The sequence below is a fragment of the Streptomyces yongxingensis genome (genome assembly GCF_055597465.1).
The window spans coordinates 7538384-7593768 of the sequence record NZ_CM145717.1 but is presented as its reverse complement, the minus strand read 5'-3'; the positions used below and the strand labels follow the sequence as shown (position 1 = coordinate 7593768).

At 71.8% G+C, this 55385-nt stretch carries 54 protein-coding genes and 1 tRNA gene (2 of these 55 running past the window's edge); 29 read left to right on the top strand and 26 right to left on the bottom strand.

The window, feature by feature from the left end:
* Both ACZ6TD_RS32385 and ACZ6TD_RS32380 read right to left on the bottom strand, forming a co-directional pair.
* Nucleotides 1-246, bottom strand: partial view of a hypothetical protein gene (locus tag ACZ6TD_RS32385; RefSeq protein WP_471343803.1) — the 5' end (the start) only. Its footprint begins 1098 nt before the window's first position; the window shows 246 of its 1344 coding nt (coding positions 1-246); the start codon lies at nt 244-246; its stop codon lies off the left edge, out of view.
* Nucleotides 247-271: 25 nt separating this feature from the next.
* Nucleotides 272-730, bottom strand: coding sequence for a hypothetical protein (locus ACZ6TD_RS32380; RefSeq protein WP_471358224.1), 459 nt, complete (start codon nt 728-730; stop codon nt 272-274).
* 63 nt (nt 731-793) lie between these two features.
* Between ACZ6TD_RS32380 and ACZ6TD_RS32375 the strand changes: the two genes are divergently transcribed.
* The 5 genes from ACZ6TD_RS32375 (at nt 794) to ACZ6TD_RS32355 (ending at nt 2992) form a co-directional block, all read left to right on the top strand.
* A complete protein-coding gene (locus tag ACZ6TD_RS32375; protein ID WP_471343800.1) occupies nt 794-1039 on the top strand; it encodes a hypothetical protein in 246 nt (81 codons plus the stop codon).
* Nucleotides 1036-1632: a hypothetical protein gene (locus ACZ6TD_RS32370; RefSeq protein ID WP_471343798.1), complete on the top strand. Its 597-nt coding sequence runs from the start codon at nt 1036-1038 to the stop codon at nt 1630-1632. Before ACZ6TD_RS32375 ends, ACZ6TD_RS32370 begins: the two co-directional genes overlap by 4 nt.
* Nucleotides 1629-1874, top strand: a complete 246-nt coding sequence (locus ACZ6TD_RS32365) for a hypothetical protein (protein ID WP_471343796.1) — start codon at nt 1629-1631, stop codon at nt 1872-1874. Before ACZ6TD_RS32370 ends, ACZ6TD_RS32365 begins: the two co-directional genes overlap by 4 nt.
* A 250-nt stretch (nt 1875-2124) precedes the next feature.
* Complete coding sequence (locus ACZ6TD_RS32360; protein ID WP_471343794.1) at nt 2125-2268, top strand: hypothetical protein; 144 nt, start codon at nt 2125-2127, stop codon at nt 2266-2268.
* A 262-nt stretch (nt 2269-2530) separates the two neighbouring features.
* Complete coding sequence (locus ACZ6TD_RS32355; protein ID WP_471343792.1) at nt 2531-2992, top strand: glycine-rich domain-containing protein; 462 nt, start codon at nt 2531-2533, stop codon at nt 2990-2992.
* 355 nt (nt 2993-3347) lie between these two features.
* Here the strand turns inward: ACZ6TD_RS32355 and ACZ6TD_RS32350 are convergent, their stop codons facing one another.
* Both ACZ6TD_RS32350 and ACZ6TD_RS32345 read right to left on the bottom strand, forming a co-directional pair.
* Nucleotides 3348-3548: a helix-turn-helix transcriptional regulator gene (locus ACZ6TD_RS32350; protein ID WP_471343790.1), complete on the bottom strand. Its 201-nt coding sequence runs from the start codon at nt 3546-3548 to the stop codon at nt 3348-3350.
* Between the two features lie 424 nt (nt 3549-3972).
* Nucleotides 3973-4044, bottom strand: a tRNA-Val gene (locus ACZ6TD_RS32345).
* Between the two features lie 316 nt (nt 4045-4360).
* Between ACZ6TD_RS32345 and ACZ6TD_RS32340 the strand changes: the two genes are divergently transcribed.
* From ACZ6TD_RS32340 to ACZ6TD_RS32330, 3 genes are all read left to right on the top strand, one after another.
* A complete protein-coding gene (locus ACZ6TD_RS32340) occupies nt 4361-5704 on the top strand; it encodes a hypothetical protein (protein ID WP_471343788.1) in 1344 nt (447 codons plus the stop codon).
* Nucleotides 5705-5782: 78 nt separating this feature from the next.
* A complete protein-coding gene (locus tag ACZ6TD_RS32335; RefSeq protein ID WP_198274369.1) occupies nt 5783-6016 on the top strand; it encodes an FmdB family zinc ribbon protein in 234 nt (77 codons plus the stop codon).
* Between the two features lie 245 nt (nt 6017-6261).
* A complete protein-coding gene (locus ACZ6TD_RS32330) occupies nt 6262-7107 on the top strand; it encodes a DUF4383 domain-containing protein (RefSeq protein ID WP_471343785.1) in 846 nt (281 codons plus the stop codon).
* On the opposite strand, the gene ACZ6TD_RS32325 is transcribed toward ACZ6TD_RS32330, so the two are convergent.
* The 3 genes from ACZ6TD_RS32325 to ACZ6TD_RS32315 all read right to left on the bottom strand — a co-directional run bounded on the left by ACZ6TD_RS32325 (nt 7064) and on the right by ACZ6TD_RS32315 (nt 9693).
* Nucleotides 7064-7726, bottom strand: coding sequence for an O-methyltransferase (locus tag ACZ6TD_RS32325; protein ID WP_471343782.1), 663 nt, complete (start codon nt 7724-7726; stop codon nt 7064-7066). The two genes, ACZ6TD_RS32330 and ACZ6TD_RS32325, sit on opposite strands and share 44 nt — an antisense overlap.
* Before the next feature lie 105 nt (nt 7727-7831).
* Nucleotides 7832-8524, bottom strand: a complete 693-nt coding sequence (locus tag ACZ6TD_RS32320) for a response regulator (RefSeq protein ID WP_471343781.1) — start codon at nt 8522-8524, stop codon at nt 7832-7834.
* Nucleotides 8515-9693, bottom strand: a complete 1179-nt coding sequence (locus ACZ6TD_RS32315; RefSeq protein ID WP_471343779.1) for a sensor histidine kinase — start codon at nt 9691-9693, stop codon at nt 8515-8517. Before ACZ6TD_RS32315 ends, ACZ6TD_RS32320 begins: the two co-directional genes overlap by 10 nt.
* Before the next feature lie 133 nt (nt 9694-9826).
* On the opposite strand from ACZ6TD_RS32315, the gene ACZ6TD_RS32310 reads away from it, so the two are divergent.
* Nucleotides 9827-10450: a DedA family protein gene (locus ACZ6TD_RS32310; protein ID WP_471343778.1), complete on the top strand. Its 624-nt coding sequence runs from the start codon at nt 9827-9829 to the stop codon at nt 10448-10450.
* Here ACZ6TD_RS32310 and ACZ6TD_RS32305 read toward each other — a convergent pair.
* From ACZ6TD_RS32305 to ACZ6TD_RS32295, 3 genes are all read right to left on the bottom strand, one after another.
* On the bottom strand, nt 10419-11279 hold the full coding sequence (locus tag ACZ6TD_RS32305) for an HAD family hydrolase (protein WP_471343775.1): 861 nt from the start codon (nt 11277-11279) through the stop codon (nt 10419-10421). The two genes, ACZ6TD_RS32310 and ACZ6TD_RS32305, sit on opposite strands and share 32 nt — an antisense overlap.
* A complete protein-coding gene (locus ACZ6TD_RS32300) occupies nt 11276-13990 on the bottom strand; it encodes a phosphoribosyltransferase (protein ID WP_471343773.1) in 2715 nt (904 codons plus the stop codon). The genes ACZ6TD_RS32305 and ACZ6TD_RS32300 overlap by 4 nt, the downstream gene beginning before the upstream one ends.
* Before the next feature lie 61 nt (nt 13991-14051).
* Nucleotides 14052-15239: an HpcH/HpaI aldolase/citrate lyase family protein gene (locus ACZ6TD_RS32295; RefSeq protein ID WP_471343770.1), complete on the bottom strand. Its 1188-nt coding sequence runs from the start codon at nt 15237-15239 to the stop codon at nt 14052-14054.
* 234 nt (nt 15240-15473) lie between these two features.
* Here ACZ6TD_RS32295 and ACZ6TD_RS32290 point away from each other — a divergent pair, with 234 nt between their 5' ends.
* On the top strand, nt 15474-16598 hold the full coding sequence (locus ACZ6TD_RS32290) for a TerD family protein (RefSeq protein WP_471343768.1): 1125 nt from the start codon (nt 15474-15476) through the stop codon (nt 16596-16598).
* Between the two features lie 37 nt (nt 16599-16635).
* Here the strand turns inward: ACZ6TD_RS32290 and ACZ6TD_RS32285 are convergent, their stop codons facing one another.
* From ACZ6TD_RS32285 to ACZ6TD_RS32260, 6 genes are all read right to left on the bottom strand, one after another.
* Nucleotides 16636-17364: a TerD family protein gene (locus ACZ6TD_RS32285; protein ID WP_471343766.1), complete on the bottom strand. Its 729-nt coding sequence runs from the start codon at nt 17362-17364 to the stop codon at nt 16636-16638.
* A 181-nt stretch (nt 17365-17545) separates the two neighbouring features.
* Nucleotides 17546-18739, bottom strand: a complete 1194-nt coding sequence (locus tag ACZ6TD_RS32280) for a DUF475 domain-containing protein (RefSeq protein ID WP_471343765.1) — start codon at nt 18737-18739, stop codon at nt 17546-17548.
* A gap of 51 nt (nt 18740-18790) precedes the next feature.
* The gene (locus ACZ6TD_RS32275) at nt 18791-19366 is read right to left on the bottom strand and encodes a TerD family protein (protein ID WP_471343764.1); all 576 of its coding nucleotides are present in this window, start codon (nt 19364-19366) and stop codon (nt 18791-18793) included.
* 144 nt (nt 19367-19510) lie between these two features.
* The gene (locus ACZ6TD_RS32270; RefSeq protein ID WP_471343763.1) at nt 19511-20086 is read right to left on the bottom strand and encodes a TerD family protein; all 576 of its coding nucleotides are present in this window, start codon (nt 20084-20086) and stop codon (nt 19511-19513) included.
* Between the two features lie 124 nt (nt 20087-20210).
* Nucleotides 20211-20669, bottom strand: coding sequence for a peroxiredoxin (locus tag ACZ6TD_RS32265; protein WP_137977789.1), 459 nt, complete (start codon nt 20667-20669; stop codon nt 20211-20213).
* Nucleotides 20670-20817: 148 nt separating this feature from the next.
* Nucleotides 20818-21258 carry a DUF3052 domain-containing protein gene (locus ACZ6TD_RS32260; protein WP_014060347.1) on the bottom strand — a complete coding sequence of 147 codons (441 nt, stop codon included), beginning with the start codon at nt 21256-21258 and terminating at the stop codon, nt 20818-20820.
* Nucleotides 21259-21729: 471 nt separating this feature from the next.
* On the opposite strand from ACZ6TD_RS32260, the gene aceE reads away from it, so the two are divergent.
* Nucleotides 21730-24459 (top strand): pyruvate dehydrogenase (acetyl-transferring), homodimeric type, encoded by a 2730-nt coding sequence (gene aceE, locus ACZ6TD_RS32255; RefSeq protein WP_471343761.1) that lies wholly within the window; start codon nt 21730-21732, stop codon nt 24457-24459.
* Between the two features lie 482 nt (nt 24460-24941).
* On the opposite strand, the gene ACZ6TD_RS32250 is transcribed toward aceE, so the two are convergent.
* Entirely contained in the window at nt 24942-25316 is a 375-nt protein-coding gene (locus ACZ6TD_RS32250) for a peptidase inhibitor family I36 protein (protein WP_471343759.1), read from the bottom strand.
* Nucleotides 25317-25432: 116 nt separating this feature from the next.
* Nucleotides 25433-27034, bottom strand: a complete 1602-nt coding sequence (locus ACZ6TD_RS32245; RefSeq protein ID WP_471343758.1) for an MFS transporter — start codon at nt 27032-27034, stop codon at nt 25433-25435.
* 127 nt (nt 27035-27161) lie between these two features.
* On the opposite strand from ACZ6TD_RS32245, the gene ACZ6TD_RS32240 reads away from it, so the two are divergent.
* The 6 genes from ACZ6TD_RS32240 (at nt 27162) to ACZ6TD_RS32215 (ending at nt 33666) form a co-directional block, all read left to right on the top strand.
* Nucleotides 27162-27827 carry a TetR family transcriptional regulator gene (locus ACZ6TD_RS32240; RefSeq protein WP_471343756.1) on the top strand — a complete coding sequence of 222 codons (666 nt, stop codon included), beginning with the start codon at nt 27162-27164 and terminating at the stop codon, nt 27825-27827.
* Between the two features lie 100 nt (nt 27828-27927).
* On the top strand, nt 27928-29133 hold the full coding sequence (locus ACZ6TD_RS32235; RefSeq protein WP_471343754.1) for an alpha/beta hydrolase: 1206 nt from the start codon (nt 27928-27930) through the stop codon (nt 29131-29133).
* 85 nt (nt 29134-29218) lie between these two features.
* Nucleotides 29219-30232 (top strand): DUF4429 domain-containing protein, encoded by a 1014-nt coding sequence (locus ACZ6TD_RS32230; RefSeq protein WP_471343753.1) that lies wholly within the window; start codon nt 29219-29221, stop codon nt 30230-30232.
* On the top strand, nt 30233-31606 hold the full coding sequence (locus ACZ6TD_RS32225) for a sensor histidine kinase (protein ID WP_471343751.1): 1374 nt from the start codon (nt 30233-30235) through the stop codon (nt 31604-31606).
* Nucleotides 31603-32280, top strand: a complete 678-nt coding sequence (locus tag ACZ6TD_RS32220; RefSeq protein ID WP_471343749.1) for a response regulator — start codon at nt 31603-31605, stop codon at nt 32278-32280. Before ACZ6TD_RS32225 ends, ACZ6TD_RS32220 begins: the two co-directional genes overlap by 4 nt.
* A 174-nt stretch (nt 32281-32454) precedes the next feature.
* A complete protein-coding gene (locus ACZ6TD_RS32215; protein ID WP_471343748.1) occupies nt 32455-33666 on the top strand; it encodes an alpha/beta hydrolase in 1212 nt (403 codons plus the stop codon).
* Between the two features lie 232 nt (nt 33667-33898).
* Here the strand turns inward: ACZ6TD_RS32215 and ACZ6TD_RS32210 are convergent, their stop codons facing one another.
* Both ACZ6TD_RS32210 and ACZ6TD_RS32205 read right to left on the bottom strand, forming a co-directional pair.
* Nucleotides 33899-34930: an aldo/keto reductase gene (locus tag ACZ6TD_RS32210; RefSeq protein WP_471343747.1), complete on the bottom strand. Its 1032-nt coding sequence runs from the start codon at nt 34928-34930 to the stop codon at nt 33899-33901.
* On the bottom strand, nt 34927-35391 hold the full coding sequence (locus ACZ6TD_RS32205; protein WP_471343746.1) for a MerR family transcriptional regulator: 465 nt from the start codon (nt 35389-35391) through the stop codon (nt 34927-34929). The genes ACZ6TD_RS32210 and ACZ6TD_RS32205 overlap by 4 nt, the downstream gene beginning before the upstream one ends.
* A 425-nt stretch (nt 35392-35816) precedes the next feature.
* Here ACZ6TD_RS32205 and ACZ6TD_RS32200 point away from each other — a divergent pair, with 425 nt between their 5' ends.
* Nucleotides 35817-36635, top strand: coding sequence for a serine hydrolase domain-containing protein (locus tag ACZ6TD_RS32200; RefSeq protein WP_471343744.1), 819 nt, complete (start codon nt 35817-35819; stop codon nt 36633-36635).
* A 153-nt stretch (nt 36636-36788) separates the two neighbouring features.
* On the opposite strand, the gene ACZ6TD_RS32195 is transcribed toward ACZ6TD_RS32200, so the two are convergent.
* Nucleotides 36789-37457: a pirin family protein gene (locus ACZ6TD_RS32195; protein ID WP_471358222.1), complete on the bottom strand. Its 669-nt coding sequence runs from the start codon at nt 37455-37457 to the stop codon at nt 36789-36791.
* A 109-nt stretch (nt 37458-37566) separates the two neighbouring features.
* On the opposite strand from ACZ6TD_RS32195, the gene ACZ6TD_RS32190 reads away from it, so the two are divergent.
* The 5 genes from ACZ6TD_RS32190 to ACZ6TD_RS32170 all read left to right on the top strand — a co-directional run bounded on the left by ACZ6TD_RS32190 (nt 37567) and on the right by ACZ6TD_RS32170 (nt 42513).
* A complete protein-coding gene (locus ACZ6TD_RS32190) occupies nt 37567-38751 on the top strand; it encodes a PucR family transcriptional regulator (RefSeq protein ID WP_020871571.1) in 1185 nt (394 codons plus the stop codon).
* An 89-nt stretch (nt 38752-38840) separates the two neighbouring features.
* A complete protein-coding gene (locus ACZ6TD_RS32185) occupies nt 38841-39833 on the top strand; it encodes an ACP S-malonyltransferase (protein WP_471343742.1) in 993 nt (330 codons plus the stop codon).
* Nucleotides 39830-40840 carry a beta-ketoacyl-ACP synthase 3 gene (locus ACZ6TD_RS32180; protein ID WP_471343741.1) on the top strand — a complete coding sequence of 337 codons (1011 nt, stop codon included), beginning with the start codon at nt 39830-39832 and terminating at the stop codon, nt 40838-40840. The genes ACZ6TD_RS32185 and ACZ6TD_RS32180 overlap by 4 nt, the downstream gene beginning before the upstream one ends.
* A gap of 82 nt (nt 40841-40922) precedes the next feature.
* Complete coding sequence (locus ACZ6TD_RS32175) at nt 40923-41171, top strand: acyl carrier protein (RefSeq protein WP_020871568.1); 249 nt, start codon at nt 40923-40925, stop codon at nt 41169-41171.
* A gap of 76 nt (nt 41172-41247) precedes the next feature.
* A complete protein-coding gene (locus tag ACZ6TD_RS32170; protein ID WP_471343740.1) occupies nt 41248-42513 on the top strand; it encodes a beta-ketoacyl-[acyl-carrier-protein] synthase family protein in 1266 nt (421 codons plus the stop codon).
* A gap of 122 nt (nt 42514-42635) precedes the next feature.
* Here ACZ6TD_RS32170 and ACZ6TD_RS32165 read toward each other — a convergent pair whose 3' ends face one another.
* Both ACZ6TD_RS32165 and ACZ6TD_RS32160 read right to left on the bottom strand, forming a co-directional pair.
* On the bottom strand, nt 42636-43529 hold the full coding sequence (locus tag ACZ6TD_RS32165) for an NAD(P)-dependent oxidoreductase (protein WP_471343738.1): 894 nt from the start codon (nt 43527-43529) through the stop codon (nt 42636-42638).
* 60 nt (nt 43530-43589) lie between these two features.
* Nucleotides 43590-44084 (bottom strand): DUF3145 domain-containing protein, encoded by a 495-nt coding sequence (locus tag ACZ6TD_RS32160; protein ID WP_044575947.1) that lies wholly within the window; start codon nt 44082-44084, stop codon nt 43590-43592.
* A gap of 325 nt (nt 44085-44409) precedes the next feature.
* On the opposite strand from ACZ6TD_RS32160, the gene ACZ6TD_RS32155 reads away from it, so the two are divergent.
* Nucleotides 44410-45408: an SGNH/GDSL hydrolase family protein gene (locus tag ACZ6TD_RS32155; RefSeq protein ID WP_471343735.1), complete on the top strand. Its 999-nt coding sequence runs from the start codon at nt 44410-44412 to the stop codon at nt 45406-45408.
* A 191-nt stretch (nt 45409-45599) separates the two neighbouring features.
* Here ACZ6TD_RS32155 and ACZ6TD_RS32150 read toward each other — a convergent pair whose 3' ends face one another.
* Complete coding sequence (locus ACZ6TD_RS32150; protein ID WP_471343733.1) at nt 45600-48134, bottom strand: glycoside hydrolase family 3 protein; 2535 nt, start codon at nt 48132-48134, stop codon at nt 45600-45602.
* 122 nt (nt 48135-48256) lie between these two features.
* Here ACZ6TD_RS32150 and ACZ6TD_RS32145 point away from each other — a divergent pair, with 122 nt between their 5' ends.
* Nucleotides 48257-48862 (top strand): TetR/AcrR family transcriptional regulator, encoded by a 606-nt coding sequence (locus ACZ6TD_RS32145; protein ID WP_471343732.1) that lies wholly within the window; start codon nt 48257-48259, stop codon nt 48860-48862.
* Between the two features lie 31 nt (nt 48863-48893).
* Here the strand turns inward: ACZ6TD_RS32145 and ACZ6TD_RS32140 are convergent, their stop codons facing one another.
* Both ACZ6TD_RS32140 and ACZ6TD_RS32135 read right to left on the bottom strand, forming a co-directional pair.
* Nucleotides 48894-49364 (bottom strand): DUF6299 family protein, encoded by a 471-nt coding sequence (locus ACZ6TD_RS32140; protein ID WP_471343731.1) that lies wholly within the window; start codon nt 49362-49364, stop codon nt 48894-48896.
* A 217-nt stretch (nt 49365-49581) separates the two neighbouring features.
* The gene (locus tag ACZ6TD_RS32135) at nt 49582-50805 is read right to left on the bottom strand and encodes an MFS transporter (RefSeq protein WP_471343730.1); all 1224 of its coding nucleotides are present in this window, start codon (nt 50803-50805) and stop codon (nt 49582-49584) included.
* Nucleotides 50806-50900: 95 nt separating this feature from the next.
* Here ACZ6TD_RS32135 and ACZ6TD_RS32130 point away from each other — a divergent pair, with 95 nt between their 5' ends.
* The 4 genes from ACZ6TD_RS32130 to ACZ6TD_RS32115 all read left to right on the top strand — a co-directional run.
* Nucleotides 50901-51878, top strand: coding sequence for an ArsR family transcriptional regulator (locus ACZ6TD_RS32130; RefSeq protein ID WP_471343728.1), 978 nt, complete (start codon nt 50901-50903; stop codon nt 51876-51878).
* Between the two features lie 402 nt (nt 51879-52280).
* On the top strand, nt 52281-53441 hold the full coding sequence (locus tag ACZ6TD_RS32125) for a mandelate racemase/muconate lactonizing enzyme family protein (RefSeq protein ID WP_201855533.1): 1161 nt from the start codon (nt 52281-52283) through the stop codon (nt 53439-53441).
* Complete coding sequence (locus ACZ6TD_RS32120; RefSeq protein WP_471343726.1) at nt 53438-54469, top strand: zinc-dependent alcohol dehydrogenase; 1032 nt, start codon at nt 53438-53440, stop codon at nt 54467-54469. The genes ACZ6TD_RS32125 and ACZ6TD_RS32120 overlap by 4 nt, the downstream gene beginning before the upstream one ends.
* 214 nt (nt 54470-54683) lie before the next feature.
* Nucleotides 54684-55385, top strand: the 5' portion of a protein-coding gene (locus tag ACZ6TD_RS32115) for a hypothetical protein (RefSeq protein ID WP_471343725.1). The gene runs 288 nt beyond the window's last position; only the first 702 of its 990 coding nucleotides appear in the window; the start codon lies at nt 54684-54686; its stop codon lies off the right edge, out of view.

The window sequence follows — 55385 nt, the reverse complement described above, 5'->3', positions numbered from 1 at the left end:
GTCAGCACCTCGGGCGTAGAGGTGTGCGAGCAGCAGCTGGTACCGGTCGCTGGGGAGGATGGGGCGCGTGGCGCTCTCCCACCGGGCTACCGATCGCTGCACGCTCGCTGCAGACGAGTCGAGAGGTTGGCCAAGACGGCGTGCTGTGGCGATGAGCGCCCTCGCGGTATCGGCCAGAGACCAGCCTCGCGCCTTCCGGAGAGCCTTGAGGGCGGCAGCGCCGAGGAGCGTTTCGCACGTGCTCATGCCCTCATCATGCGGGTGATCCGCGTCACACGGGCACGATCAGACGCGCTTTCGCCTGTTCGGCACCGTAGATGAGGGTTTGCCACGTCCCTGATGTACCGTGCGGCCCCCCGAGGGGGAAGCCGATCACCATGTCGGAGCGGTCGACCATCCACCGGTTTCGGGCGTGGAAGGCCGGGCTGCGTAGCTCTCCCGCGCCGAGTTCGACAACTTCTGTGATGCGGTCGCGGCTGCGGGCGATGGCTTGTCGCGCCTCGGCGGGCTGCTGCCGGACGGTGCCGGGGACGACGATGGTGATCTGCGCGTCGGAGTTCCCGGCGAGCCAGAGCAGGGACAGGCTGTCGATGCCCTTGGCGCCGCCGATGTAGAACCGGGTTTCGGCAGCGGCGAAGGGAGCGAGGTAACTGGTGAACAGCACGGCGTAGCTGGCGAGATCGCGATGTGCTGTCGACCGAGTGCCGGTGATGGCCACAGCCCGAGTCATGATCCACTCCGTGTCATAGGTTGTCATATCCCGTCGCGAGTGCCGGTGCGATGACATCGATGCATGGACGCATCCGGTTACCGCGACCTCGCCGATCGACTGAAAGCCTACGGACTGTCGATAGTGGCGAAGGGCGCCCAGCTGTGTGTGGCGAACCCGCTCAACGCCAACCTGGCGGAGGAGATTGCCAGCCAGGGGGGACGCTACGTCACCACCTGGGGATATGAGCTCGGCGAGCGGGGTGACGAGAGCGGTACCGCTCTTCGTCTCGCCTTTCTCCTCGGCGCGTCTCCGGGAGGCGCGGTATGACAACCAGAACCCTGCCGTGGACACCGCCGCCCGCCGTGGACGTCGAGGCGTTACCCGCGGGCAAATGGTGGGACGCCGTCCGCGCAGCCACGACCATCGGCGAGCGCGCCCTGGAGCTGCTCGGCGACGAGACCGGCGCCGTCGTCCAGGACAAGTACGGCACCCTGTACTGGTTCGTCGAAGTGGGCGCCGCCACGAGCTGGCACCTGCGGCAGGTCCGCGTCCTCACTGAGCTCGCCGACGAGAGCACCTATCTCGGCGTGCCCCCGGCCTCCTGGACCGAGGGCCCCAAGACCCACTGGCGCGTGCCCCTCTCGGCCGACCACTACCTGACCGACGCCTGGAAGCTGTGGGGGGCACTGACCGAGGCCGACCGCGCCGAGTACGGCCGCAGGCCGGAAGGCCGTCAACTCTGCTACCGCTGTCAGCTGCCCACCGACGAGCCCATCCCGGTCGAAGTGGAAGATGGCCGCAGCGACGTCGGCAAGGTCACCTATGCCTGCCCTCCGCACGCGCCGCTCTATTCGAAGCGCCGGCCGCGGACCCTCACCAGCGCGACCGCGGTCGAGCACGAGGGGCGGCGGTCCCGATGACGACCTGCCCACAGCCCTCCCTGCTTCCAGGCATCGAGCTACCGGATCCCGAAACCCTGACCGGGCCCCAACTGCGCGGCTGGAACTGCGCCCTGTGCGGGCAGCGGCTCTTCGCCGACCAGCTGCTCGGCACGGTCGAGTGGACCTGCGGCGGCGTCACCAAGGAGAGCGTCGAACTGTACGTGTGCCGGCCGCTGTGCGACGAGGCTGGTGCGGCTCGGCGGGGTGGTGGTCACGGGTGAGCGCCTGGAGGAAATCGTCGTCTCCTCAAGAGCGCGCCGCGTGGGCCGAGCAGCGTATCCGCGCGGCTGGCTACGTGCCTCTGGTCCCGTACCCGGGTTACGCGCGATTGCCCTGGAAGGCAGCGTGCGCGACATGCGACACGGTCCGCTATCCCACAGTGACGGACGTACTGCAGGACTGGTGCAAGCACGTGCGGCGCGAGCAGCCACCCCCGCCCCGCCGGAAGCGGGAACGTCCGGGAGGCACCGAATGAGGCACCGTCGGCATTCGCCCGCCGCGCGGGCCGGGCTGCTCGTCTTCCGCGCCACGCGGATGGGTCTCCTGCTCTGCGTGATCCCTGCGCTGCTGGTGCTCGCGGTCTGGCTCTGCTTCGCGGGCACGCCGGACCCATAGACCGGGTGGGCCGTCGGCGGCCCGGGGATGCCCCGCCCCGGGTTTGGCTTCGCCGCTGGCGGCCCACCCTTCCCGGCACCCTGCGGTCGGTGCAGCCAGGCACACGGCCGCCGGCCGCAGGGCAGGGACTCCGGCCCCCGAGATGGGGATCGACGAGGGCCGGAGTCCCCACACAGAGAAGCCCCCGCCCCGGGCGCGCGCTTGGACGGCCAGCGACCGGGACGAGGACCACGCACCACCCCATCGAGAGAGAGGCAGGCGCATGACCGAAGCTACCGCCTTATTGGTCGGCGACGACCGCGCAGGCGTCATCAAGACCGTCATGGACAACAACGCCGGCATGGCCGAGGACATGGCCGGTCGTATCGTCGACGAGGCCACGAAGTTCGTGATCGCTGCCTCGTGCTCCCCGGGGCAGAACCTCACCCCGTCGCGCGTGGTGGACGAGGGCTGGCACGCCCTGATCCTGCACACCCACCTGTACTTCCGCCTGTGCGAGCAGCGAGGAGGCTACGTCCACCACTCGCCCGGGTACAACCCGCGGAACTACGACGCCTCGATCCTGGAGCGTACGAAGAGCAGGATCGGAGAGCTGGGCTTCTCTGTCGACTCCGAGCTGTGGGGGCCGCCCGGTGAGGACCCGGTCGTCGTGGCTGCCAAGTGCCAGCACACGGAGGAGTGCGCCATCATGCCGATGCCGCCGGACCCCGGCCCCACGGAGTGAACTTCGCCCGGTACGGCCGACGCGCTCGGCTGGCGGCCATAGGGTCGCTCCAGGAGGTTCAGCATGTTGATCAACTGGACTGACCCGCGGTACCGGGGTGTCGTGAAGACACTTCGAGCGCTCCGCGAATGCACCGGGCGACCGGTGAAGGGATTTGTCATTCCGGATCATGGCAGCGCCCAGAGCGCGGGCCGGAAGGACTAGCCCGTCCAGCGCCTCCGTCCGCGCGTCGCTCCTGTGGCGCGCGGGCGGGGACGCCGATCTTCCATCACTGTTCGACGGCACGTAACACGTACCTGCCGGTAGTCGCTGTCCGAGTCGGCATCTAATTGGGCAACGCACGGATCAGCAAGGCTCAAGGACCACAGTCGTGGAACAGGCGGAAAGACGGCACATCGAGCGCCCTCGCCAACCTGGCGATCTGGTCGATGGACGTCGGGTACCGGCCGTTCTCGATCCTGGAGGTGGTCTTGTTGTCCAGCCCGGTGAGGGCGCCCAACTGCATCTGCGCCAGCTCCCGCTCATGGCGCAGTGCGCGGAGCCGCTGCCCAACCATCCAGCGGTGTTCCTGAATCCAGGGCGGAAGATCGCCGGGCGGCACCTTCCTACGCTCGGGCGATCACGCGGAGAAGTCCTTACCGCATGTGGTAAATCGCAGACTGAGCCCCGGGGCGGTTACGTTTACGCACTGGCGCCCCCGCCGACAATCGCGGCAGGGGCGCTCTCCCGTGGTATGGCCCTCCCCGGCCAGGGACCACGGGCTCTGCTGAGGCAGGAATCGGCGACGCTGGATCAGGAGCAGCGGCGCCCCTCGGAGTCTCACTTTACGAACTGCGTATCCCTGTCGCACAGGGTTACACCTCGTTGCAAAGCATGGCCCTTTGGGGATGTGGCATCTATGTGGCATCCGAGCACGAACCACCCCTCAACCCAGACGGATCGAGGGGCCGAATCACGCTCTCACCTGCGGTCATTCACTGTGGGCGCAGACGGGTTCGAACCGCCGACATCTGCCTTGTAAGGGCAGCGCTCTACCGCTGAGCTATGCGCCCCAGGGGGCTGTCAGCCTACAGGGTTTCCGGGGTGGTGCCGCAATCGTGGGGATGGGCGGGGAGGGGGCCACGGAGGGGGCGGACTCGGGTGGGAGAAGTCCGCAGATCGCGAACCGAACCGAGCGCTGTGCTCGTCAGTGTCGGGTGGGAGAATGACATTCGGACCTGGGCGATCCATCGGGAGCGGGAAGTGGCGGCGTCATCTGCAGAGTCTGCGCGTCCAACGCGCCGTCCGCGTCGTCCGGCCGACCGCGTTGCCCCAGTCACCCCAGTCGTCCCCGTCGTTGCTTTTGCCCGTCTTGCCCGGCTCGTCCGTGTGCGTCGGTCGCGTCAGTCGCGTGGTCCCTCCGGGCTCGGGCTGGTGTTGCTGCCGGTGCCGCTGTTGGTGGCGGTGGGGTCGTTGTCGTTCGCCGGCGGGGGCGGGGGGCGGCGGTGGTTCGGGGGGCGGGGGGAGAGTCAGCGGGCGGAGGCGCAGGCGGCGAAGGATGCCGCGGCGGCGGCGTTCTACGAGTTGGACACCGCGCAGCGGGATCTGCGGATCTCCATCGAGACGATCACCGCCGTGGACGATTCGCCCGCCGCGCGCCGGACGGCGGACGACTTCTCGGCGCTGGAGCGGCGGATCGACCAGGTCAGCCAGGACTACATCACCGCGGTGGACGCCCATGATCTGGACCGGGACGATCTGGACGGGGCGACGGCCTCCCGGGCCCGTGCCGATCTGACCAGGGCGAAGGAGGCGCTGGAGCGGACGAAGGCGGATCTGGACCGGTTCGCGCAGGGGCTGGGGCCGCTGCTGGAGCAGGCCGAGACGCGGCTGGCGCGGCTGGCGCCGGCGGTGGAGCGGGCGCGGCAGGCGCTGCTCGCGGCCAGTAACGCGCTGGACGCGGTGCGTGCGTCGGGGCTGCGGGCGGACGATCTGGCGGCCCGGCTGGCGGCGCTGTCGCCCGAGCTGACCAAGCTCAATCAGGGGGCCGGGCAGCACGGTGTGCAGGAGACCCTGCGGCGCGCCGATGACGTGCTGCGCAGGGCCGAGGCGGTGCGCGGGGAGGCCGAGCGACTGCCGGAGCGGGCCGCGGAGATCGACAAGCGGCTGGTCTCGCTGCGCACCCGCGCCCAGGCGATCACCACCCGGGCCGCCGGGGTCGAGCCCGTCCTCAGCGAGCTGCGCCGCCGCTACACCGTGGCCTGCTGGCAGGATCTGCAGCCCGTTCCCGCGCAGGCGGCGCGGGATGTGGCGCAGGCCGAGGAGAAGCTCAAGGAGGCGCAGGCGGCGCGCGAGGAGCAGCGCTGGCCGGATGCCACCGCGCTGCTGGCCACCGTACGGGCGCTGCTGAACAGCACGGACGAGGCCGTCTCGGCGGCCGGGGACCGGCTGCGGCGGCTGGACGAGGTGTCGTACGACCAGCAGAAGGAGATCGAGCGCACCCGGTTCGCGATCCGCGACGCGCAGCGGCTGGCCATGGCCGGGCGCAGCACGCCCGACCCCCGTCACGCCCGCCCCCTGGACGACGCCGTGGAGCGCCTGGACCGGGCCATCGCGGGGCTGGAGGGACGGCATCCGGACTGGTGGCACTTCCTCTCCGAGACCGAGGCCGTACGGCAGACCGCCGCCCGGGTGGTCCAGGAGATCCGGGACGAGCGGGGTGGGGGGCATTGAGCGCGTTGGGCCCTGTGCGGGCCGCACAACCCGCTCATTCGGGGGGCTGACCTGCGGCTCGGTGGTTATGCTCCTGCCATGCCTCGCTATGAGTACCGCTGCCGCGCCTGCGGCACCACCTTCGAGCTGAACCGGCCCATGGCCGAGTCCTCCGCTCCCGCGTCCTGCCCGGACGGACACGACGACACGGTGAAGCTGCTCTCCACCGTGGCGGTCACCGGCGCCTCGTCCTCGTCGTCCTCCGCCTCCTCGGCCCGGCCCCCGTCCGGCGGTGGCGGTGGCGGCTGCTGCGGCGGCGGCTGCTGCGGTTGAGCCGCGGTCGAGCTGCGGTTCAAGGCGCGGTTGAGCCACGGTTCAAGCCGCGGTTGAGCTGCGGTGCAAGCCGCGGTTGAGCCCTGGGGGACCGGGGCGGATCCTGGAGGTACGTGCCCGTGCCGCGCCTCCGGTGGTGCGCGCGCACGTCGTGTACGCGCCGGTGACGTGGCGGTCCACGGGTACGGCCTCGGCCGCGAAGAGCGCGCGGCCGAGGTCCGGCGCCAGCAGCAAGGAGGCCGGAGATGGCTACGGGCCGCCCCTCCCCCATCGGTCCTCACCCCGCCGGAGTCGCACGGCACTTCCCGGAGCGGATCGGCGCGCACACCACGCTCGACGAGCATCTGCCCGTCGATCACCGGCTCAGCAAGGTCTATCGCGTCGGCGCCGGGCTCATGGGGCTGGTGCTCGTCGCCTTCGGCATCCTGGGCCTGATCCACCGGGTCGGCTTCTTCGACACCGGCGGGAACACGGTCGCCGGGCTCAACACCAACGGCACGCTGAGCGTGCTCTCCATCGTCATCGGGCTGTTGCTGTTCATCGGCATGCTCATCGGCGGCAACTTCGCCTCGACGCTCAACATGGTGCTCGGGCTGCTCTTCCTGCTGAGCGGGTTCGTCAATCTGGCGCTGCTGGAGACCCCGTACAACTTCCTGGCGTTCCGGATGCAGAACGTGCTGTTCAGCTTTGTGGTGGGGCTGCTGCTGATGTGGTTCGGGATGTACGGACGGGTCAGCGGCGGGCTGCCGCATGACAATCCGTACTGGGTGACCCGCCACCCCGAGCAGGCCGAGCGCGAGGCCGCCCACGCGCGTGAGCTGATCGCCGCGCGGGAGCGCGCCGCGATACGGCGCGGTACGGACGTCCAGCCCGGCACCCCGCTCACGCCCGGTGCCCCGGGCGCCCCGGGCGGGCCCCTTGAACGGCCCGGTCAGCCGCCCGGCAAGTGGGGCGAGCTGGATCAGCCCGGGGGCACCGAGCCTGCCGGCCGGCCCGAGCCCCCCGGGCGCTGGGCCCGGGTCCGGCAGCGGATCCGCGACCGGCGGCTCAGCCGACCCGGCGCGCGAGCGTCAGGCCGTCGGCGACGGTGAGCATGACCGCCTCCATCCGGGCGTCCGCCGCCACATGGTCGTTGAACGCCTGGATCGCGGCGCCCCCGGGCGATGGCGCCGCCTCCATGACCTGCGCGTGGTAGAAGACGTTGTCCGCGACGATCAGACCGCCCGGGTTCATCCGCGGGACCAGCTCCTCCCAGTACGGGATGTAGTTCTGCTTGTCCGCGTCGAGATAGGCGAGATCGATATGGGGCTCGGCGGGCATCGCGCGCAGCGTGTCCAGCGCGGGCGCGATCCGCAGGTCGATACGGTCCGCGACACCGGCCTTGGCCCACGCCTTCCGCCCGTACGCCGTCCACTCCTCCGACACATCGCAGGCGATCAGCTTGCCGTCGACGGGCAGCGCCTGGGCCATCGCCAGCGCGGAGAAGCCGGTGAAGGTGCCGACCTCCACGATGTGGCGGGCGCCGGTCAGCCGGACCAGGAAGGCCAGCAGCGGGGCCTGTTCCTCGGCGGACTGCATCCCGGCGTGGCCGGGGAGGTCGCGGTGGGTGACCTCGACGAGCTCGCGCAGGACCGGGTCGAGCGGCGGATTGTGCCGCAGGACGTAGTCGTACAGCTCGGCCGTGATCGGTGTGCTCTTGCTCTCGGCCATCACGGCCTCCCTTTCGGCTCCTCGGCTCCCCGACCGGTTCCGTTCCGATCCGATCTGTTCCGACCGGGTTCCGTTCCGATCCATTCCGATCCGATCCGTTCACGTTCAGCTTCCCAGATAGCGCAGTACGGCGAGCACCCGGCGGCTGTACCCCGCGTTCCCCGGCAGTTCGAGCTTCTCGAAGATGGCGTTGATGTGCTTCTCGACCGCGCTGCGGGACACATACAGCCGCTCGGCGATCGCCGCGTTGGCGTGTCCCTGGGCCATCGCGTCGAGCACCTCCCGCTCGCGCGGGGTGAGGCGGCTCAGCGGATCGGTGCGGGTGGAGCGGGCGAGCAATCTGCGGACCACCTCCGGGTCGAACGCGGCGCGGCCCGTGGCGACCCGCTCCAGCGCGTCGAGGAACTCGTCGACCTGCACCACCCGGTCCTTGAGCACATAGCCGACTCCCCCGGACCGCGCACCGGAAGGCCCGGACGCGTCAGCCCTCTCCTCGGCTCCCTCCCCCGTCAGCAGTTCCGTCGCGTACCGCCTCTCCACGTACTGCGACAGCACCAGCACGCCCACCCCCGGCCACCGCCGCCGGATCTCCAGCGCCGCCCGCAGCCCCTCGTCCGTATGCGTCGGCGGCATCCGTACGTCCACCACCACCGCGTCCACGTCCGGTGCCGCCTCGACCGCCGCCACCAGCGCGGTGCCGTCCCCCACCGCCGCCACCACCTGGTGCCCCTCCTCGGCGAGCAGGCGCACCAGCCCCTCGCGGAGCAGCGTCGAGTCATCGGCGAGGATCACCCGCACGGCACACCGCCCAGGGACGGGGCGGGCAGCTCCGCGGTGACGGTGGTGGGGCCGCCGGGCGGGCTCACCACGCTCAGCCGGCCGTCGAGGGCGGCCACCCGGCGGGCCAGGCCGAGCAGACCGCCGCCCGCCGGGTCGGCGCCGCCGGTGCCGTCGTCGGTGACCCGGACGGTCAGCGTGCCCGGGGCCCCGGCGGTCAGCGCGACGTCGACGCGGCCCGCCCCCGAGTGCTTGAGCGCGTTGGTCAGCGCCTCCGCCACCACGAAGTACGCGGCGGTGCGCACCGCCGTGACCGGCTCGGCCGTGAGCCCGTAAGTGAGCCGTACGGGGATGGCCGAGCGCTCGGCGACCGTCTCCAGGGCGATCCGCAGCCCGGCCTCGTCCAGCGCGGTCGGATAGACCCGCCAGGCCACCTCGCGCAGTTCGTCCAGCGCCTGGCGGCTCTCCTGGTGGGCCTGCGTCAGCAGGGCGCGCACCTTGGCCTGGTCCTGGCTGCGGCGGGCCCGGCCCAGCAGCATGCCCAGCGCCACCAGCCGCTGCTGTACGCCGTCGTGCAGATCGCGCTCGATGCGGCGCCGTTCGTCGTGGACCGCCTCGACGACCCCGGCGCGGCTGGCGGCCAGCTCCTCGATGCGGTGCCGCAGCGCGTCCTGGGTCTCGGGGCCGAGGACGCCGCGCGCCAGCCGCGCCTCGAGGTCGGCCACGCCGAAGACCCCCTGGACGGCGAGGAACAGCAGGAAGAGGCCACCGATACCGCTGGTCACGACGCTGACCAGGTCGTGGAAGGCGTAGCCGAGGAGCCGGCCCCACAGGAGGAAGGTGCCGTAGGCGATGCCGGTGAGCCCGGCCAGCAGCACCAGCCCGCCCAGCAGCCCCACGGCGGTGCGCGCCACGAGATAGCGCAGCGCCTGGCGGCCCCCGTAGTCGGAGGTGACCTCGATGTCCAGGAACCGGGCCAGTCTGCGGCGCTCCAGCTCGGTCAGCCGCGCGGCGCCCGCCGTGAACGGCCGCAGGACGCACTGCCGCGCGCCCGGCCAGGGCACGGACAGCAGGGTCAGCCCCACCGCCACCAGGAACGGCAGCGCGACGAGCGCCGTACCGGCCCCCGCCAGCAGTCCGGCGGCGAGCCGCGCCGCGCGCCGCGGCCATCTCCCCGTGGTGGCACCCATGGTGGAAACGCTAGCGGCCCAGGCCGGCCGGGACACTGAGGATTTCCGCAGGTTGCCGGTGCGGTGGACGGCCGGGGAACCGGAGGGTCCACCTCATGGCCGCGGGGTACGGCCGGTTCCTAGCGTTCCGGCCATGACTGATCGGATCACCGACTGGGCCACCGGCCTGATGGACGCCCTCGGGGCGCCGGGTGCGGGCGCCGCCATCGCCCTGGAGAACCTCTTTCCGCCGCTGCCCAGTGAGGTGATCCTGCCGCTCGCCGGGTTCGCGGCGGGGCAGGGGCGGATGAGCCTGGTGGCCGCGCTGCTGTGGACGACCGCCGGTTCGGTCCTGGGCGCGCTCGCGCTGTACGGGGTGGGCGCGCTGCTCGGCCGGGAGCGGACCGTCGCCATCGCCGAGCGGCTGCCGCTGGTCAGACCCGCCGATATCGACCGGACCGAGCGCTGGTTCGGACGTCACGGCACCAAGGCGGTCTTCTTCGGCCGCATGGTGCCGATCTTCCGCAGCATGATCTCGGTTCCGGCCGGTATCGAGCGGATGCCCCTCCCGGTCTTCCTCGTCCTGACCACCCTCGGCAGCGCGATCTGGAACTCCGTGTTCGTCCTGGCCGGTTACGCGCTGGGCGACAACTGGCGCGACGTCACGGACTACGTCTCGGTCTACTCGAAGGCGGTGCTGGGCGCGGCCGCGCTCGCGGTGCTGGGCTGGGTGGCGGTGCGGCTGGTCAGTCCCGGTCGCGGGAGACGGCGCGGATGATCCGGCTGCGGGCGCGCGCCCAGGTGACGGAGGAGCGTTCGCCCAGGGCACGGACGATGGCCTCGCCCGCCGCGACGCCCTTCTCCTCGACCACGGTGAGCTGGGGCGCCGACCAGCCGATGTCGGCCAGTTCGCCGTGGCCGGGGCGCCAGGCGCGGTCGGCCGCGAGCAGCAGATCGGTGTCGAGCAGCGAATCGCCCGCGGCGAGCACCTCCTCGGCTCCGGTGCGGCTCTTGATCTCGGCGACGGCCGCGCTCTTGGTGAGCGGCTTGGGCACGGCGTAGATCTTGCGGCCCTGGAGGGAGACCGTCCAGCCGCGCGGGTCGGCCCACTGGGTGAGCTCCTTGACGTACCCCTCGGGCAGCAGCTCCCGCCTCACCACGAGATAGGCGAACAGCTCCTCGGCCACCCGCTCCTTGAGCAGCCAGGCGGGGTCGGCGGTGGCGCTGAGGTGGGCGCGCACCTCCTCCAGGGGGGCGCATCCGTCGTCGAGGGCGCCGCGCACCCGCTGGTGCCAGTCGGCGTCGGGCTCGCCGTCGACCAGCAGCTGGCCGCCGTTGGCGCAGATCGCGAAGCGGGGGGCGGGGCCGGGGAGGCGGATGCGGCGGTACTGCTCGACGGTGCGAGTGGTCGTGGGGACGAAGACGGAGGTGCGGACCAGCTCGGCGAGCAGCCCGGCGGCGGTCTCGGTCAGGTACGACAGCGGCTTGCCCTCGTAGGTCTCGACGCACAGCAGCCGCGGGGCCTCGGCGTCCGGCATCTCGAGGCCGAGGGCTGCCGCGGAGTAGATCAGGGTGCGGTCGAGGTCGCTTGCCACCAGAACGCTCATCGTGCCGCCACCGTTCTCTCGTGTCTGCCGGCGGCGATGCCCGCCGTGTTCGCGGTGTTCGCCTTGTCGGCCGTCTCCTCGGAAGCCGTGCCGACCGTCTTTCCGTCGGCCCCGGTGGCGCCCCGGGTGTAGCGCGGGTGGATCAGCCCGACGCAGGTGTACGGGAGGTCGTCGGCCTCCTCGACCGGCACTCCGCGCTGCTCGGCGAGCAGCCGCACATGGTCCAGGTCCGCGCCCGCGCCGCGCTGGGCGAGGATCTTCCACGGGACGCGGCGCAGCAGCACCCGGGTGGTCTCGCCGACGCCCGGCTTGACGAGGTTGACGTCGTGGATGCCGTACTCCTTGCTGATCCGCTCGACCGCGGCCCAGCCCTCCCAGGTGGGGGTGCGGTCGGTGGCCGCGAGCCGCTCGGCGTCGGCCAGGGCCGCCTCGGCGACCTCGGCGAACCGGGCCGAGACGGTGTCCAGGAAGTACTCCGAGACGTCCGAGCCGGCGAGTTCGCGGTAGTACTTCGCGCCGTGGAAGTCGTCCGGGCCGACGAGGTCGGCGCGGAGCACGGTGCGCGATATCAGCCCGGAGACGGTCGAGTTGAGGCACGCGGAGGGGACGAGGAAGTCGTCCCGGGTGCCGTAGGTGTCCACACAGCGGCCGGGGTCGGCGAGGACCGCGATCCGCGGATCGAAGTCCGGGTACGGGGCGAGGGCGTCCGACAGCTCGCGGGTGATGGCGCCCTTACCGGTCCAGCCGTCGACGAAGACGACGTCGGACGGGTCGTGGTGGTCCGCCAGCCAGCGCAGCGCGGCGGTGTCGATGCCGCGGCCGCGCACGATGGAGATCGCGTAGTGCGGCAGGTCCAGCCCGTGGGCGTGGCGCGCCCAGCGGCGCATCAGCACCCCGACGGGGGTGCCGGCGCGGGCGAGCGAGACGAGGACGGGGCGCGGGGAGCGCTCGGCGAGCACGGTCTCGGTGACCGCGCCGACCGCGCGGGCGATCCGGGCGGCGGAGGTGTCGAGAGCGGCCCGGAACAGCTCCTGGTAGCGCTCGCTCGGCTGGTACTCCACGGGCAGCGACTCGGCGTAGTGCGCGCCCCCGCTCTGGATCGCCTCCTCCCGCTCCTCGGTGGGCGCTTCCAGGGTGACGTGGGAGAAGTCCTGGAGCAGCCAGCCCACCTCTTCGGGGGCGTAGGAGGAGAAGTCCGGCCCGCGCAGGGGCTCGTACGACGGTTGGTGCATGAGCGGTGCCTGTCGTTCGGGGACGGTGCGGGGGATGGGTGGGGTCTGGGGGCGGTAGGACGGCACCACGGCCAGCACCAGCCGGTCCGTGTGCGCGCTCAAGCCGGCGAGCAGCCCGTCGGGGGCGTGCAGCGCGGGCGTGTCGGCGGTCGAATCGACGACGGCGAGGATGGCGTCGAAGCGGCGGTCCGGGTCGGCGCCGGGCGCCACGTTGTACGCGTAGCGGGGCCCGGGGCCGTCGGCGGGCTCGTCGTGCGCGGGGAAGGTCAGCCGGGTCCTGATGGCGTATCCGGGGTCGTCGACGGCGAGCACGGGCGAGCGGGTGGTCGTCGAATACCGCACCTCGACACTGTCGAGCACCTCGTCCAGCGCCTCCGCGATCCGCAGCGGCGCGTACATCAGCTCCTCGAACCCGAGGACGAGGACACGACGGAGGGGGCGGGGCGGGGCGGGGGCGTCCGGCGTCGTCTCCAGGGCGGCCGCGAGGCGGGTGGCCATGGTGGGGAGGGCCGCCTCGAGGCGGGTGCGGTGGACGGGGGCGAAGCCGTGGCGGCCGCCGTCCGGGAGCCCTTCGGGCCAGCCGAGGTCCACGCGGACGACCTCCGGGCCCGCCGGGGGTCCCGTGGGGGCGGGCGCGGCCTTACGGTCCTCGGCAGCGGCCTTACGGTTCTCGGCGGCCGCCTCGTACGCGGCCACCAGCTCCGCGCCGCGCTCCAGGACGTCGTCGGGGAGGTGGACCGCTCCGGCCGCGGCGGCGACCAGGTCGACGCGGGCGCCGAGGTCGGCCGCGAAGGCGTCCAGGCGGGCGCGGTCCTCGGGGGAGCGCATGTCGACCAGGGCGACCACCACGTAGTGGTCGCGGGGGAAGCGGCGGTGGAGGGCGGCGATGGTGTTGAGGACCGTACGGCCGGTGGAGAACTCGTCGTCCACGAGGACCAGCGGGCCCGTCGAGGCCAGGAACCCGGGGTCCTCGGGGAGCAACAGATGGGAGGTGGCGTGGCTGTGCTCCTCCTCGAAGCCGCCCACCGTGGCGACGCCCGGGACCGGGCGGCGGGTGGAGTGGAGGTACGGGGCGAGGGCGAGCCCGTCGGCCACGCTGTGGCCGAGGCCGGTGGCGGTCTCCGCGTACCCGAGCACCACCGCGCGCGCCGCCGCCTCGTCGCCCAGCAGCTCCCGCACCCGGCGGCCGAGCCGCACACCCGCGCCGTGGACCGTGGCGGGGCGCTGCGGAACGTGCTTGCCGAGCACGTTGGAGACCAGCAGATGCGCCCGCTTGGGGTTGCGCCGCAGGGCGAGCCCCAGCAGCTCACGCAGCTCCGCGCCGCCGTCGCCGTTGCGGCTGCCGACGCCATTCCGGCCGCCGACGCCATTCCGGCCGCCGTCCCCGCCCTCGGCCCCGGCCCCGGCCCCGGCCCCGGCCAGCCGTACTCCGAGCCGGTCCGCGACCCACTGTCCCGACCACACGTCGCCCACGCTCACGCCGCCCTGCGCCTCGTTTCCATCGTTCCTCGTCCCCGGGCCCGTACCGGGCCCGGTTCGCCTACGTCCGCAGGCTCGCCGCCAGCAGCTCCACGAAGCTCACGTCCTCCCGGGCCACCCCGAAGACCTCCGCGCGCCGCAGGGTCCGCTCGGCCCAGGCCCGGTGCGGCTTCACCTCGTTCATTTTGTTGGTGTACGAGGAGCGCAGCACACCGCCCCCGCAGCGCTGCGGCTCGAGGATGTCCACCGCGTCGCTGAACTCCTCGTGGCTGACGACGGAGAGCGCGTGCACCGGGGCCACATGGCTGGGGTGGATGCAGGTCTTGCCCTGGAGACCGTTGGCCCGGTCCAGTTCGATCTCGCGCAGCAGCCCGTCCATGTGGTGCTCGATCAGCGCGGTGCGCAGCGACTCGGCGCGGCCGCTGCTGAAGGGGCTGATCCGCAGCTGCGGCTTGAACATCCGCTCATGCGGTTTGAAGTACTCCCACACCGGCCCGGTGATCGTGAAGCCCGTGCCATCGGCCCGGCCCAGCATGTTCACCACGTCCGCGATCACGGACGCGACCAGCTGGACGTCGTAGGCGGTCATGTCCGGCGCCCTGCGCAGCCCGTACGCCGAGCACAGATCGGTGACCCCGAGGCGCAGCGCCAGCACCCGCTCCCGGTACTTGTCGACAATCCGGCTGATGCCGCTCAGGCTGTCGGTGCGCGTTTCGCGGTGCATCAGCTCCGGCGATTCGAGGACCGGCATCGCGAACAGCCGTCGTCCGCCCAACTCCTCGGTCACCTGCGCGGTTTCGGCCGACATCAGCGCCTCGAGAAAGGCCCCGCCACGCTCCTCGGTGAACTTCGGCAGTACGAATCCGGACAGCAGCCGCACACCCGCTCCGAGCCGGGAGACGAGATCGACGATCTGCTCGGGGGTGCGGACCCGGATGAAGAGCAGCGGCAGCGAGGTGCCGGAACCGCGCCCGGACAGCTTCGCGAGCTGCCGTACGAGGTTCTCCTCCGCGCCCGCCACGTCGGCGTCGTCGATGGAGTCCTCCAGGCACAGCACCATGGAGACCACGCCGCGACCTGCCTGTTTGACGATGTCCTCGGCGAGCCGGGGCCGGGTCGCCGGGCAGTACAGGGTGGCGCCGAGGGCGACGGCCAGCGTCCCGGCGGGCGAGTCCACGCTGAATTCACCGGGCTCCCGGTGGAACAGGTTCGCTCGCACCTCGACCGGCAGATGTTCGAAATGCCGCATACAACTCCCCGCACTGCCGGTACGCCGCCTCGGTCACGTTGACCCGCGGTTGGCCGATAATCGTACGTGTGGCCATGGGTCAAAAGTTCCCCAAGGGCGTGAAAATCACGTAACCCATGTGCGTCCGCGTGGTGTCCGGCATGCCCGCCCTGCCGCCCCGTACCACCCCCGCACCGCCGCCCGCCGCGTACCCTGCGTTGTCCCCGCACCCACCGGGAAGGCAGGATTGCCGCCATGACGCAGGCGATGCTGAAGGGATCGAACATCCCGCTGGAGGCCACGGCCATACGCGCGGTGCTGCGCTGGACCCCCGGCACGGACGTACCCGACGTGGACGCCTCGGCGCTGCTGCTGGGGCCGGACGACCGGGTGCGCTCGGACGAGGACTTCGTCTTCTACAACCAGCCGCAGCACCCCTCGGGACTGGTCCGGCATCTGCCCAAGAAGCCGAACCAGGACACGCTGACGGACACCATCGAGGCCGAGCTGATCGGGCTGGAGCCGGAGGTGCGCCGGGTGGTGATCGCCGCGTCCGCCGACGGCGGCACCTTCGGGCAGGTACGGGATCTGAGCCTGCTGCTGTACGACGCCTCGCCCGGTGCGCCGGACGACGCGGACGCCGAGCCGGTCGCGATCTTCGCGGTGCTGCCGGACACCGGCAAGGAGACCGCGCTGATCTGCGGTGAGGTCTACCGGCGCGGCGACGGCTGGAAGTTCCGGGCCCTGGGGCAGGGCTATGAGTCGGGGCTGGTCGGGCTGGCCACGCAGTACGGGATCTCGGTGGAGGACGGCGAGGGCGGCTCGGAGGACGACGCCGCGGCCGAGCCGGAGGCCATCGCCGCTGCCGAGCCCTCGGCTCCGGAAGCCCCGGCCCCCGCCCCTGAGCCCGCGGCCGCCCCGGCCCCCGCAGCCCCTTCGGCCCCCGGCACCCCGCCCCCGCCGCCGTCCGACGCGACGACCCAGGCCCATCCTCCGGCGTACGGCTATCCGCACCCGGTGTCGCCCGACCCCTGGGATCCGCACCGCACCCAGCCCATGCACCCCGCTGCCGCGCAGGGCGACAGCGGCTACGCCTATGTGCCGTCTCAGGTGCCGCCCCCGCCCCCGCAGGCCCCGGGCACGGGATATCCGCAGCCGCCCGCCCAGCCCCCGGCGCAGCCCGGCTATGGCTATCCGCCCCCGCAGCCGCAGCCGCAGCCGCAGCCGGGATACGGCTATCCGCAGCCCCCCGCGTACGGCTATCCGCAGCAGGTGCAGCCGACGGGGCCGGTGCCGCCGCCCCCGCCGCCGATCCCCGTCCAGGTGCCGGACCCCCATTTCGTCCTGCCACCGCAGGGCCCGCAGTTCCAGAGCCGATGAGGACAGGCGGAGGCGGGGGCCGCAGGGCGGACCGGAGTCACACCTTGGACTTGTAGCCCCGGCCCCACTGGAGGCCCCAGCCGTACAGCCGGTCCAGCTCCGCCTGGAAGCCGTAGACGTACTTCACCTCGCGGCGGACCATCATCTCGCCCTTGACGTTCTCGATCAGCACGACGGCGCAGGAGCGCGCCTGCGGGGCGCGCTCGTCGAGGGCGATCTCCACCCGCGGCCCATTGCTGGGATAGAGCGTGACCAGGCCGTGGGTGCGGTCGAAGGCGGGGGTGCCGTCGTAGATGTAGACGAAGACGAGCAGTCGCTTGATGTCGTCCTTGTGGTCCATGTTGACGTAGACCGTCTCACCGGACCCGGAGCCGAACCGGTCGTCGCCGCTGAGCTTGACGTACGGCGGCTCGTTGAGATTGCCGAAGAACTCGCCCAGCGGCTGCACCACGCCCTTGGAGCCGCTCTTCAGCTCGTACATCACCGCGAGGTCGAGGTCGACATTGACCAACGCGGGTCCCTGGGCCTGCACCGGCTCGGGCTTGAACATCTGCAGCGGATGGCGCAGCGAGCCACGCCTCGGCCTGCTGCCCAAGTCCGAGGTGCGCATCTGCCAGGAGAGGTTGATGCGCAGATTGCCGGTGGCGGCCCCCTGTTTGGTCAGCGAGATCGTCGAATGCCGCTTGGTCAGCTCGACCACACCGGACGCGTCACCGCTGTCGAACTGACGCCATGCGGACCGTCCCCAGTTGCTCCAGAACGCCATGGTGCGCACCCCCACCCTTCGTCGCTCGCTGCCCCGAAGCTGCCAGAAGGCTGCCCGGGAAGCAGCCCAACAAGCCGCCCGTCAAACCGCTCAACTGCCGCGGGGCGGCCGGGAGGTCGGAAGACCTCGGCCGCCCCGCTCAGAGCGTTCCTCAAACGCCGCCGCGTCACACTCCCGGCGGTCAGACTCCGGAGGTGACTTCCGTCTTGGCCTCCGAATCCTCCCCGGCGGCCGCCTCCCGGCGGTTGCGCACCACCGAGGACCAGTACGAGGCGGCGATCAGCACCACGCCCACCAGGCCGGTGATGACCTCGTTGATCTCGTACTTGATCGTGGCCAGCAGGATCACGGCCAGTGCGCCGATCGCGTAGTGCGCGCCGTGCTCCAGGTAGACGTAGTCGTCCAGGGTGCCCCTGCGGACCAGGAAGACGGTCAGCGACCGGATGTACATGGCGCCGATGCCCAGGCCCAGCGCCATCTCGAAGATGTCGTTGGTGACCGCGAAGGCGCCGATGACCCCGTCGAAGGAGAAGGACGCGTCGATGACCTCGAGGTAGAGGAAGAGGAAGAACGCGGCCTTGCCGGCCAGGCCGACCACGGTGGCGCCGCCGGAGCCACGGCCGCCGCTTCCGTTGAGCTGGGCGTTCGTGGCGGCCTTCGCGCCCTCGCCGTCCTCGCCCCCGGCCTCACCGGCCTCGTCGTCCTCGTCTTCGTCCTCCTCCTCTTCGAGCTTGTCCTCGAAGTAGCCGGAGATACCGCCGACGATCAGATACGTGAGCAGACCGGCGACGCCGGACAACAGGACGGTGGCGCTCTTGTCACCGCCGCCGTGGGCCACGTCGGTGGCCACGGTGGTGGCCGTGACCAGCAGCACGACCAGGGCGACCACGATCGAGAACGTGTCCAGCTTGCCCAGCTTGGCGAGCGGCTTCTCCAGCCACCCCAGCCACCTGATGTCCCGCTCCTCGAAGATGAAGTCGAGGAAGATCATCAGCAGGAAGACCCCACCGAAGGCCGCGATCGCCGGATGTGCCGCCGTGACCAGGTGTTCGTACTGGTTCTTGTCGTTGATCGCGAGATCGACGGCCTCGATGGGGCTCATCTTGGCCGTGACGGCGACGATGATCACCGGGAAGACCAGCCGCATGCCGAAGACGGCGACCAGGATGCCGACGGTCAGGAAGATCTTCTGCCAGAAGGCGTTCATCTTGCGCAGAATGCCCGCGTTGATGACCGCGTTGTCGAATGAGAGCGAGATCTCCAGGATCGAGAGGATCCCGACGATGGCGAGCCCCTGCCACCCCCAGAGGACGCCGGCCAGGGCCAGACCGATCACCGTGACGGCGAACGACCAACCAAAGGTTTTCAGGAGCACTGCCTACCCAATCCTTCGTCGTAAGGTCTCCCCCGCGCGCTTTACGCGGTTTTACGAAACGTTGACTCCGAAGTCTAGAGCGATGCCTCGCAGACCCGACGCGTACCCCTGCCCCACGGCCCTGAACTTCCATTCGCCGCCGTAGCGATAGACCTCGCCGAAGATCATCGCGGTCTCGCCGGAGGCGTCCTCGGAGAGGTCGTAGCGGGCCAGCTCCTGGCCGTCCGCCTGGTTCACCACCCGGATGAAGGCGTTGCTGACCTGCCCGAACGTCTGGCGCCTGGCCTCGGCCTCATGGATCGAGACCGGGAAGACGATCTTGTCGACCTCGGTCGGGACCTTGCTCAGATCGATCAGCAGGGACTCGTCGTCACCCTCGCCCTCGCCGGTGAGGTTGTCGCCGGTGTGCTCGACGGAGCCCTCGGGGCTCTTGAGGTTGTTGTAGAAGATGAAGTACTCATCGCCGAGCACCCGCCCCGACCGGCACAGCAGGGCGCTGGCGTCGAGGTCGAACGGCGCTCCGGTGGTGGAGCGCGCGTCCCAGCCCAGACCGATGAGCACCTGCGTGAGATTCGGAGCGGCTTTGGAGAGGGAGACATTGCCCCCCTTGGCGAGTGTGACGCCCATGATGCTGTTTCCTCCCCGGGTGTTGCGTGGGTGATACGCGTCCGGCGCCGCACCCCTGCCCCTGGGGCGCGGGGGGTGCGGCGCCGGAATGATGTGCCCTGTCGACGGCCTTCGGCCGCCTGCGACGGCCCGCTCGGACGTCGCTCAGACGTTGACGCCGAAGTCCTGCGCGATGCCGCGCAGACCCGAGGCGTACCCCTGTCCGATGGCGCGGAACTTCCACTCCGCACCGTTCCGGTACAGCTCGCCGAAGACCATGGCGGTCTCGGTCGAGGCGTCCTCGGAGAGGTCGTAGCGGGCGAGCTCATTGCCGTCGGCCTGGTTCACCACGCGGATGAACGCGTTGCGCACCTGGCCGAAGCTCTGCTGACGGGTCTCGGCGTCGTAGATCGACACCGGGAAGACGATCTTGGCGACATCGGCGGGGACACCCGCCAGGTTCACCTTGATCTGCTCGTCGTCGCCCTCGCCCTCACCGGTGAGGTTGTCACCGGTGTGCTCGACGGAGCCGTCGGGGCTCTTGAGGTTGTTGAAGAAGACGAAGTTCTGGTCGTTGCCGACCTTGCCCTCGGCGTTGGTCAGCAGGGCGCTGGCGTCGAGGTCGAAGTCCGTGCCCGTGGTGGTGCGGGCGTCCCAGCCGAGACCCACGATGACCGCGGTCAGGTTCGGGGCTTCCTTGGTCAGCGAGACGTTGCCGCCCTTGCTGAGGCTGACTCCCACGAGTCCTCCCAAAAAAGGTTCGTCAGGAGCACTGCGTGCCCCTTCATCAAAGGTTTCCCATCAGGATCAACGCGTCGATCCTAGTGAGCGGTTCCCGGCCGCTACAGGGTTTCGCGGGCCTTGGCTACAGGGCTTCCAGGGCCTTGGCGTAGTCGTTCAGGTCCCGGGCGTCGGGCAGGCCGTTGACGACCGTCCAGCGCACCACGCCCTCCTTGTCGATCACGAAGGTGCCGCGCACCGCGCAGCCCTTGTCCTCGTCGAAGACGCCGTAGGCGCGGCTGGTCTCGCCGTGCGGCCAGAAGTCCGACAGCAGGGGGTACTCAAGGCCCTCCTGCTCGGCGAAGACCCGCAGGCTGAAGGGCGAGTCGTTGGAGACCGCCAGCAGCTGGACGTCGTCGTTGACGAACGTCGGCAGCTCGTCACGGAGCGCGCACAGCTCGCCGGTGCACACGCCGGTGAAGGCGAACGGGTAGAAGAGGAGCACGACGTTCTTCTCGCCCCGGAAGTCGGAGAGCCTGACCGACTCGCCGTGCTGGTTCTTCAGCTGGAAGTCGGGGGCCTTCGCGCCGACCTCTATCGCCATGGGAGCCATCCCTTCACTCACGTTCGGAAAGATCTTGTTCGGAATGATCAAGGTTCGAATTGATCATGCGGTGCGCGGCCCAGCCTACGCTCAGAGCCCCCCTCCGTAGGGATACGGAGGGGGGCTCTGGGGTGTGGATTCGCCGGCCTCAGCGCTTGCCGCTGCGCGCGGCTTTGGGGGTGACCAGACGGCTGCCCGTCCAGTCCTTGCCCGCGTTGAAGCTCTTGGTCTGGGACAGGCCGGCAGTGGTCGCCGCCTCATTGATGTCGCTCGGCTCGACATAGCCGTCACGGCCGGTCTTGGGCGTCAGCAGCCAGACCGGTGCGCCGTCGTCGATCATCTGGATGGCGTCCACCAGCGCGTCCGTCAGATCGCCGTCGTCCTCCCGGAACCACAGCACAACGGCATCGGCCACATCGTCGTACTCCTCGTCGACGAGCTCCTGGCCGGTGATCTCCTCGATGGACTCGCGGAGCTCCTGGTCGACATCGTCGTCGTAGCCGATCTCCTGGACCACCTGTTCGGGCTGGAAACCCAGCCTCGCGGCAGGGTTGGTCCGCTCCTCCGCGTGGTCCGCGGTCGCGCTCACGGATTGCCTCCTGTCATCTTGCATTCACTCTTCGAGTCTGTGCGCCCCGCGCGCGTACGCGAGGGCTTGGGCGTAGTCCACACGGGCCGGGCGGATCGCGCAAGTACCCGGCCAGCGATCCCGCCCAAACGTTGACGTGTCGCCGCAACTCCCATCATGGAGGAACGACGCGCAACGGCGCGCGGCTGACCGGATTGCCCGAGGATGTCCGGCTTACGTGTGTGTCTAGCCACCCTACGCCGCTCCCGTGCCGAACGGTCGTACGCAGACGACCCCGGTCGTGGGCGTAAGGTTGCGATTCGGCCGTCGCACGTGAGACGGCCGCCGAAGCGCCCGTCTCGCCTGGTGATGGTTACCGCTGGGTAGAGGTGACGTATCCCGTACCCGAGGTACACGATGGAGAACGGCGCGACAGCAGCAGAGCACGAATCCATCTCCGTGCACCGCACGACCGAAAAGCGAAGGAATAGCGTGGCTTCCGGATCCGATCGCAACCCGATCATCATTGGCGGCCTTCCCAGCCAGGTCCCGGACTTCGATCCCGAAGAGACCCAGGAATGGCTCGACTCGCTCGACGCAGCCGTCGATGAGCGAGGCCGGGAACGTGCCCGCTACCTGATGCTTCGCCTGATCGAGCGCGCCCGCGAGAAGCGCGTCGCCGTGCCCGAGATGCGCAGCACGGACTACGTCAACACCATCGCCACCAAGGACGAGCCGTTCTTCCCCGGCAACGAGGAGATCGAGCGCAAGATCCTCAACGCGACCCGCTGGAACGCGGCGGTGATGGTCTCCCGGGCGCAGCGCCCGGGCATCGGGGTCGGTGGCCACATCGCCACCTTCGCCTCGTCCGCCTCGCTGTACGACGTGGGCTTCAACCACTTCTTCCGCGGCAAGGACCACGACAGCGGCGACCAGATCTTCTTCCAGGGCCATGCCTCCCCCGGCATCTACGCCCGCGCCTTCCTGCTCGACCGGCTGAGCGAGGACCATCTGGACGGATTCCGTCAGGAGAAGTCCAAGCTCGGTCACGCGCTGTCCAGCTACCCGCACCCACGGTCGATGCCGGACTTCTGGGAGTTCCCGACGGTCTCCATGGGCCTGGGCCCGCTCGGCGCGATCTTCCAGGCGCGGATGAACCGCTATATGGAGGCGCGCGGCATCGCCGACACCTCCAACTCCCACGTCTGGGCGTTCCTGGGCGACGGCGAGATGGACGAGCCGGAGTCGCTCGGCCAGCTCTCCCTGGCCGCCCGTGAGGGCCTGGACAACCTGACCTTCGTGGTCAACTGCAACCTCCAGCGGCTCGACGGCCCGGTGCGCGGCAACGGCAAGATCATCCAGGAGCTGGAGTCGCAGTTCCGCGGCGCCGGCTGGAACGTGATCAAGCTGGTCTGGGACCGCACCTGGGACCCGCTGCTGGCGCAGGACCGCGACGGCATCCTGGTCAACCGGCTGAACACGACGCCGGACGGTCAGTTCCAGACGTACGCGACCGAGACCGGCGCCTACATCCGCGACCACTTCTTCGGTGACGACCAGCGGCTGCGCAAGATGGTCGAGGGCATGACCGACGACCAGATCCTGCACCTGGGCCGCGGCGGTCACGACCACAAGAAGATCTACGCGGCGTACTCGGCGGCCAAGGCCCACAAGGGCCAGCCGACGGTGATCCTCGCGCAGACCGTCAAGGGCTGGACGCTCGGCCCGAACTTCGAGGGCCGCAACGCGACCCACCAGATGAAGAAGCTGACGGTCGACGACCTCAAGCGCTTCCGCGACCGGCTGCACCTGCCGATCCCGGACAAGGAGCTGGAGTCCGGCCTCCCGCCGTACTACCACCCGGGCCGGGACTCGGAGGAGATCCAGTACATGCACGACCGCCGCAAGGCGCTGGGCGGCTACGCGCCGACCCGTGTCGTGCGCGCCAAACCGCTGCGGCTGCCGGGCGACAAGACCTACGCCACGTTGAAGAAGGGCACCGGTCAGCAGCAGATCGCCACCACCATGGCGTTCGTCCGGCTGCTGAAGGACCTGATGCGGGACAAGGAGATCGGCAAGCGGTTCGTGCCGATCGCGCCCGACGAGTACCGCACCTTCGGCATGGACTCGCTCTTCCCCTCGGCGAAGATCTACTCGCCGCTGGGCCAGATGTACGAGTCGGTCGACCGTGAGCTGCTGCTGGCCTACAAGGAGTCGCCGACCGGTCAGATGCTGCACGACGGCATCTCCGAGGCGGGCTGTACGGCCTCGCTGATCGCGGCGGGCTCCGCGTACGCCACGCATGGCGAGCCGCTGATCCCGGTCTACGTCTTCTACTCGATGTTCGGCTTCCAGCGCACCGGTGACCAGTTCTGGCAGATGGCCGACCAGCTTGCGCGCGGCTTCGTTCTGGGCGCGACCGCCGGTCGTACGACCCTGACCGGTGAGGGTCTCCAGCACGCGGACGGCCACTCCCAGCTGCTGGCCTCGACCAACCCGGCGGTCGTCGCGTACGACCCGGCGTTCGGCTTCGAGATCGCCCATATCGTCCAGGACGGTCTGCGCCGGATGTACGGCGAGAACAGTGAGGACGTCTTCTACTACCTCACCGTCTACAACGAGCCGATCCAGCACCCGGCCGAGCCGGAAAACGTGGACCGCGAGGGCATCCTCAAGGGCCTCTACCGCTTCCGGCAGGGCGAGAAGGGCTCCGTACCGGCGCAGATCCTCGCCTCCGGTGTCGCGGTGCCGTGGGCGCTGGAGGCCCAGCGCATCCTGGCCGAGGACTGGAACGTCAAGGCGGACGTCTGGTCGGCCACGTCCTGGAACGAGCTGCGCCGGGACGCCGTCGAGGTGGAGGAGCACAACCTGCTCCACCCGGAGGAGGAGCAGCGCGTTCCGTACGTCACCCGGAAGCTCGCGGACGTGGAGGGCCCGAAGGTGGCCGTCTCCGACTGGATGCGGGCGGTTCCCGACCAGATCGCGCGCTGGGTGCCCGGCACGTACCAGTCGCTGGGCGCGGACGGCTTCGGCTTCGCCGACACCCGCGGCGCGGCGCGGCGCTTCTTCCACATCGACGCCCAGTCGATCGTGCTCGGCGTCCTGACGGAGCTCGCCCGCGACGGCAAGATCGACCGCTCGGCCCTGAAGCAGGCGATCGACCGCTACCAGCTCCTGGACGTGGCCGCCGCCGACCCGGGCCCGGCAGGCGGCGACGCGTAGCCGTCTGCGACGGCAGCAAGCCGCCCACGACGGGACCGCGAACTGAACGTGGGGCGGGCTGGACCTCCAGCCCGCCCCACGTCGTCGTGTGCCCCAGGCGCCAGGGGTAATTGAGGGCGGGGGCGCCGCCCCCGCCCTCCCGCCACCCGGTCCAGGGGCTCGCCCCGGCCCCCCGGTGCCCCAGCCCCCCGGGCCCCGGCCGTCCAGCCCCGGACACCGGACACCGGACACCGGGCGTCGGGCTCAGAGCGCCGAGCCTGGCACTTCGGCCGGGCCCGCGGCGGAGCCGCGCCGAACGGTGGGGCCCCACTGGCGGCGGCGGGACCCCGCCACCGTCCGGCGGGACGCCTGTGGGTACGGCCGGAGGGCTTCCGGGGGTCCGGGGGCGGGGCCCCTGGTTCGGGAAGGGGCGGGCCGGGGAACACTCAGCCCCCAGGCCCGCGCCCAAGCGGCGGGATCCAGTGCGGGCCCCGGACCGCCGGTCAGCGTTCCCAGATTTTGAAGGCGCGGACCTGGTACGGGGTTTCGGGGGCCCAGGAGCCGGTGGGGTAGGTGTGGAACTCGGCCGTCTCGGCGCATTCGCGGCTCTGATAGGCCGTCACCGGGCGTCCCGTGCGGTTCGCCAGGGAAGCCGCGGTGGTGCCGGACGGCAGGGGGACACAGCTTTCGATGTCGACGCCGGCCAGTTCATGGGTCTGGCGCGCCCCCGTGAAGCCGCCGCTCCGCCACAGGCACAGTTGACCGGCGGCACAGTTCCCCAGCCGCGGTGGGGCGGCCGGCCGGGCCGCCGCCGCGGCCGGGGCGAGGGTGGCGGTGAGGGCCAGAGCCGAGACGGCGGCCGTGATGATCGTGCGCATAACGCTTTCGCTCCCCGTGTGGAAAGAACAGAACGGGAGCCAGCCTGTCGCCGGCTCCCGTTCGCCACCATGGGGTCGATCAAGGTCCACCCTGATAGGGGGTTGACCGCGAGGGGTCAGATGTGGACGGCGCCCCCGGACGCGTCCGCGTTCTCACCGCGCTTGGTGAAGGCCGCGACCAGGGCCGCGACCACCGAGACGCCGGCGGCCACCGTGAAGGCGAGCCCCATCCCTGACACGAAGGTGTCATGCGCGACGGCCGTGATCTTGCCCGCGATCTCCGGCGGAGTGCCCTTGGGGACCGGGGCGATGCCGACCTCGACGGCGTCCGACGCCTTGGACTCCGCGCCCTCGGGCATCGGCGGCAGCCCGGCGTCGGCCCACTTCTCCGGCAGCGCGCTGTCCACCCGGCCCGCCATGACCGCGCCCAGGACGGCCGTACCGAGGCTGCCGCCGACCTGCATCGCGGCCTGCTGGAGGCCGCCGGCGACACCGGCGTGCTGGATCGGGGCGTTGCCGACGATGACCTCGGTGGCGCCGACCATGACCGGACCGAGGCCGAGGCCCAGCAGGGCGAACCACACGGCCATCTCGAGGCCGCCGCTGTCCGCGTCCAGCCGGGAGAGGCCGAACATCGAGACGGCGGTGATCATCATGGCGCCCACCAGCGGCGTCCGCGGCCCGAACTTGGTGATCAGCGCACCGGCCAGCGGCGAGGCGACGATCATCATCGCGGTGAGCGGCAGCAGCCGCAGCCCGCTGTCGACGGGGCTCATCCCGTGCACGTTCTGGAGATAGAAGGTGACGAAGAACAGCCCGCCCATGAAGCCGAAGGCCATCAGCACCATCAGCACGGTGCCCGCGCTCAGCGGCACCGAGCGGAACATGCTGAGCGGCAGCAGCGGCTCCGGCGTCCGGTTCTCCCAGAAGACGAAGACGACGAAGCAGACCGCCGCCAGGCCCAGGAAGAGCAGCGTGCGCTGGTCGCCCCAGTGCCAGTCGGCGGCGTTGATCAGCGCCCAGATCAGGCAGAACATCGCACCGGACAGCAGCACGATGCCGGGGAGGTCGAAGGACCGCGGGGCCTTCTCGGCGCGGTGGTCCACCAGGAGCAGCAGTCCGAGGACCACGGCCAGCACGCCGACGGGCGCGTTGATGAAGAAGACGGACTGCCAGTTGACGTGCTCGACGAGCAGTCCGCCGACGATGGGCCCGGCGGCGGTGGAGGCGCCGATCACCGAACCCCAGATGCCGATCGCCATGTTGAGCTTCTCGGCGGGGAAGGTGGCGCGCAGCAGCCCGAGCGCCGCGGGCATCAGCAGCGCGCCGCACAGGCCCTGCAGCACCCGGAACGCCACGACGAGCGACACCTCGCCGGAGAAGCCGATGGCGGCCGAGGAGAGGGCGAAGCCGACGACGCCGATGAGGAAGGTCTGCCGGTGGCCGAAGCGGTCACCCAGCTTGCCCGCCGTGATCAGCGCGACGGCGAGGGCCAGCAGATAGCCATTGGTGATCCACTGCACATCGGCGAGCGAGGCGCCGAGGTCCTTCTGGATGGCCGGGTTGGCGATGGCGACGATCGTCCCGTCGAGGGCGACCATCGTCACGCCGAGGGCGACGGTGAGGAGCGTCAGCCATGGATGACCCCGAAGCCCCTTCGGGGGAACGGTTATGGGAGGTTCCGGCGCCGAATCGGCGACGGTGGTCGAAGAGGTCATGCCCGGAGGCTAATGTCAGCGTCTGACAATTGACAAACCGATTCATCCGCCGGTAACTGACGTTTTTGTCACAGGTATCCTGATCAGCAGCGACGCGGCCCGAGACCGGCAGAAAGCGAGCCGATAGGTGACGACGGACGAGGCAGTGGCGGGCACGACGACGCCGCCACCGGCCGGGCTGCGCGAGCGCAAGAAGCAGCGGACGCGAAGCGCCCTGGTGCGCTCCGCGCTGGAGTTGTTCACCCGTCAGGGATACGAGCGGACGACGGTCGACGAGATCGCCGAGGCGGTCGAGGTCTCCCAGCGCACCTTCTTCCGGTACTTCGCCAACAAGGAGGAGGTCGCCTTCGCCAGCCAGGAGTCGGCCGAGTCCAACTTCTTCGCCGCCCTGTGCGGGCGCCCCGCGGGCGAGGCGCCGCTGGCCGCGCTGCGCGGGGCGGTCCTCGACGCCTGGGGGAGCATCGGGGAGGCCATCGAGCAGCTGGTGCCGCCCGAGCTCCACCTGCGGATGTACCGGGTGATCGAGTCCACGCCGAGCCTGCTCGCCGTCCATCTGCGCCGCACCGCGGAGATGGAGGAGCGGCTGGCGCGCGAGATCGCCCGCCGCGAGGGGCTGGACATCGACACCGACCCGCGGCCGCGGCTGCTGGTCGCGATGTTCGGCGGGGTGATCCGGGTGGCCGGGAAGCTGTGGACCGAGGGTGAGGAGGACAGCGTCGCCACATTGCGAGACCTCACCGCGTACCACCTTGATTACGTGGGCCCCGCCCTCGCCGAAAAATGGGATAAATAGCACCAATTCCGGCATAGCTCCCAAGAATTCCCGCTTTCAAACGTGATATGAGTCACGGGATTTGGCACGCGGCGTCGCGCTTCTCCTAGGGTGTCCCGCGGTGACTTCCTTCTCGGAGCTCGGCTCCCCCTCCCCCGGTTCCACCGCCTGGCGCGCCCTGCTCGCGCTGGCGGTGGTCTTCGTCCTCCTCGCCACCACCGGCTGGACGGCCGTACGGAGCCACAGAGGAGCCCCGGACGCGCTCACCGCTTCGATGAACGCCTGGCGCCACGGATCGCTCGGCGGCCGCGCGCTGCCCGACCCGTACGGCTCGCCGCGCGTCCTCGGCCGCTGGTTCGACTCGCTCACCAAGGCCCAGACGGACCGGGTGGTGCGGCGCTATCCGCTGGCCGTGGGCAATCTCAACGGCGCGCCGGTGACCCTGCGCTACCGCGCCAACCGCGTCGCCCTGCTCCAGGCGCGCGCCGACGAGCGCGAGCGGATGCACGACCCCCGGCTCACCCCGATGGGCCGCTCGGACGCGACACGCCGGATGCACCGCTACGAGGACCTGCTGGGCGCCGGGCGGCAGATCCTCTCCTTCGACCCCTCGGGCGCCGGGCGGGCCGCCGAGGTCTTCGGCGACCTCGCCCACGCCAACCGGGTCTCCATCGTGGTGCCGGGCGTGGACACCGACATCCTGACGTTCCAGAAGACGGGGCGCCCGTACACCGCCACGGTCGGAATGGCCCGCGCGCTCTACGACAACGAGCGGGCCGACGCCCCGGACGCCAAGACCGCCGTCATCGCCTGGGCCGACTACACCTCCCCGGCCGGGATCGGCATGGACGCGGCCACCGGCAAGCTGGCCGCCCAGGGCGCGGTGCGGCTGCGCGCGCTGGTGAACGGGCTGCCCTCGCTCTCCCGGGTCTCGCTGATGTGCCACAGCTACGGCTCGGTGGTGTGCGGGGTCGCCGCCCGCGATCTGCCGCCCAAGGTCACCGATATCGCGGTGGCCGGCAGCCCCGGGATGCGCGCCGGCCACGTCTCCGATCTGGGCACCAGCGCCCGGGTGTGGGCGATGCGCGACTCCGGCGACTGGATCGAGGACATTCCGCATCTGGAGTTCGGCGGGCTCGGCCATGGCGCGGACCCGGTCTCCTCCGGCTTCGGCGCCCGGGTGCTGGCCGCGGACGGCGCGGATGGACACGCCGGATACTTCGAACCGGGCACGACCAGCCTGGACAACTTCGCGCGGGTGGGAATCGGTGCTGTCCAGTCCGTGAGCTGCGGCGACGGCGACGACTGCACCGCGGGGCTACGCTGACGCCGGACATAAACACCGGAAACTCTAGTGACGCGCGTAGCCTCAAAGGGGGACGGGCGGGCCACCGCCGCATACGATGAGCCGCATGGGTGATGTGCTGGCCGGTTTTCAGACCGTCTGGGAGTTCGACACCGACTCCATGCTCATCCGCTTCGAACGGGGGATCCGCACGCCGAAGCTGCTCCAGGCGCTCGGCGAACGCCGCATCCCCTTCGAGGCGCTGTCCGGGGTGGAGCTCGCCGTGGGCAAACGCGGAACGGTGGTGCTGCGCGCCGTGCCCAGACCGGGCGCCGACCCGCTGATGGACGCCGCCGACGGCCAGCTCAAGGAGGCGTACGACCCGTACCGCCTGGTGCTGCCGGCCGAGCGGGAGACCCTCGCCGACTACTACGCCGAGCGGATACGCGAGTCCCTCGGGCCCGAGGCGGACATCCCGGCCGAGGCGCATCTGGTGACCGTGCCCCCGCCGCCGCTGTCCTTCAAGGCGTACGACGGCAAGGCGTCCTTCGACGGCAAGGCCGTCTCCTTCCGCTGGTTCTGGACCGGCGCCTCCTCGGAGAAGTGGAAGGTCGGGGACCAGCGCTTCCGGATCGACGAACTCACCGGTGTGGAGTGGCGTTCGCCGGAGAGCCGCGGCTCGGCGGGCACCGTCCCCAAGGAGGGCTCCGCCAAGGCCGGTGCCGCCAAAGGGGGTTCCACCAAGGGGGGTTCCGCCAAGGACGGCACGGCCAGGAACGGCACCGGCAAGGTCTCGCCCAAGGGCGGTGGCCACGGCTATCTGCGGCTGCTGCGGCGCTCCGCCGAGGACCAGCCCGCCGACCGCCCCGACCGGGACCCGGCGGCCGTCGTCTTCGGGATGGGCTACGGCCTCGTCCACCAGTCACTGCCGTTCGCCGCGGCCGTCCTGGAGGCCGTACGGGCCTCCTCCCCCGTGCCGTGCGCCGAGGGCGCCCCGGCCGCGAACCGGACCGCCGCCCCGCGCCGCGACCCCGCCGACATCGCCGAGCGCATCCGCCACCTGGGTGAGCTGCACACGGCCGGGCTGCTGACCGACGACGAGTTCAGCGCGAAGAAGGCCGAGCTGCTGGCGGAGCTGTAAGTGTCCGGTCCCTCCTCCGCACCGGCCGGCGCGGCCGCCGGCGCCTCATCGACCGCCGCCTCCTCCACCGCGCACGAGAGCCTGCCCAAGGCCGCCCGACGGCAGGCGGGCGGCCTCGCCCGCGCCCTGGTGACGCCCAGCTATCCGGCGACACCGCTGTTCGCCCAGTCGCCCAGGAGCTGGCTGCGCAGGGTGCCGTACGGCGTGGCGATGGTCCTCACCACGATCCTGGTCCCCACCACCGCCCAGATGCTCTCCCATGACTACGGGGTGGGCGGCGGCGTCGCCACGTTACTCGGCATCGCCCAGACCACCCCGCTGCTGCTGTCGGTCACCCGCCCCCTCCAGGCGTGGTGGATCGTCTTCCTCTCCGACCTGGTCTGCGCCCTGGTGGTGCTCGGCACCGCGGACCACCTCGAGAACCGGGTGTGGCCCTGGCTGCCGGGCGCCATCATCGGCTATCTCTTCCTGCTGCTCGCCCTCGCACTGCGCGAACCGCGCCGCACCCTGGTGGCGGTGTGGCTGCTCACCGGCACCGCGGGACTGGCGCTCGGCATGGCCTTCCCGGACAAGAGCAACGGCAGCAATGTGGTGCTGTTCGTGCTCAGCGGCGTGGTACTGCTCGTCGCCGGGGCGCTGCGCGAGCGCGGGGACGCCCAGCGGCGGCTGGCCGAGCAGGAGACGATCAGCGAGGCCGAACGGGCCCATCGCACCCTGCTGGAGGAGCGCACCCGGATCGCCCGTGAGCTGCACGATGTGGTCGCCCACCACATGTCGGTGATCACCGTGCAAGCGGACAGCGCCCCGTACCGGATCGGCGGTCTGCCCACCGAGGCGGAGCGGGAGTTCTCCACCATCGCCGCCACCGCCCGGGAGTCGCTCGCCGAAATGCGGCGGCTGCTGGGCGTGTTGCGCAGCGAGGAGACCCGCGGGGAACGGGCGCCGCAGCCGGGGCTGCGGCAGGTGCCCCAACTGGTCGAGGCGACGGTACGGGCCGGGATACCGACCACGCTGACCATCGCGGACGACGTGGCCGAGCTCGAACCGCTGCCGCAGGCCGTGGGGCTGTCCGCGTACCGCATCGTGCAGGAGGCGCTGGCCAATGTGGTGCGCCACGCGCCGGGCGCCGCCACCCGGGTCGCCATCTCCGCCGAGGACGGCTCGGCGCTGACCCTGCTGGTGGTCAACGGCCCGCCCGACAGCGCGCCCACCAAGCCCCTGGAGACCAGCGGCACCGGCCACGGCCTCGTCGGCATGGTCGAGCGCGTACGGCTGGTCGGCGGCATGCTCGACACCGGCCCGCTGCCCGACGGCGGCTTCCGCGTCGCGGCCCGCCTCCCCCTGGTAGACCTCGAAGAGACGGACCCGTCATGACCATCAAGGTGATCATCGTCGACGACCAGGCGATGGTGCGGGCGGGGTTCGCCGCCCTGCTCGCCGCGCAGAGCGATATCGACGTCGTCGGCGAGGCGCCGGACGGGCGGGAGGGCGTGGCGGTCAGCCGCCGCAGCCACCCCGATGTGGTGCTGATGGACGTGCGGATGCCCGAGATGGACGGGCTCGAGGCGGCCCGGCAGCTGCTGGACCCGCCGCGCGGGGTCACCCACCGGCCCAAGGTCCTGATGCTCACCACCTTCGACGTGGACGACTACGTCTACGAGGCGCTGCGCGCCGGGGCCAGCGGCTTTCTGCTGAAGGACGCCCCACCGGCCGATCTGATCTCCGCGGTCCGGGTGGTGGCGGCGGGCGAGGCGCTGCTCGCCCCGTCCGTCACCCGCCGGCTGATCGCCGACTTCGCCCGTCAGCGCCCCGCCCCGCGCCGCGACGGCCCGGCCCTGCGGCGCAGCGGGCTGACGCCGCGGGAGACCGAGGTGCTGGAGCTGATCGCCCGTGGCCTGTCCAACCAGGAGATCGCCGAGTCGCTGGTGCTCGCGGAGCAGACGGTGAAGACCCACATCGGCCGGGTGCTGGCCAAGCTGGGGCTGCGCGACCGCGCCCAGGCGGTGATCTTCGCCTACGAGTCGGGCCTGGTGACACCGGGTCATTGACTCCGGCCGGGCGGCCACCCCCTACTGGGGTATGACATCCCACTTGGCACCGGGGGGTGACGTACCGCCACCCGACACCTCTCTACCTTTCCCTCCGCCACCGCCGGAACCACCGATGGGACCGCCGGTGAAACCACCGACGGAACCACCGACGGACGAGGGAAAGACGCCGCCATGTCCCAGACGCTACGCACCAGGCACTACGCACGACGCCTGATCACCGCGGCGCTCACCATCACCGTCATGGCGGGGACGGCCGGCTGGACGGTGGCCCACGAGGAGCAGGCCATCACCGGGCCGCCGCCGGGGACCGCCGCATGGCTGGCGGACCATTCGCTGGGCGGGGCCGGGCGCGAGCTGCCCGATCCGGCCACCACCTCGCCCGCCGGGATCGCCCGGTTCTTCGACCGGCTCACCGAGGTCCAGCGGAAGGCGCTGGTCATCCGGCACCCGGAGGTGGTGGGCAATCTGGACGGGGCACCGCTGAGCCTGCGGTACGAGGCCAACGCCCGGGCGATCCGGGCCGCCTGGCACAAGGAGCGGAAGGCCGATCCGAAGAGCCCGCTCGCCGAGCGGTACGCGGCGCTGCTGAAGCCCGGCCGCCAGATCCTCGCCTTCGATCCGCGCGGGCGCGGCCAGGTGGCGGAGGTGTACGGGGACTTGGCGGCGGCCCGGCGCACGGCCGTGATCGTGCCGGGTTCGGACATCGACCTGGACGACTTCGACCGCACGGGCGACCCGTACGGCGCCCCGGCCGGAATGGCCCGGTCGCTGCGGGCGCAGATGGCCGAGGACGCGCCCACGACGCCGACCGCCGTCATCGCCTGGGTCGGCTATACGACCCCGGTCGGGCTGGGCCCGGACGCCGCCACCAGCCGGCTGGCCAAGGCGGGCGCGCCCCGGCTGGACCGGTTTCTGGCCGGGCTCGCCGTGACCACCGCGGCCACCGCCGACGCCCCGCCCGCCGTCTTCTGCCACAGCTACGGCTCGGTGGTCTGCGGTCTCGCCGCCTCCGCGATGGACCGCGCCCGCGTCTCCGACCTGGTGGTGCTGGGCAGCCCGGGGATGCGCGCGGACAGCGCCGAGGGCCTGCGCACCGGGGCCCGGGTCTGGGCGGCGCGGGACCGCACCGACTGGATCCGGCGGGTGACCGGCTATGACTTCCTGGGCCTGGGCCACGGCGACGACCCGACCGATCCGTCCTTCGGCGCCCGGGTGGTCTCCTCCGAAAGCGCCCACGGGCACACCGGGTACTTCGCGCCGGGGACGGATTCGCTGCGCAACTTCTCGCGGATCGCGCTGGGGGACTTCGACGACGTGCGGTGCGCGGAGGAGGACGGCGGCGGTCCGGGCACGGGGCCGGACTGCCGCCAAGACCTCATCTGACCGCCGTCAGGCCCGGCATCTGGTGGTGCCGCGTCCGGCCCGGCATCTGGTGGTGCCGGGTGCCATCGGCCACCCGGCGAGCCCCGGCGCCCCGCGCTACGGCCCGACGCACGCCATCAACACGGCGGCCGCCCGCCACGCCCCGGCCGCCCGGCGCGTCCGACCGGTCGCGCCTGGCGCCCGACGGCACCGCGCACCGGCGGTCTCCCCCACTGCGGCCCGGCGCCGCAGGCTATTCGCGGCCCGCGCTCGTCGCGCTCATGTCGGCGTAGCGGGCGCCCGCCACCTGGCCCGCGATCGGCTCCAGCGCGGCCAGCTCGTCCGCGCTCAGCTCGATCCGGGTCGCGCCGGTGTTCTGCTCGATCCGGGCGCGGGTGCGAGTGCCGGGGATCGGCACCACGGCGAGCCCGTGCACCTGGGCCTGCTGCTGCACCCAGGCCAGCGCGATCTGGGCGAGCGTGGCCCCGCGCGCCTCGGCGATCTTCCGCAGCGGCTCCAGCAGCGCGGCGTTGGCGGCCGCGTTGTCGCCGGTGAAGCGGGGCTGAAGGCGGCGGAAGTCGCCCTCGCCCAGCTCCCGCTCCGCCTGGACGAAGGAGCCGGTGAGAAAGCCGCGGCCGAGCGGCGAGTACGGGACCAGGGCGACGCCCAGCTCGCGGGCGGCCCCGACCACGCTCTCCTCGATGTCGCGGCTGAACAGCGACCACTCCGACTGCACCGCCGCGATGGGGTGCACCGCGTGCGCCGCGCGCAGCTCGTTCGCCGTGACCTCGCTCAGTCCGAGGTGCTTGACCTTCCCCTCGGCCACCAGCTCGGCCATGGCGCCGACGCTCTCCTCCAGCGGCACCTCGGGGTTGCGCCGGTGCATGTAGTACAGGTCGATGTGGCCGACCCCGAGGCGGCGCAGGCTGCCCTCGATGGCCTGGCGGATGTACGGGCGGTCGTTGCGGATCCGCTGGCGGCCGAACGGGTCGCTCTCGTCGCGCTCGATGGCGAACTTGGTGGCCAGGGTGATCCGGTCCCGGTTGGCCCGGACGAAGGGGGAGATGAATTCCTCGTTCCGTCCGAAGCCGTAGACATCGGCGGTGTCGAAGAGCGTGACGCCCAGCTCCAGGGCCCGTTCCAGCGTGGCCCGCGCCTCCGCCTCGTCGTGGGTCGGTCCGTAGGCCCAGCTCATGCCCATGCAGCCCAGGCCCTGAACGCCGACCTCGGGTCCGCCGGTCCCCAGGCCGACGGTCGCGATGGTCTCGTTGGTGCTGTCGCTCATACGGGGTCAAACCTCTCCGACGCCCTCCGGGCGTCAGCGTAGACATCGATCTTGAAGTCGAGGACTTCGAGCGTGCTCTGGAGCTCGGCGATCCGCTCCCGCACGTTCTCGCGGTGCGTGGTCAGCAGCTCCTCGCGCTCGGCGAAGGTGTGCTCGCCCTCCCGCACCAGCTCGGCGTAGCGGACCATGTCCGCGACCGGCATCCCGGTCAGCCGCAGCTTGCCGACGAGGTCGAGCCAGTCCAGGTCGCGGTTGGTGAAGCGGCGCTGGCCGGTGTGCGTACGGTCCACATGGGGCATCAGCCCGATCCGCTCGTACCAGCGCAGGGTGTGGGCCGTCAGCCCGGTGTGGGCGACGACCTCACTGATCGAGTACCGGTCCTGCCCGGTGGGCCGGGGGTGGCCGCTCCTCCCCGCGCAGTTCTTCCGCGCCGTCACCGGGGCGCTCTCCATCACGGTCATGCCGATTCACCTCTCGCGGGTCGCGGATCCGCACACCTCGTCGACGTCTTCAACGCTATTGAGTTCGAGTGCACTCCAAGCAAGCGGAGATTTGGGGGAACCTTGGCGCCTGCGGCGGGCTGCTCCCCTCCCCGCCCCTTCCCGAAACTGGGGCTTCGCCCCAGACCCCGGCCAGCCAATCGCCGCGAACAGCGCCCGCCCTGCGGCCGCCCTGGACCCGGGCTCACCGGCCAGCCGCCGCTCGACCGCCGCGTCGCAGGCGTCGCGGTCGGCCCCCGGTCGGCGAGCCGATCGGGGCGACGGTCGGCCCGTCGCCCCGGGGTCCAGGGGCGGAGCCCCTGGTTGCGAGAAGGGGCGGGGAGGGGGAAGCGTCGATATGCGGCTCCGCCGCGGGGCCCCGCCGGGCACCCCGTAGGCTCATGGGCATGGAGAGCCTGCGGATGATCGAGAACTGGCCGGTTCCGACGGCGGCGGCCGCCGTCGTGCGCGCGGACGGCACCCTGGCCGGATCGTACGGCCCGACCGGCCATCGCTTCCCCCTCGCCTCGGTCACCAAGCCGCTCGCCGCCTACGCCGCGCTGGTCGCCGTCGAGGAGGGCGCGGTGGAGCTGGACGAACCGGCGGGACCCGAGGGCTCCACGGTGCGCCATCTGCTGGCGCACACCTCCGGGCTCGCCTTCGACGAGCACCGCTCGGTCGCCGCGCCCGGCAACCGCCGGCTCTACTCCAACGCCGGGTTCGAGGTGCTGGGCGACCACATCGCCAAGGCCACGGACATCCCGTTCCCGGAGTATCTGCGCCAGGCGGTGCTGCAGCCGCTCGGCATGGTCGCCACCGACCTGCCCGGCTCGCCCGCCAAGGACGGCGTCTCGACCGTGGACGACCTGGTGCGCTTCGCGGCGGAGCTGCAGGCCCCGCGGCTGCTGGCGGCCGAGACGCTGGCCGGGGCCGCCTCCGTGGTCCACCCGGGTCTCACCGGTGTGCTGCCCGGCTACGGACATCAGCGGCCCAACGACTGGGGGCTCGGCTTCGAGATACGCGACGGCAAGTCGCCGCACTGGACCGGCGCCTCGTCCTCGCCCCGCACCTTCGGGCATTTCGGCCAGTCCGGGACGTTCCTGTGGGTGGACCCGGACGCGGGCGCCGCCTGTGTGGCCCTGACCGACCGGGCCTTCGGCCCGTGGGCGATCGAGGTCTGGCCCGGGTTCACCGACGCGGTCCTGGCCGAGTTGGGGCAGAGCTGAGCCAGGGGTCTCCAACGGATCGTGGCGCCTGCGGCGGGCTGCTCCCCTCCCCGCCCCTTCCCTCAACTGGGGCTCCACCCCAGCCCCCCGGGGTCCAGGGGCGAAGCCCCTGCCACGCGGCGGAGCCGGACGCCCCGTAGCCCCTCAACACCCTCAGCTGTAGCCCGGCTCCGCGTGCATCTCCCAGATCAGCAGCTCGGCCGGGCCCTCGGCGCGCGCCTCAAGACCCTCCTCGGCGGAGATCCGGGCCGCGTCGCCGGGCGTGAGGGTCTCCCCGCCGATCCGCACCGCGCCGCGCACCGCGTGCGCGTACACCCACGGCGCGTCCGGCAGCGCGGTGCGCTCACCGTCCACCAGCCGCCGCACATGCAGCACCGCCTCGGTGCGCTCCAGCGCGTACGGGGTGCCGTCGGCGATGCCGCGCACCACCTCGTACGCCGGGTCCGTGGCGGCACCCGGGCCCGGCATCAGCCACATCTGGACGAAGGTGAGGGGTTCCGCACCCGCGTTGCGCTCGGTGTGACGCACTCCGCTTCCGGCGCTGAGCCGCTGGACGTCGCCGGGGCGCACGGCGGTCCGCGCGCCGGTGGAGTCCTCGTGGGTCAGCTCGCCCTCGACGACCCAGGTGACGATCTCCATATCGCGGTGCGGGTGTTCGGCGAAGCCGGCGCCGGGGGCGAGCCGTTCCTCGTTGCAGGCCACGAGGGACCCGAACCGCACATTGCCGGGGTCGTAGTGCCCAGAGAAGGAAAAGGCGTGGCGCGTCTCGATGCCCGCGCCCTCCCCGCCCGGATACCGTGCACCGGACCGCTGTATCCACATCACCCGGTCCACGGTAGTGCGCCCCGGACCGTCCGCCCCCGCCCCGTCCCTACCCCCGCGTAGCCTCCCGCCCCCAGCGCTCACCACCCGATAAGGCAGTCTTGTCCTCGTGCCTGAACCAGCCTCGAACACCCCGCATCCGCACAGTGCCACCCTGCGCCGCCTGGAGAAGTCCTCCGGGAAGCTCGCCGCCAACGCCATCGCGCGCATGGACGAGCAGCTGCCGTGGTACCGGGCGATGCCGCCCGAGAACCGCTCCTGGATCGGGCTGGTGGCGCAGGCGGGCATCGCGGCCTTCACCGAATGGTTTCGCCACCCCGAGGCACCCCAGGCGATCAGCACCGATGTGTTCGGCACCGCCCCGCGCGAGCTGACCCGGGCGATCACCCTGCGGCAGACCGTGGAGATGGTCCGCACGACCATCGAGGTCATGGAGTCGGCGATCGACGACGTGGCGGCCCCGGGTGATGAGTCGGTGCTGCGCGAGGCGCTGCTGGTGTACGCGCGGGAGATCGCCTTCGCCACCGCCCAGGTGTACGCGCAGGCCGCCGAGGCGCGCGGCGCCTGGGACGCCCGGCTGGAGTCGCTGGTGGTCAACGCGGTGCTGTCCGGCGAGGCGGACGAGGGGGCGCTGTCCCGCGCCGCCGCCCTGGGCTGGAACTCGCCCGAACATGTGTGCGTGGTGCTGGGTACCGCCCCGGACGGGGACAGCGAGCTGACCGTCGAGGCGATCCGGCGGGCCGCCCGCCATGCCAAGCTGCAGGTGCTCACCGGGGTGCTGGGCGACCGTCTGGTGGTGGTCGCGGGCGGCTCGGACAATCCGCTCCAGGCGGCGAAGGCGCTGATCGGGCCGTATGCCCCGGGGCCGGTGGTGGCCGGTCCGGTGGTCTCCGACCTGCTGGCCGCGACCCGCTCGGCGGGGGCGGCGGCGGCCGGGCTGAAGGCGTGCACCGCCTGGCCGGACGCGCCCCGTCCGGTGCTCGCCGACGATCTGCTGCCCGAGCGCGCGATGGCCGGGGATCCGGCTGCCCGTGAGCAGTTGGTGGAGGAGATCTACAGACCGTTGGAGGAAGCCGGTTCGGCGCTGCTCGAGACACTGAGTGTGTACCTCGAACAGGCGAGCAGTCTGGAGGGTGCGGCCCGGATGCTCTTCGTTCACCCGAACACCGTCCGCTACCGGCTACGACGTGTGACGGACGTCACCGGATGGTCACCTTCCGACGTCCGGTCGGCGTTTACTCTGCGCATAGCCCTGATCCTGGGACGTCTCGCCGACGCGAACATATTGCCCTGACCGTTTGTTGGACCCCCACAATTCCCCTGACGGTTCTTCGTCCTTGTCCTCACGGGCGAGTCGGACCGTCCACAAGAGAGAGTGTGAGAGTGCTCGTACTCGTCGCTCCCGGCCAGGGCGCTCAGAAGCCCGGCTTCCTGACCCCCTGGCTCGACCTCCCCGGCGTCACCGAACGTCTGACCTGGTGGTCGGCCGTCTCCGGCCTGGACCTCATCCACTACGGCACCAAGGCCGACGAGGAGGAGATCCGCGACACCGCGGTGGCCCAGCCGCTGCTGGTGGCCGCCGGTCTGGTCGCCGCCCACGCGCTGTTCGGCGAGGGCGTCGAGGGCGCGACCGGTCTCGCGGAGCTGCCGAACCGTATCGGCGCGGTCGCGGGCCACAGCGTCGGCGAGATCACCGCGGCCGTGGCCTCCGGTGTGCTCACCGACGAGGCGGCCATGGTGCTGGTCCGCCGCCGCGGACTCGCCATGGCGGAGGCCGCGAGCCGCACCGAGACCGGAATGGCCGCCATACTGGGTGGTGAGCAGGACACTGTCGTCGCCCACCTCGACAAGCACGGACTGACCCCGGCGAACGTCAACGGCGCCGGGCAGATCGTGGCGGCGGGCACCGCCGAGCAACTGGCGGCGCTGGCCGAGGACAAGCCGGAGGGGGTGCGCCGCGTCGTACCGCTCAAGGTGGCCGGCGCGTTCCACACCGACCACATGGCCCCGGCGGTCGCCGCCCTCGAGGCCCTGGTCGCGGGCGTCCCGGTGGCCGATCCGCGCACCCGATACGTCTCCAACCGGGACGGCGGGGTCGTGGCGTCCGGGACCGAGGTGATCGAGCGGATGGTCGCCCAGGTGTCCAACCCGGTGCGCTGGGATCTGTGCATGGAGACCTTCCAGAAGCTGGGCGTCACCGCGCTGATCGAGGTGGCCCCGGGCGGCACGCTCACCGGCATCGCCAAGCGCGCGCTGCCGGGCGTCACCAATGTGGCGCTGAAGACTCCGGACGATCTCGACGCGGCCCGTGCGCTGATCGAGGAGCACGCCGTTCCCGTCGACACCCCGGCCGAAGAGGAGCTCCGAGAAGCATGACCGCGAAGATCAAGCCCAGTAAGGGCGCCCCGTACGCGCGCATTCTCGGCGTCGGTGGCTACCGTCCGACCCAGGTGGTGCCGAACGAGGAGATCCTCAAGCACATCGACTCCTCCGACGAGTGGATCCGCTCCCGCTCCGGCATCGCCACCCGGCACTGGGCCGGTCCGGACGAGACGGTCGCCGCCATGTCCGTGGAGGCCGGAGGCAAGGCCATCGCCGACGCCGGCCTGACGCCGGAGCAGATCGGCGCCGTGATCGTCTCCACGGTCTCGCACCTGAAGCAGACCCCGGCGGTCGCCACCGAGATCGCGCATCTGCTGGGCGCCGGCAAGCCGGCCGCGTTCGACATCTCGGCGGGCTGCGCGGGCTTCGGCTACGGGCTGACCCTCGCCAAGGGCCTGATCACCGACGGCACCGCGGAGCATGTGCTGGTCATCGGGGTCGAGCGGCTTTCGGACCTGACCGATCTGGAGGACCGGGCGACGGCCTTCCTGTTCGGCGACGGCGCCGGCGCCGTGGTGGTCGGCCCCTCCAAGGAGCCCGCGATCGGCCCGACCGTCTGGGGCTCGGAGGGCGACAAGTCCGACACCATCACCCAGACGCTGCCCTGGGACGTCTACCGCCGGCAGGACGCCGCCGACGTGCGCTACCCGGCGCTGCGCCAGGAGGGCCAGGCCGTCTTCCGCTGGGCCGTCTACGAGATGGCGAAGGTCGCCCAGCAGGCCCTGGACGAGGCCGGGGTCAGCGCGGATGAGCTCGACGCGTTCATCCCCCACCAGGCCAATATGCGGATCATCGACTCGATGATCAAAACCCTCAAGCTGCCGGAGCACGTCACGGTCGCCCGTGACGTGGAGACCACCGGCAACACCTCGGCCGCCTCCATTCCGCTCGCCATGGAGCGGCTGTTGGCGACGGGGCAGGCGAAGAGCGGCGACACCGCGCTCGTCATCGGATTCGGAGCGGGTCTCGTCTACGCAGCGACGGTCGTTACCCTCCCTTAGGCTCCATAGTCCATATCCACGCAGCCCCGTAGAAGTCGGACGCTGCGCCACCACCGCAACACACCGAAGAAGGAGCGCCGCAATGGCCGCCACTCAGGAAGAGATCCTCGAGGGTCTCGCCGAGATCGTCAACGAGATCGCCGGTATCCCGACCGAGGACGTCCTGCTGGACAAGTCCTTCACCGACGACCTGGACGTCGACTCGCTGTCCATGGTCGAGGTGGTCGTCGCCGCCGAGGAGCGCTTCGACGTGAAGATCCCGGACGACGACGTCAAGAACCTCAAGACCGTCGGCGACGCCGTCGACTACATCCTCAAGCACCAGGGCTGAGCCCGTATCAAGGCCGGTCGTCGCCACCCGTGCGGTGGCAGGTCCAGCACCTTCTACACGTGGAGTAGGAATTCCTGTGAACTCGACCAATCGCACCGTGGTCGTCACCGGTGTTGGTGCCACGACGCCGCTGGGTGGCGACGCCCCGTCGACCTGGGAGGCCCTGCTTTCCGGCCGGTCCGGCGTCCGCCTCCTGGAGGAGGAATGGGCGGCCGAGTTGCCGGTCCGCATCGCCGCGAAGATCGCGGTGGAGCCAGGCACGGTCATTCCGCGTCCGCAGGCCCGCAAGCTCGACCGGTCCGCGCAGTTCGCGCTGCTCGCGGCTCGTGAGGCATGGGCGGACGCGGGCTTCACCGCCAAGGCGGGCGAGGACTCCTCGATCGACCCCGACCGGCTCGGCGCGGTCGTGGCCTCCGGTATCGGCGGGGTCACCACCCTGCTCGACCAGTACGACGTGCTGCGCGAGAAGGGCGTCCGCAAGGTCTCCCCGCACACCGTGCCGATGCTGATGCCCAACAGCCCGGCGGCGAACGTCAGCATCGACCTCAACGCCCGCGCGGGCGCGCACACCCCGGTGAGCGCGTGCGCCTCCGGTGCCGAGGCCATCGGCTACGCCATCGAGATGATCCGCACCGGCCGCGCCGATGTGGTCGTCGCGGGCGGCACCGAGGCGTCCATCCACCCGCTGCCCATGGTCGCCTTCGGCAACATGATGGCGATGTCCAAGAGCAACGACGACCCGCAGGGCGCCTCGCGCCCGTTCGACGTCGACCGCAACGGCTTCGTGATGGGCGAGGGCTCGGGCGCCATCGTCCTGGAGTCGGCGGAGCACGCCGCGGCACGCGGCGCCCGGGTGTACGCGCAGGCCATCGGCCAGGGCATCTCGGCCGACGCCCACCACATCACCCAGCCGGAGCCGTCCGGCAACGGCATCGGGAACGCGCTGCAGAACCTGGTGGAGAACACCGGCATCAGCGGTGCCGAGATCGCGCACGTCAACGCGCACGCGACCTCGACGCCGCAGGGCGACCTGGCGGAGGTCAAGGCGCTGCGCAAGGTGTTCGGCGACGACGTGGACCACATGGCGGTCTCCGCCACCAAGTCCATGACGGGCCATCTGCTCGGTGGCGCGGGCGGTGTGGAGACGGTGGCCAGCGTGCTCGCGCTGTACCACCGGCTGGCCCCGCCGACGATCAACATCGGCTCGCTGGACCCGGAGGCGGACGCGGACGTCGTGACCGGCGAGGCGCGGGCGCTGCCGGCCGAGGGCCCGATCGTGGCGCTGAACGACTCGTTCGGCTTCGGCGGCCACAATGTGGTGCTGGCCTTCCGCTCGGTCTGACGCCGAGGGGAGTCTGACGCGGCGATACGCGGCGTCGAGAGTCTGACGCGGCGATACGCGGGTGCGGCCCGCCCCCGGCTCCGGCCGGGGGCGGGCCGCTTCCGCGTCAGGGCGTCAGGGCGTCAGGGGGCTTCGCCGTCGAAGCTGGCGAAGTACGAGGCCACCATGTCCTCGTCGCCGTGTCCCGCCTCGATCGCGCGGCGGAACCGCTCCGCGCCCGCGGCCGCCAGGTCCAGCCGCACTCCGGCGCGCTCCCCGGCCTGCACGATCAGCCGGGCGTCCTTCTCGGCGGTCTTGGTGGCGAAGCTGGGCTCGAGGTCGCCCCGGAGCACCTGGGCCGACTTGACCCGCATATAGCCGTTGTCCAGCGGGCCGCCCTCGACCGCGTCCAGGAAGCCCTGCCAGTCCACGCCCAGCCCCTTGGCGAGGGCGGCCGCCTCGGCGGTGGCGTGGGTGACGTTGAGGACCCAGCTGTTGAGCACCAGCTTGAGCCGGGTGGCGGCGGCCCCCTCCGCGCTGTCGCCGACCCACACCGTACGGCTGCCGATGGCGTCGAAGACCGGCCAGACGACCGGGCGGACGGGGTTGGGCCCGGCGGCCAGCACCAGCAGTTGCCCGCTCTCCGCGGGCTGCCTGGTGCCGAGCACGGGCGAGTCGATGAGGACGAGGTCCTTCTCGCGGGCGAACGCGGCGAGCGATTCCAGCGCCTCAAGACCCGCCGTGGTGGCCTGGGCCCACACGGTGCCGGGGCGCAGCGCGGGGGCGGCCTGCCGCATCGTCTCGAGCGTCACGGCGCCGTCGTAGAGGATGGTCAGGACGACATCGGCGCCGTCCACGGCCTCGGCCGGGGTGTCGGTGACGCGTACGCCGTCCTCGCTGAGCGGCTCGGCCTTGGATCGGGTGCGGTTCCACGCACGGACCTCGAGCCCGGAGCGGGCGAGGTTGCGGGCCATTCCGGAGCCCATGATGCCGGTGCCGAGGACCGCGACGGACGTTGCCGGGTGTTGTTCGGTCATTCCGCCACGCTAAAACCCGAAGCGGGCTCCCGGCCAAAGGGACGGCGGCGCGTCAGGCGCTCAGACGACCTGGTGCAGCCAGCGGACCGGGGCGCCCTCACCCGCGTAGCGGAACGGCTCCAGCTCGTCGTCCCAGGGCTTGCCGAGCAGCTTGGCGATCTCCGCCTCGAGGTCGCTCTCGCCGCGGGCGGAGCGGGCGAGGGCGGCGCGCAGCCGGTCCTCGGGGATCAGGATGTCGCCGTGCATGCCGGTGACGGCGTGGAAGATGCCGAGCTCGGGGGTGGAGCTGTAGCGCTCGCCCTCGGCGGTGGCGCAGGGCTCGGCCGTCACCTCGAAGCGCAGCAGATGCCAGCCGCGGAGCGCGGAGGCCAGTTTGGAGGCCGTGCCGACCTCGCCCTGCCAGGAGAACTCGGCACGCCAGGTGCCGTTCGCCGCCGGCTGCTTGATCCAGTCGAGAGTGACACGCACGCCGAGGACGCCCGCGATGGCCCATTCGACGTGCGGGCACAGCGCGCGCGGAGCGGAGTGCACATACAGAACTCCACGGGTCGTCACCGGTGCCTCCTGTGCGGTTCGAGGTGCGCCTTCCCCAGCGGCCTCGCGCCCGTACCGGTCCCGCCCGGGACATCGGATCACATTCTGCCCTAGTGATCACTCCCACACCAGCCTCGACGTCACCTTCAGTGAAATTTATCGTGCAGAATTCTCTAGAAAGTGGACAGGATGTGACGGGGCGTAATGTGCTGGTACCGCATAGCGCGCCATGTCGCGGGGACGGCGCTCATCTGGCACAAGAAAAACGTACCGTGCGATCCAGCCGGAGGAGTGACGTACCGTCGGTCCGGATAGATATCACCCAACAGCCGGAGGGGGAACAGCCATGCGGGTCAGCGCGACACGCCGGAAGCGATCGGCGGCCGCTTCCTCGACCACGCGTACGATCGTGCGCCCGTCCTCGCCCACCGCCGGGCGCACCGCTGGGCGCGCTCTTTCGCGCTCCGCCGGGCGCACCGGCGTGGTGCTGTTCACCACCGCCGCCGTACTGAGCTCCGCGGGCTGTTTCGGCAGCTCGGACGACCCCTCCCGGCACGGGCCGACCCGCGCGGGGAAGACTCCCGGCGCCAAGCGGGCCATCGTCTGGAACACCCGGCCGACCTCGATCGCCTCCCTGGGCGACTCCATCACCCGAGGCTTCGACGCCTGTTCGGTGCTCTCCGACTGCCCCGAGGTGTCATGGTCCACCGGCACCGATGTGAAGAGCCTCGCCCAGCGGCTGCTGCCCTCCGCCACCGCCGGCGCGGGCACTCACGCCTGGAACTTCGCCAAGACCGGCGCGGTCGTGGCCGACCTCCCCGGCCAGATCGAGGCGGCCGCGGCCCGCAAGCCGAAGCTGATCACCGTGATGATCGGCGCCAATGACGCGTGCCGGGACTCGGTGGACGACATGACCTCCACCGAGCAGTTCCGCACCACCTTCACCTCGGCGCTCACCCGGCTGCGCCGTGATCTGCCGAAGACCCAGGTGTATGTGGCCAGCGTGCCGGATCTGAAGCGGCTGTGGTCCGAGGGGCGGAAGAACGTCTTCGGCCGGCAGATCTGGAAGCTGGGCATCTGCCCGTCGATGCTGAAGGACTCCCAGGACCTGGACGCGGCCTCCAACGATCGCCGACAGCGGGTGGCGGACCGGGTGACCGAGTACAACAAGGTGCTGAAGGACGTGTGCGGGCGGGATGTGCTGTGCCGGTACGACCCGGCGGTGCACGAATACCGCTTCACCACGCATGAGCTGAGCAAATGGGACTGGTTCCACCCCAGCAAGGCGGGCCAGGCGCAACTGGCCGAGATGGCCTACCGCCGCATTACCGCTTCCGCGCCCTGACCCCGAGCCGGGCGCGGGGCGCCCCTCCGGGCCGGGCGAGGGGGCGCAGCCCGGTCCCCCCGGGGTCTGGGGCGCGGCCCCGGGTTCGGGAAGGGGCGGGGAGGGGGCAGCATCGATATGCGGCTCCGCCGCGTGGGCCCACCGCAGGCGCCACGATCCCCGGGCCGCAGGGGTGGCGTGCGTTGGGCGGCTCAGGCTCTCGGCTGCACGGGCACCGCGACCGACAGGCGGCCGTCGGCCACGCTGCGGCCTGCTTCTGCCGCGTAGATGCCCGGGATCAGGCGCCAGGCGCCCTTTGTCTCGTCCCAGATCTCCGCTGCCCGGCGGGGCAGGGGGATGGTCGCCTCGGCCGTCTCCCCCGGGGCCGCGTGCACCGGCGCGAAGCCCGCGAGGCGGCGCACCGGCCGCTCCTCCCCGTCGTCCTCGGGCACGGTGAGGTAGAGCTGCACGACCTCACGGCCCGCCCTGGCCCCCGTATTGCGGACCCGCACGGTCACCGTGCCCAGCGCCTCGCCGTCGCCCTCCGCGGGGGTGACGTCCATCGCCTCGTACGCCCAGTCCGTGTAGCCGAGGCCGTGCCCGAACCAGTACGCCGGAGCGGTCCCCTCCCGCCGCTCCCACGCGCGGTAGCCGATGAACACGCCCTCGTCGTAGACCAGTCGGCCCTCGGTCGGCGTGACCGTGCTGACCGGGGCGTCCTCGAGCCGCCGGGGCCAGGTCGTGGGCAGGCGGCCGCCGGGCTCCTCCGCGCCCAGCAGGACGTCGGCGAGCGCGGCCCCGGCCTCCTGGCCCGGGAACCAGCTCAGCAGCACGGCCGCGACCTCGTCCCGCCAGTCCATCTCGACCGGTGAGCCCGCGTTGACCACCACCACGGTGGGGGTGCCGGTGGCGGCGACCCGGCGCACCAGCTCGTCCTGGCGGCCCGGCAGCCGCAGATGCCCGCGGTCGAACCCCTCGCTCTCGACCCGCTCGGTGGTGGCGACCACCACCACGGCCGCCTCGGCCGCCGAGGCCGCGGTGACGGCCTCCTGGATCAGCTCCTCGGCGTCCCGCTCCGGGGCCCGGTGCAGCAGGCTGAAGCAGACGGCGTCGAGGAGGGCGTCCTCGGGGCGGGCCACCGCGCAGGTGAGGCTGACCTCCACCGGTTCGCCCGCCGTGAGCTCCACCTGGCCCCGGGGCACGGGCGAGCCCATGAATGCCTCGAAGGGGTCGCCGACGTCCTGCGGGTGCTCCTCCCCCTCGAAGAGCACCGTGCCGTCCACGGCCAGCCGGAGGCCGCCCAGCCCCCTGGTGCCGAAGGAGTGGGCGCCGCTCTCGCGCGGGGTGAAGGTGCCGACGGTCTCGACGGTGTGCAGTTCCTCGAAGCTCACCCCGTCGGGGAAGTCGCCGATCCACTGCACCTGCCCACTGGCCAGCCGGGACTCCCCGAGCACCCGCCCGTCGGCGGCCCGGACCACGGCGCGCAGCGCGAACCCCTGGGCGGCGGGGGCGAGTTCATCGGTGGGGTCGGCGCCCACGGCGTAGCTGAGCCGGACGCCCGGCGGGAGGGCGGCCCGCAGCCCGTCGAGCGGTGAGACCACATGGTCGGGGAAGACCACCGCCGAGCCGCCGCCCAGCACCCGGGCGTCGCGCGCCGCGGCGCCGATCAGGGCCAGCGACCGCACCCCGCCGGGGGTGCCGGGGTCGAGGGGCAGCACCGCTTCCCGCCCGCCCGCGCCCTCGTTCCGCAGCAGCACGAAGGACCGCCGGGCGATCTCGCGGGCCAGCGCGTCCCCGTCGATCGGGCCGGGCCGGTCGGCGGGGGCGACGGCCGGGGCCGCGCCGTCCAGGACGCCGACCCGGGCGGCCAGGGTGAGCAGCCGCCGCACCGCCTCGTCCAGCTCCGCCTCGCTCACCCGGCCGTCGCGCACCGCGGCCGCCAGCGCCTCGCCGTAGACGGTCCGCGGGCCGGGCATCGCGACATCCAGCCCGCCCTTGAGCCCCCGCACGGTGTCACGGGCCGCCATCCAGTCGGAGACGATGAAGCCGTCGAAGCCCCACTCACCGCGCAGCACCCCCTGCTGGAGCTCGCGGTGCTCGGTCATGGTCGAGCCGTTGACCCCGTTGTAGGCGGCCATGACGCCCCAGGGGCGGGCGTTCTTGACGATGGCTTCGAAGGGCGCGAGATACAGCTCGCGCAGCGCCCGCGCACCGATCGCGTTGTCGACGGTGAAGCGCTCGGTCTCGGCGTCGTTGGCCACGAAGTGCTTGACGGTGGTGCCCACTCCGCCGTCCTGCACACCCGTCACATAGCCGGTGCCGATCTCGCCGGTGAGATACGGATCCTCGCTGTACGCCTCGAAGTGGCGGCCGCCCAGCGGGGAGCGGTGCAGATTGACCGTCGGCGCGAGCAGCACATGGACGCCCTTGCGCCGCGCCTCCTGCGCGAGCAGCCGCCCAGCCCGCCGGGCGAGCTCCGGGTCCCAGGTGGCGGCGAGCGCGGTGGGGCTGGGCAGGGCGATGGAGGGGTCGTCGGCGGTCCAGTGGACGCCGCGGACGCCGATCGGGCCGTCGGACATCACCAGGGAGCGCAGCCCGATCGCCGGTACGGCGGGCAGGCTCCACATGTCCTGCCCGGACAGCAGCCGCGCCTTGGTGTCCAGATCCAGCAGGCCGAGGGCCTTCTCCACGGCCTCGGCCGCACCCCCGCCGCCGCCCTCGCCGCCCTCGCCGATCGCGTCCGCCATCGCTCGCCCCTCCCGGTGCTGGTCCCGTCCGGTCCTCGTCCGGGGCCATCGTGGACCCGGGAACCTGTCGCCAGGTAGGTACCGTTATCGACTCGTTATCAAACATGCTCTACGGTACGAGCATGGAGAGGACGACCGAGCGCGGTACCAGACGTGGTGAGGAACGACGGGCGGAGATCGTCCGCCGCGCGCTCGAAGTGATCGCCGAGCGCGGCTACCGGGGCGCGACCCTCGGCGCGGTCGCCGAGCGGGTGGGCCTCACCCAACAGGGGCTGCTCCACTACTTCCCCACCAAGGACTCCCTGCTCATCGCCGTGCTCGAGGAGCGCGACCAGTGGGACACCGGCTCCGCGCGCCACGACGGAGGGCACGTATGGCCGCTGGACCTGCTCGCCTCGCTGGTGGAGTACAACGCGATGCGCCCCGGCATCGTCCAGACCTTCTCCGCGCTCCTCGGCGAGAGCGTCACCGACGACCACCCCGCGCGCGGCTTCTTCACCCAGCGCTATGACAAGGTGCGCGCCGACATGGCGGCCATCCTGCGCGGCGAGTTCGGCGACCGGCTCCCCGGCGGGCTCACCCCGGAGGCCGCCGCGCCGCTGCTGGTGGCGGTGATGGACGGGCTCCAGTTCCAGTGGCTGCACGACCGGGACGCGGTGGACATGCCCGCCCTCTTCCGGGCCTTCGTCTCCCTGCTGGGGCAGGGAGACGAAGCGGCCGAGGGGTGACGGCCGGTGCGCGCCGTCCCGTGGCGGTGGCTCAGTCGTCGCCGCCCACCAGCCTGACCTCTCGCTCGACCCCGACCGTGCTCCTCGGCATGGGCACGAAGGAGCCGCCGGTGTCGAACGTCAGCAGCGTGGCCTCGGCGTCCGCCGGTCCCGGTTCGTACCGCCCCACGTCCACCGCGTCGATCAGCCAGCGGTGCCGCTGTCCGTCGCAGATCGCGGTATAGCCGCCGAGGCCGTGCCGCTCCCGGCCCTGGGTGAGGGTGACGAGCACGCTCGCCCGCGTGTACTCCATCCCTTCCCGGACGCATCGGTAGCTGCCGTACAGCGTGACGGACCCGTCCCGGGTGACGTCCCCGGTGCGGTCGATGGTCAGATCGTCGGTCCAGGGCAGGGGCAGACGCGGCCGGTCATACCCGCCGTGCCCGGCGGGCGCGGCGTGGGCGGCCGGTGCCGCCATGAGAAGAACGATGAGGGCGCCGAGGGCGCGGCGGCGGTTGCGCATGGACGTACATACCTCCTGGGGGGAGTTCACTTGCCCGTACAGCTACCGGGCGCTCGAACCCGTCCGGGGGAACCTCACCCCCGTGCGGCGTGTCCGGCACCGCCCAACGGGTGGCCGCGCGGCGCCGGGTTGACCCCGTGACGCCCTTACGGTGCTCACCCACACCCTTACGGTGCTCACCCACGCCCCCACAGCGCCCGCCCCGCCCTTACCGTGCTCACCCCTCCCGGGCCGCCTCCGCGGCCGTCCCCTCCGACGGGGCCGCTCGAGGCCGACGCGCCCTGGGATCGCCCCGCAGCCCCGGGGCCAGGGCCAGGGTGACGGCCACCGAGACCGCCGCCAGCGTGGCCATCGCCACCGCCGGTGAGGTGGGCTGGGCCAGCGCGCCCGCGAGGGCGGCGGACACGCCCTGCATGGTGAGCATGCCGGAGGAGTGCAGCCCCAGGGCCTGGCCGCTCATCTCGTCCGGCGTCAGGGCCATCAGCCGCTGCTGGAGCGCCAGCGTGGCCGAGAAGCCGATCGAGGCGAGGGCGACGGCGGCCAGCGCGAGCGGCAGCGGCGGGTGCAGGGCGAAGACCAGATACGGCGCGGCGAGCAGCAGCCGCAGGGGCGCCGCGAACCGCTCCCGCCGGTGCGGCGGCAGCAGCCGTCCGGTGAGGAGGTCCCCCATCAGCATGCCGAGGGAGCCGACGGCGAAGAGCAGCCCGGCGTGCCGGGGCGCGTAGGGCACGAAGAGGGACTCACAGCCGACGATCAGCCCGTTGGGCACCCAGAGCGCGTAATAGACGTGGCGGCGGGGCGCGGAGGACCACAGCCGCGCGTTGACGCGCCAGGTCTCGGCGACCGAGGGCCGCCCTCCGGCCCGCGCCGGACGTCCGCTCAGGCCGAACCGGGCGGTGGCCCCGGCCAGGGCGTACAGCGCGGCGGCGGTGAGCAGGGTGCCGCGCGCCGAGAGGGCGGTCACGAGGAGGCCACCGGCCGCGTATCCGCCGATCTGCATGGTGCCGCCCGACATGTTGAGCACCGAACGGCCCAGCAGATAGCCGTCCTTGGGCAGGATCTCGGTGAGCAGCCCGTAGCGGACGGCGCCGCCGAGGGAGGCCGCCGCGCCCAGCCCGAACACGATGGCGAGGACGGCCGCCACGGGCAGCCCGGGGAGGGCCAACGCGGCGGTCCCCAGGGCGAAGAGCGCCGACAGCCCGGACAGCGCGGCGCGCGGCGGCAGCCGGTCGGCCGCCGACAGCAGCGCCAGCGCGCCCGCCATCTGGGCGAGCGAGGGGCCGAACATGCTGAGCGCGGAGAGCAGCGGTGAGCCGGTCGCCGCGTAGACCAGGGTGCCGAGGGCCAGTCCGCTCGCCGTCGAGGCGGCCACCTGCGCGGCGGAGACCAGGAACAGCGGGGTGAACTCCGGGACCCGGAACACTTCCGAAAAGGTGCGCATGGCCCTCAGGCTCGGGAATCGCCGCGCGGTGGCGTTAATGTTTCGCGCGGACGCGAAACGACGCGCGAGGACGGGGTGGCGGCGGGGGTGGCCGGATGGGGCTGTGGCTGGTGGACGCGGATACGCTCGCGGGCGGCCGGTTCGTCCTCTCCGCCCTGGCCGAGACCACCGCGGCCCTGATCACCCTGGAGCGGGCGAGCGCCGCGCACCCGGGCGAGCGGGCCTGGCTCGAGAACCATCTGCCCGCCTACCGGGCGCGGTTGGCCGACGACCCGGTGACCGCGCTGCTCGTCCGGGCCGCGCTGGGCCGGACCTGGCTCGCGGACTTCCTCACCCAGGCGCCGCCCGGCGAGGGCGAGCCGTGCTTCGAGGAGGAGCTGGCCCGGATCCGTACGACGGACCCCGCCGCCGCGCGCTCCGACCTTACGGTCTCCCTGGGCCGCACCCCGCTCCCGCCCGCGCTGCGCCGCGACGATCTGCCGGGGCGGCTCGCGGAGCTGCTGGAGTGGGTGTGGGCGGAAGCCGTACGGCCCACGTGGCCGCGCCGCCGCCGGATCATCGAGGCCGATGTGGTGGCGCGCACCGGCCAGGTGAGCCAGGGCGGCTGGGCGGCCGTCCTGGACGGCATGCGGCCGGGGATGCGATGGCTGGGCGGCAGCCGGCTCCAGATCAACGCCCACGACAACCCGCCCCGCGCGGTCCACGGCGCCCAGTTGCTCTTCGTCCCCGTCACCCCCGTCACCGGATGGGTCTCCTGGGACGCGCCGCACCGCTACGCCGTGATCTACCCCTGCGCCGGGGCCCTCGCCGCGCCCGATCCGCGACCGGCCGCCGACCCCCTCGCCCGCCTCCTCGGCCCGGTCCGCGCGAGCGTCCTGCTCCTCCTCGACACCCCGAAGAGCACCACCCACCTGGTGGCCCTCACCGGCCAGTCCCTCGGCTCGATCGGCCGCCATCTGCGCGTCCTGCGCGAGGCCCGCCTGGTCCGCAGGCGCCGGGCGGGGCGATCGGTGCTGTACGACCGGACGGCGGCGGGCGAGGTCCTGGTGAAGGCGCAGCGAAGCGGTGCGTAGCCGCCGTCGCCCCTTGGCCTGACCTCAACCTCGGTTCATGTCCGAGGCTACCGGCCGCCCGCGGAGTTCGCTGACGCGATCCTGGGAGGCACCGCGCTGGACGCCTATCACTCGCGGACTGGTGCGATGCCGTCCTCCATGTACAAGAGGTCACCCCGGCCCGTTTGCTCTCGCACACCGGGGGCTGAGCCCCGCTCCACAGTGCCTGCAACGAACATTCCGGCAAGCATGTTGCCCGGCGAGATGATCGGTCATGATGGTTCTTGATCGGTCATGATGGGTTGTCACGTTCGAACGTCATTCGACGCACAACCATTGACACCCTTGACGGGCCCTTACTACCGTCACGTCAAGATTTCGAACGAGTGACGAAATATCGAACATCGCGAAGGGTCGATTGCTGTGCGCATCACCGGTATCAGTACGCATGTCGTCGGCACCCCCTGGCGCAACCTCACCTATGTGCAGGTCCATACGGACGAGGGGATCACCGGCGTCGGCGAGACCCGCATGCTGGGGCGGACCGATGCGCTGCTGGGCTATCTGCGTGAGGCCGAGACCAATCATCTCGCGGGGTCGGACCCGTTCGCGGTGGAGGACCTGGTCCGGCGGATGAAGTACGGCGACTACGGCCGGGCGGGCGAGATCGTGATGTCCGGGATCGCCTGTGTGGAGATGGCCTGCTGGGACATCAAGGGCAAGGCGCTCGGGGTGCCCGTCTGGCAGCTGCTCGGCGGAAAGGTGACGGACCGGGTCAAGGCGTACGCCAACGGCTGGTACACCGTGGAGCGCACGCCCGAGGCGTTCCACAAGGCGGCCTCCACGGTGGTCGAGCGCGGCTACCGGGCGCTGAAGCTGGACCCGTTCGGCACCGGCCACTTCGAGCTGGACCACGCCGAGACCCTGCACTCGCTCTCCCTCGTGGAGGCCGTACGGGACGCGATCGGGCCGGAGACCGAGCTGCTGGTGGAGATGCACGGGCGGTTCAGCCCGGCGACGGCCGTGAGGATCGCGGGCGAGCTGGAGCGGTTCCACCCGTCGTGGCTGGAGGAGCCGGTGCCGCCGGAGAACCTCAAGGCGCTCGCGAAGGTCGCGGAGAAGACGCGGCTGCCGATCGCCACGGGCGAGCGCATCCACGACCGGATCGAGTTCCGCGAGCTGTTCGAGTCGCAGGCCGCCGACATCATCCAGCCCGACGTCGGCCACATCGGCGGCATCGGCGAGACGCGCAAGCTGGCCGCCACGGCCGAGACCCACTACGTGCTGATCGCCCCGCACAACGTGGGCGGCTCGGTGCTGACCGCCGCGTCGCTGCAGGTCGCCGGCTGCACCCCGAACTTCAAGATCCTGGAGCACTTCAACGACTTCGCCGACGCGGAGATCAAGAAGGTGGTCAAGGGCGCCCCGCAGGTCGTGGACGGCTACTTCCAGCTCTCCCACGAGCCCGGTCTCGGCGTGGAGCTGGACACCGACGCGGCGGCCGAATTCCCCCAGCAGCAGGCCCACTTCGACCTGTGGGCCGAGGGCTGGGAGAAGCGGGACCCGAAGGGCGGACGGCAGTGACCGCGCTCGTCCTCGACGCCCCCGGCGCGTTCCGTCTCGTCGAGACCGGCACCGCCACCGAGCAGGCCGCGCCCGGCCCCGGTGACGCGCGGGTGCGGGTGCACGCCTCCGGGATCTGCGGCAGCGACCGCGAGCTGTACCAGGGCAACCGGCCCGAGGGGTACGTCCGCTACCCCGTCACCCCCGGCCATGAGTGGTCCGGGACGGTCGAGGCGGTCGGCGCGGGCGTCCCGGAGGCGCTCGTCGGCCGTAAGGTCGTCGGCGAGGGATTCCGCAACTGCCAGGTGTGCGACCGCTGTCACGCCGGGGACACCACCTTGTGCACGGCCGGGTACGAGGAGACGGGCTTCACCCAGCCCGGGGCGATGGCCGACACCCTGGCCCTGCCGGCCCGGCTGCTGCACCCGCTGTCCGACGACGCCGACCTGGGCGCGGCCGCCCTGCTGGAGCCCGCCGCGTGCATCGCCGCCGCCGCGCTCAAGGCCCGGGCCCAGCCCGGTGAGCGGGTCGCGGTGGTCGGCACCGGCACGCTCGGCATGATCGCCGTGCAGTTCCTCGCCGCCGTCTCCCCCGCGCGGCTGCTGGTGGTGGGCACCCGCCCGGACCGGGAGCAGTTGTCGCTGTCCTTCGGCGGCACCGAGTTCCGCACCCGGGACCAGCTGTCCGACCAGCTCTCGGGCTATGACGTGGTGATCGAGACCGCCGGATCGGCCTCCGCCGCCCGTACCTCCGCCTCCCTGCTGCGCCGGGGCGGCCGGCTGGTGCTCACCGGCATCCCGGCGGCGGGCGCGGAGGGTCTTGACCCCACCGATCTGGTGGTCCGCCAGATCGAGGTGCAGACCGTCTTCGGGGCCCCGCCCGCCGCCTGGTCGCACGCCGTACGGGTCTTCGACGCGGGGCTGCTGAGCCTGCGGCCGCTGATCACCCATGAGCTGCCGCTCACCGACTTCGCCTCGGCTATCGAGCTGGTCGGCAGCGGCGATCCGGCCGTCGGAAAGGTGCTGCTGCGTCCGCAGGGCCTCGACTAGCGCATGTGTCACACCTCGCTGTGCCGAACCCCGCCGTGTCAAGCCTCCCGCTCCCAACTACGGTCGTCCCACCAGCTTTTCGGACCCGACTCCAGTCATCCCACCAGTCCTCCGGCCCGTCTCTAGTCATCACCCCAGCCCCACCCGGACAACGATGTCCTGGGCAGCACCAGCCGGACGCCGAACCACCGGCCATCACTCCACAGGGAGCACCGTGACCGCCGCCTCACCCGCCTCTTCCGGCCCCCGCCGCCCCGCCGACGCGGCCCTCGCCTCGCTCGGCCACGCCGCGCCCGCCCCCGACCCCGCCGACGCCTCCGCGCACACCTTCCCCGACGGCGGCACCTGGCGCACCGAGATCCCCTCCGTCGAGGGCCCGGAGGCGCTGGCCACCGTGTTCAAGGAGGCCGGGCGGCTGGATGTGCCGATCCACCGGATCAGCCAGGGCAGCGGCATCTGGATGCTCACCGATGCCGAGATCACCGAGATGGTGGAGTCCTGCGCCGAGCGGAACGCCGAGCTGTGCCTGTTCACCGGCCCCCGCGGCACCTGGGACATCGGCGCCGCCACCCGCTCCGACTCCGGCGGCGGGGGCCTGCGCGCCCGTGGCCATGACGCGGTGGCCGGTTGTGTGGAGGACGCGCTGCGCGCGGTCTCGCTGGGCGTGAAGTGCCTGCTGGTGGCCGACGAGGGCGTGCTGTGGCTGCTGAACCGGCTGCGGGCGCGCGGCGAGCTGCCCGCGGACACCACCTTCAAGCTGTCCGCGCTGGTCGGCCCGGTCAACCCGGCCTCGTTCGCGGTGTACGAGCAGCTCGGGGCCGACTCCATCAACATCCCGTCGGACCTGACGCTGGAGCACCTCACCGAGATCCGCCGGGTCTCCCGCGCCCCGATGGACTTCTACGTCGAGGCCCCG

Excerpts from the sequence above, each read along its gene's own strand:
- ACZ6TD_RS32275 (WP_471343764.1), bottom strand. The coding sequence starts at position 19,366 with ATGGGCGTCACACTCGCCAAGGGGGGCAATGTCTCCCTCTCCAAAGCC.
- ACZ6TD_RS32220 (WP_471343749.1), top strand. The coding sequence starts at position 31,603 with ATGACCATCAAGGTGATCATCGTCGACGACCAGGCGATGGTGCGGGCG.
- ACZ6TD_RS32370 (WP_471343798.1), top strand. The coding sequence starts at position 1,036 with ATGACAACCAGAACCCTGCCGTGGACACCGCCGCCCGCCGTGGACGTC.
- ACZ6TD_RS32135 (WP_471343730.1), bottom strand. The coding sequence starts at position 50,805 with ATGCGCACCTTTTCGGAAGTGTTCCGGGTCCCGGAGTTCACCCCGCTG.
- ACZ6TD_RS32295 (WP_471343770.1), bottom strand. The coding sequence starts at position 15,239 with ATGCGGCATTTCGAACATCTGCCGGTCGAGGTGCGAGCGAACCTGTTC.
- ACZ6TD_RS32155 (WP_471343735.1), top strand. The coding sequence starts at position 44,410 with ATGCGGGTCAGCGCGACACGCCGGAAGCGATCGGCGGCCGCTTCCTCG.
- ACZ6TD_RS32130 (WP_471343728.1), top strand. The coding sequence starts at position 50,901 with ATGGGGCTGTGGCTGGTGGACGCGGATACGCTCGCGGGCGGCCGGTTC.
- ACZ6TD_RS32305 (WP_471343775.1), bottom strand. The coding sequence starts at position 11,279 with ATGAGCGTTCTGGTGGCAAGCGACCTCGACCGCACCCTGATCTACTCC.
- ACZ6TD_RS32175 (WP_020871568.1), top strand. The coding sequence starts at position 40,923 with ATGGCCGCCACTCAGGAAGAGATCCTCGAGGGTCTCGCCGAGATCGTC.
- ACZ6TD_RS32165 (WP_471343738.1), bottom strand. The coding sequence starts at position 43,529 with ATGACCGAACAACACCCGGCAACGTCCGTCGCGGTCCTCGGCACCGGC.
- ACZ6TD_RS32355 (WP_471343792.1), top strand. The coding sequence starts at position 2,531 with ATGACCGAAGCTACCGCCTTATTGGTCGGCGACGACCGCGCAGGCGTC.
- ACZ6TD_RS32205 (WP_471343746.1), bottom strand. The coding sequence starts at position 35,391 with ATGACCGTGATGGAGAGCGCCCCGGTGACGGCGCGGAAGAACTGCGCG.
- ACZ6TD_RS32230 (WP_471343753.1), top strand. The coding sequence starts at position 29,219 with ATGGGTGATGTGCTGGCCGGTTTTCAGACCGTCTGGGAGTTCGACACC.
- ACZ6TD_RS32200 (WP_471343744.1), top strand. The coding sequence starts at position 35,817 with ATGGAGAGCCTGCGGATGATCGAGAACTGGCCGGTTCCGACGGCGGCG.
- ACZ6TD_RS32195 (WP_471358222.1), bottom strand. The coding sequence starts at position 37,457 with ATGTGGATACAGCGGTCCGGTGCACGGTATCCGGGCGGGGAGGGCGCG.
- ACZ6TD_RS32315 (WP_471343779.1), bottom strand. The coding sequence starts at position 9,693 with ATGGGTGCCACCACGGGGAGATGGCCGCGGCGCGCGGCGCGGCTCGCC.
- ACZ6TD_RS32285 (WP_471343766.1), bottom strand. The coding sequence starts at position 17,364 with ATGGCGTTCTGGAGCAACTGGGGACGGTCCGCATGGCGTCAGTTCGAC.
- ACZ6TD_RS32360 (WP_471343794.1), top strand. The coding sequence starts at position 2,125 with ATGAGGCACCGTCGGCATTCGCCCGCCGCGCGGGCCGGGCTGCTCGTC.
- ACZ6TD_RS32215 (WP_471343748.1), top strand. The coding sequence starts at position 32,455 with ATGTCCCAGACGCTACGCACCAGGCACTACGCACGACGCCTGATCACC.
- ACZ6TD_RS32335 (WP_198274369.1), top strand. The coding sequence starts at position 5,783 with ATGCCTCGCTATGAGTACCGCTGCCGCGCCTGCGGCACCACCTTCGAG.
- ACZ6TD_RS32290 (WP_471343768.1), top strand. The coding sequence starts at position 15,474 with ATGACGCAGGCGATGCTGAAGGGATCGAACATCCCGCTGGAGGCCACG.
- ACZ6TD_RS32210 (WP_471343747.1), bottom strand. The coding sequence starts at position 34,930 with ATGAGCGACAGCACCAACGAGACCATCGCGACCGTCGGCCTGGGGACC.
- ACZ6TD_RS32245 (WP_471343758.1), bottom strand. The coding sequence starts at position 27,034 with ATGACCTCTTCGACCACCGTCGCCGATTCGGCGCCGGAACCTCCCATA.
- ACZ6TD_RS32140 (WP_471343731.1), bottom strand. The coding sequence starts at position 49,364 with ATGCGCAACCGCCGCCGCGCCCTCGGCGCCCTCATCGTTCTTCTCATG.
- ACZ6TD_RS32145 (WP_471343732.1), top strand. The coding sequence starts at position 48,257 with ATGGAGAGGACGACCGAGCGCGGTACCAGACGTGGTGAGGAACGACGG.
- ACZ6TD_RS32330 (WP_471343785.1), top strand. The coding sequence starts at position 6,262 with ATGGCTACGGGCCGCCCCTCCCCCATCGGTCCTCACCCCGCCGGAGTC.
- ACZ6TD_RS32310 (WP_471343778.1), top strand. The coding sequence starts at position 9,827 with ATGACTGATCGGATCACCGACTGGGCCACCGGCCTGATGGACGCCCTC.
- ACZ6TD_RS32375 (WP_471343800.1), top strand. The coding sequence starts at position 794 with ATGGACGCATCCGGTTACCGCGACCTCGCCGATCGACTGAAAGCCTAC.
- ACZ6TD_RS32150 (WP_471343733.1), bottom strand. The coding sequence starts at position 48,134 with ATGGCGGACGCGATCGGCGAGGGCGGCGAGGGCGGCGGCGGGGGTGCG.
- ACZ6TD_RS32250 (WP_471343759.1), bottom strand. The coding sequence starts at position 25,316 with ATGCGCACGATCATCACGGCCGCCGTCTCGGCTCTGGCCCTCACCGCC.
- ACZ6TD_RS32350 (WP_471343790.1), bottom strand. The coding sequence starts at position 3,548 with ATGGTTGGGCAGCGGCTCCGCGCACTGCGCCATGAGCGGGAGCTGGCG.
- ACZ6TD_RS32380 (WP_471358224.1), bottom strand. The coding sequence starts at position 730 with ATGACTCGGGCTGTGGCCATCACCGGCACTCGGTCGACAGCACATCGC.
- ACZ6TD_RS32265 (WP_137977789.1), bottom strand. The coding sequence starts at position 20,669 with ATGGCGATAGAGGTCGGCGCGAAGGCCCCCGACTTCCAGCTGAAGAAC.
- ACZ6TD_RS32365 (WP_471343796.1), top strand. The coding sequence starts at position 1,629 with ATGACGACCTGCCCACAGCCCTCCCTGCTTCCAGGCATCGAGCTACCG.
- ACZ6TD_RS32180 (WP_471343741.1), top strand. The coding sequence starts at position 39,830 with ATGACCGCGAAGATCAAGCCCAGTAAGGGCGCCCCGTACGCGCGCATT.
- ACZ6TD_RS32325 (WP_471343782.1), bottom strand. The coding sequence starts at position 7,726 with ATGGCCGAGAGCAAGAGCACACCGATCACGGCCGAGCTGTACGACTAC.